Annotated in this window: 51 protein-coding genes and 2 pseudogenes (1 of these 53 running past the window's edge); 23 read left to right on the forward strand and 30 right to left on the reverse strand. The window is 70.9% G+C overall.

Annotated features, from left to right (window positions below; all coding sequences use genetic code 11):
* Positions 1-19: 19 nt before the first annotated feature.
* The gene (locus ABD120_RS13080; protein WP_343950095.1) at positions 20-496 is read right to left on the reverse strand and encodes a PepSY domain-containing protein; all 477 of its coding nucleotides are present in this window, start codon (positions 494-496) and stop codon (positions 20-22) included.
* A gap of 307 nt (positions 497-803) precedes the next feature.
* On the opposite strand from ABD120_RS13080, the gene ABD120_RS13085 reads away from it, so the two are divergent.
* Genes ABD120_RS13085 through ABD120_RS13100 form a run of 4 tightly spaced genes read left to right on the forward strand, consistent with a single transcriptional unit; the run spans position 804 to position 4132 of the window.
* Positions 804-1301 carry an FBP domain-containing protein gene (locus ABD120_RS13085; RefSeq protein WP_343950096.1) on the forward strand — a complete coding sequence of 166 codons (498 nt, stop codon included), beginning with the start codon at positions 804-806 and terminating at the stop codon, positions 1299-1301.
* A gap of 51 nt (positions 1302-1352) precedes the next feature.
* On the forward strand, positions 1353-1955 hold the full coding sequence (locus tag ABD120_RS13090) for an NAD(P)H oxidoreductase (RefSeq protein WP_343950097.1): 603 nt from the start codon (positions 1353-1355) through the stop codon (positions 1953-1955).
* A 36-nt stretch (positions 1956-1991) separates the two neighbouring features.
* Positions 1992-2984 (forward strand): ArsR/SmtB family transcription factor, encoded by a 993-nt coding sequence (locus ABD120_RS13095; protein ID WP_343950098.1) that lies wholly within the window; start codon positions 1992-1994, stop codon positions 2982-2984.
* 38 nt (positions 2985-3022) lie between these two features.
* On the forward strand, positions 3023-4132 hold the full coding sequence (locus ABD120_RS13100; protein WP_343950099.1) for a serine hydrolase domain-containing protein: 1110 nt from the start codon (positions 3023-3025) through the stop codon (positions 4130-4132).
* A gap of 128 nt (positions 4133-4260) precedes the next feature.
* Here ABD120_RS13100 and ABD120_RS13105 read toward each other — a convergent pair whose 3' ends face one another.
* Entirely contained in the window at positions 4261-4638 is a 378-nt protein-coding gene (locus ABD120_RS13105) for a YbaB/EbfC family nucleoid-associated protein (RefSeq protein ID WP_343950100.1), read from the reverse strand.
* Positions 4639-4654: 16 nt separating this feature from the next.
* On the reverse strand, positions 4655-5044 hold the full coding sequence (locus tag ABD120_RS13110; protein WP_343950101.1) for a YbaB/EbfC family nucleoid-associated protein: 390 nt from the start codon (positions 5042-5044) through the stop codon (positions 4655-4657).
* A 98-nt stretch (positions 5045-5142) separates the two neighbouring features.
* On the opposite strand from ABD120_RS13110, the gene ABD120_RS13115 reads away from it, so the two are divergent.
* Genes ABD120_RS13115 through ABD120_RS13125 form a run of 3 tightly spaced genes read left to right on the forward strand, consistent with a single transcriptional unit; the run spans position 5143 to position 7470 of the window.
* Positions 5143-5463, forward strand: coding sequence for a hypothetical protein (locus tag ABD120_RS13115; protein WP_343950102.1), 321 nt, complete (start codon positions 5143-5145; stop codon positions 5461-5463).
* Complete coding sequence (locus ABD120_RS13120; protein ID WP_343950103.1) at positions 5454-6344, forward strand: hypothetical protein; 891 nt, start codon at positions 5454-5456, stop codon at positions 6342-6344. Before ABD120_RS13115 ends, ABD120_RS13120 begins: the two co-directional genes overlap by 10 nt.
* A 40-nt stretch (positions 6345-6384) precedes the next feature.
* On the forward strand, positions 6385-7470 hold the full coding sequence (locus ABD120_RS13125) for a tetratricopeptide repeat protein (protein ID WP_343950104.1): 1086 nt from the start codon (positions 6385-6387) through the stop codon (positions 7468-7470).
* 61 nt (positions 7471-7531) lie between these two features.
* Here ABD120_RS13125 and ABD120_RS13130 read toward each other — a convergent pair whose 3' ends face one another.
* The 7 genes from ABD120_RS13130 to ABD120_RS13160 form a co-directional block, all read right to left on the reverse strand.
* The gene (locus tag ABD120_RS13130) at positions 7532-8230 is read right to left on the reverse strand and encodes a hypothetical protein (RefSeq protein ID WP_343950105.1); all 699 of its coding nucleotides are present in this window, start codon (positions 8228-8230) and stop codon (positions 7532-7534) included.
* 1 nt (position 8231) lies between these two features.
* Positions 8232-12989, reverse strand: coding sequence for a WXG100-like domain-containing protein (locus ABD120_RS13135; RefSeq protein ID WP_343950106.1), 4758 nt, complete (start codon positions 12987-12989; stop codon positions 8232-8234).
* A gap of 8 nt (positions 12990-12997) precedes the next feature.
* Positions 12998-13285 (reverse strand): hypothetical protein, encoded by a 288-nt coding sequence (locus ABD120_RS13140; RefSeq protein ID WP_343950107.1) that lies wholly within the window; start codon positions 13283-13285, stop codon positions 12998-13000.
* A complete protein-coding gene (locus ABD120_RS13145) occupies positions 13282-13656 on the reverse strand; it encodes a YbaB/EbfC family nucleoid-associated protein (RefSeq protein ID WP_343950108.1) in 375 nt (124 codons plus the stop codon). The genes ABD120_RS13140 and ABD120_RS13145 overlap by 4 nt, the downstream gene beginning before the upstream one ends.
* Before the next feature lie 95 nt (positions 13657-13751).
* A complete protein-coding gene (locus tag ABD120_RS13150) occupies positions 13752-14183 on the reverse strand; it encodes a GNAT family N-acetyltransferase (RefSeq protein ID WP_343950109.1) in 432 nt (143 codons plus the stop codon).
* A 240-nt stretch (positions 14184-14423) separates the two neighbouring features.
* Positions 14424-17321 carry a DUF7824 domain-containing protein gene (locus ABD120_RS13155; protein WP_343950110.1) on the reverse strand — a complete coding sequence of 966 codons (2898 nt, stop codon included), beginning with the start codon at positions 17319-17321 and terminating at the stop codon, positions 14424-14426.
* The gene (locus ABD120_RS13160) at positions 17318-18655 is read right to left on the reverse strand and encodes an SWIM zinc finger family protein (RefSeq protein ID WP_343950111.1); all 1338 of its coding nucleotides are present in this window, start codon (positions 18653-18655) and stop codon (positions 17318-17320) included. The genes ABD120_RS13155 and ABD120_RS13160 overlap by 4 nt, the downstream gene beginning before the upstream one ends.
* A 92-nt stretch (positions 18656-18747) precedes the next feature.
* Between ABD120_RS13160 and ABD120_RS13165 the strand changes: the two genes are divergently transcribed.
* Complete coding sequence (locus tag ABD120_RS13165; RefSeq protein WP_343950112.1) at positions 18748-19926, forward strand: pentapeptide repeat-containing protein; 1179 nt, start codon at positions 18748-18750, stop codon at positions 19924-19926.
* A gap of 196 nt (positions 19927-20122) precedes the next feature.
* Positions 20123-21319, forward strand: a complete 1197-nt coding sequence (locus ABD120_RS13170; protein ID WP_343950113.1) for a serine hydrolase domain-containing protein — start codon at positions 20123-20125, stop codon at positions 21317-21319.
* A 126-nt stretch (positions 21320-21445) separates the two neighbouring features.
* On the opposite strand, the gene ABD120_RS13175 is transcribed toward ABD120_RS13170, so the two are convergent.
* Complete coding sequence (locus ABD120_RS13175) at positions 21446-21814, reverse strand: hypothetical protein (protein ID WP_343950114.1); 369 nt, start codon at positions 21812-21814, stop codon at positions 21446-21448.
* Positions 21815-21917: 103 nt separating this feature from the next.
* Between ABD120_RS13175 and ABD120_RS13180 the strand changes: the two genes are divergently transcribed.
* A complete protein-coding gene (locus ABD120_RS13180) occupies positions 21918-23978 on the forward strand; it encodes an AAA family ATPase (RefSeq protein WP_343950115.1) in 2061 nt (686 codons plus the stop codon).
* A gap of 22 nt (positions 23979-24000) precedes the next feature.
* Here the strand turns inward: ABD120_RS13180 and ABD120_RS13185 are convergent, their stop codons facing one another.
* Positions 24001-25638, reverse strand: a complete 1638-nt coding sequence (locus tag ABD120_RS13185; RefSeq protein WP_343950116.1) for a hypothetical protein — start codon at positions 25636-25638, stop codon at positions 24001-24003.
* Positions 25639-25958: 320 nt separating this feature from the next.
* Here ABD120_RS13185 and ABD120_RS13190 point away from each other — a divergent pair.
* Positions 25959-26294: pseudogene (locus tag ABD120_RS13190) on the forward strand (SDR family NAD(P)-dependent oxidoreductase); the annotation flags it as partial.
* 47 nt (positions 26295-26341) lie between these two features.
* Here the strand turns inward: ABD120_RS13190 and ABD120_RS13195 are convergent.
* Positions 26342-27241: a hypothetical protein gene (locus ABD120_RS13195; protein ID WP_343950117.1), complete on the reverse strand. Its 900-nt coding sequence runs from the start codon at positions 27239-27241 to the stop codon at positions 26342-26344.
* Positions 27242-27449: 208 nt separating this feature from the next.
* Here ABD120_RS13195 and ABD120_RS13200 point away from each other — a divergent pair, with 208 nt between their 5' ends.
* The 3 genes from ABD120_RS13200 (at position 27450) to ABD120_RS13210 (ending at position 30507) form a co-directional block, all read left to right on the forward strand.
* Positions 27450-28004: a hypothetical protein gene (locus ABD120_RS13200; RefSeq protein WP_343950118.1), complete on the forward strand. Its 555-nt coding sequence runs from the start codon at positions 27450-27452 to the stop codon at positions 28002-28004.
* A 5-nt stretch (positions 28005-28009) separates the two neighbouring features.
* Positions 28010-29182, forward strand: coding sequence for a DUF1266 domain-containing protein (locus ABD120_RS13205; RefSeq protein ID WP_343950119.1), 1173 nt, complete (start codon positions 28010-28012; stop codon positions 29180-29182).
* Between the two features lie 86 nt (positions 29183-29268).
* Positions 29269-30507 (forward strand): sensor histidine kinase, encoded by a 1239-nt coding sequence (locus ABD120_RS13210; RefSeq protein WP_343950120.1) that lies wholly within the window; start codon positions 29269-29271, stop codon positions 30505-30507.
* Here ABD120_RS13210 and ABD120_RS13215 read toward each other — a convergent pair.
* Complete coding sequence (locus ABD120_RS13215) at positions 30482-31123, reverse strand: response regulator (RefSeq protein ID WP_343950121.1); 642 nt, start codon at positions 31121-31123, stop codon at positions 30482-30484. The genes ABD120_RS13210 and ABD120_RS13215 overlap by 26 nt on opposite strands.
* Positions 31124-31217: 94 nt before the next feature.
* Here ABD120_RS13215 and ABD120_RS13220 point away from each other — a divergent pair, with 94 nt between their 5' ends.
* From ABD120_RS13220 to ABD120_RS13240, 5 genes are all read left to right on the forward strand, one after another.
* Positions 31218-31403 (forward strand): DUF6229 family protein, encoded by a 186-nt coding sequence (locus tag ABD120_RS13220; protein ID WP_343950122.1) that lies wholly within the window; start codon positions 31218-31220, stop codon positions 31401-31403.
* A 15-nt stretch (positions 31404-31418) separates the two neighbouring features.
* Positions 31419-34256: a type 2 lanthipeptide synthetase LanM family protein gene (locus tag ABD120_RS13225; protein WP_343950123.1), complete on the forward strand. Its 2838-nt coding sequence runs from the start codon at positions 31419-31421 to the stop codon at positions 34254-34256.
* A 168-nt stretch (positions 34257-34424) separates the two neighbouring features.
* On the forward strand, positions 34425-35027 hold the full coding sequence (locus ABD120_RS13230) for a dihydrofolate reductase family protein (RefSeq protein WP_343950124.1): 603 nt from the start codon (positions 34425-34427) through the stop codon (positions 35025-35027).
* A 113-nt stretch (positions 35028-35140) separates the two neighbouring features.
* Positions 35141-36118, forward strand: a complete 978-nt coding sequence (locus ABD120_RS13235; RefSeq protein ID WP_343950125.1) for an alpha/beta hydrolase — start codon at positions 35141-35143, stop codon at positions 36116-36118.
* 170 nt (positions 36119-36288) lie between these two features.
* Positions 36289-37890 (forward strand): ABC-F family ATP-binding cassette domain-containing protein, encoded by a 1602-nt coding sequence (locus ABD120_RS13240; RefSeq protein WP_343950126.1) that lies wholly within the window; start codon positions 36289-36291, stop codon positions 37888-37890.
* A gap of 16 nt (positions 37891-37906) precedes the next feature.
* On the opposite strand, the gene ABD120_RS13245 is transcribed toward ABD120_RS13240, so the two are convergent.
* The 14 genes from ABD120_RS13245 to ABD120_RS13310 form a co-directional block, all read right to left on the reverse strand.
* A complete protein-coding gene (locus ABD120_RS13245; protein WP_343950127.1) occupies positions 37907-38515 on the reverse strand; it encodes a sulfotransferase family protein in 609 nt (202 codons plus the stop codon).
* An 18-nt stretch (positions 38516-38533) separates the two neighbouring features.
* On the reverse strand, positions 38534-39754 hold the full coding sequence (locus tag ABD120_RS13250) for an SGNH/GDSL hydrolase family protein (protein ID WP_343950128.1): 1221 nt from the start codon (positions 39752-39754) through the stop codon (positions 38534-38536).
* 129 nt (positions 39755-39883) lie between these two features.
* Positions 39884-42094, reverse strand: coding sequence for a catalase/peroxidase HPI (gene katG / locus ABD120_RS13255; protein ID WP_343950129.1), 2211 nt, complete (start codon positions 42092-42094; stop codon positions 39884-39886).
* 28 nt (positions 42095-42122) lie between these two features.
* Positions 42123-42569, reverse strand: a complete 447-nt coding sequence (locus tag ABD120_RS13260; protein ID WP_343950131.1) for a Fur family transcriptional regulator — start codon at positions 42567-42569, stop codon at positions 42123-42125.
* A 148-nt stretch (positions 42570-42717) separates the two neighbouring features.
* Positions 42718-44184 (reverse strand): multicopper oxidase family protein, encoded by a 1467-nt coding sequence (locus ABD120_RS13265; RefSeq protein ID WP_343950132.1) that lies wholly within the window; start codon positions 44182-44184, stop codon positions 42718-42720.
* Positions 44185-44467: 283 nt separating this feature from the next.
* Positions 44468-45295, reverse strand: coding sequence for an RNA methyltransferase (locus ABD120_RS13270; protein WP_425563967.1), 828 nt, complete (start codon positions 45293-45295; stop codon positions 44468-44470).
* A gap of 52 nt (positions 45296-45347) precedes the next feature.
* Positions 45348-46328 (reverse strand): DUF418 domain-containing protein, encoded by a 981-nt coding sequence (locus ABD120_RS13275; protein WP_343950134.1) that lies wholly within the window; start codon positions 46326-46328, stop codon positions 45348-45350.
* Positions 46329-46452: 124 nt separating this feature from the next.
* Complete coding sequence (locus ABD120_RS13280) at positions 46453-47244, reverse strand: alpha/beta fold hydrolase (protein ID WP_343950135.1); 792 nt, start codon at positions 47242-47244, stop codon at positions 46453-46455.
* A gap of 135 nt (positions 47245-47379) precedes the next feature.
* Positions 47380-48420, reverse strand: coding sequence for a beta propeller repeat protein (locus ABD120_RS13285; protein WP_343950136.1), 1041 nt, complete (start codon positions 48418-48420; stop codon positions 47380-47382).
* 91 nt (positions 48421-48511) lie between these two features.
* On the reverse strand, positions 48512-48811 hold the full coding sequence (locus ABD120_RS13290; protein WP_343950137.1) for a hypothetical protein: 300 nt from the start codon (positions 48809-48811) through the stop codon (positions 48512-48514).
* Positions 48812-48955: 144 nt separating this feature from the next.
* Entirely contained in the window at positions 48956-49792 is an 837-nt protein-coding gene (locus ABD120_RS13295) for a hypothetical protein (protein WP_343950138.1), read from the reverse strand.
* Positions 49789-50343, reverse strand: coding sequence for an RNA polymerase sigma factor (locus tag ABD120_RS13300; RefSeq protein ID WP_343950139.1), 555 nt, complete (start codon positions 50341-50343; stop codon positions 49789-49791). Before ABD120_RS13300 ends, ABD120_RS13295 begins: the two co-directional genes overlap by 4 nt.
* Positions 50344-50509: 166 nt before the next feature.
* Positions 50510-51739 (reverse strand): S1 family peptidase, encoded by a 1230-nt coding sequence (locus ABD120_RS13305; protein WP_343950140.1) that lies wholly within the window; start codon positions 51737-51739, stop codon positions 50510-50512.
* 78 nt (positions 51740-51817) lie between these two features.
* Positions 51818-52183, reverse strand: coding sequence for a DUF5997 family protein (locus ABD120_RS13310; protein ID WP_343950141.1), 366 nt, complete (start codon positions 52181-52183; stop codon positions 51818-51820).
* Between the two features lie 54 nt (positions 52184-52237).
* Between ABD120_RS13310 and ABD120_RS13315 the strand changes: the two genes are divergently transcribed.
* Entirely contained in the window at positions 52238-52933 is a 696-nt protein-coding gene (locus ABD120_RS13315) for a LysR family substrate-binding domain-containing protein (RefSeq protein ID WP_343950142.1), read from the forward strand.
* A gap of 9 nt (positions 52934-52942) precedes the next feature.
* On the opposite strand, the gene ABD120_RS13320 is transcribed toward ABD120_RS13315, so the two are convergent.
* Positions 52943-53458 (reverse strand): DinB family protein, encoded by a 516-nt coding sequence (locus ABD120_RS13320; RefSeq protein WP_343950143.1) that lies wholly within the window; start codon positions 53456-53458, stop codon positions 52943-52945.
* A gap of 295 nt (positions 53459-53753) precedes the next feature.
* Here ABD120_RS13320 and tgmC point away from each other — a divergent pair, with 295 nt between their 5' ends.
* The 3 genes and pseudogenes from tgmC to ABD120_RS13335 form a co-directional block, all read left to right on the forward strand.
* A complete protein-coding gene (tgmC, locus tag ABD120_RS13325) occupies positions 53754-54908 on the forward strand; it encodes an ATP-grasp peptide maturase system methyltransferase (RefSeq protein ID WP_343950144.1) in 1155 nt (384 codons plus the stop codon).
* A 261-nt stretch (positions 54909-55169) separates the two neighbouring features.
* Positions 55170-55601: a hypothetical protein gene (locus ABD120_RS13330; protein WP_343950145.1), complete on the forward strand. Its 432-nt coding sequence runs from the start codon at positions 55170-55172 to the stop codon at positions 55599-55601.
* Between the two features lie 295 nt (positions 55602-55896).
* A pseudogene (locus tag ABD120_RS13335) lies at positions 55897-56031 on the forward strand (GNAT family N-acetyltransferase); the annotation flags it as partial.
* Between the two features lie 47 nt (positions 56032-56078).
* On the opposite strand, the gene ABD120_RS13340 reads toward ABD120_RS13335, so the two are convergent.
* Positions 56079-56262, reverse strand: partial view of a DUF397 domain-containing protein gene (locus ABD120_RS13340; protein WP_343950146.1) — the 3' portion only. It continues 41 nt past the right edge of the window; 184 of the gene's 225 nt are visible here — the last part of the coding sequence; its start codon lies off the right edge, out of view; the stop codon is at positions 56079-56081.

Here is a 56262-nt window from a genome sequence, read left to right on the forward strand (position 1 = left end):
CGACGCCGCCCGCTGTGCCTCAGCCCGTCGAGGTGGGCATCGGCGACTCCGACTCCGACGGCGACTCCGAGGAGGAGGGCGACGGGGTGACGACGCTGCCGTCCTCCGCGCTGATGAGCACCTTCCCCTTGGTGCCCTCCGACGTCAGGTACTCGGCCTTCCAGACCGGGGTGCCGTTGGACTTGGTGAGCTTCAGCTCGTGGATCTTGGCACCCGGGTACTCTTCCTGCACCTTCTCCACGGCCTGGGCGTAGGTGAGCTTGGCCGAGTCGGCCAGGTCCTTCTCCTGGGCCTTCTCGTCGGCGCTGCTCGACTCGGCCGACGGTCCCGAGACGACCTTGCCGGTCTTGCCGTCGATGCTGACGTTGTTCTCGGTGCCGTCCGTGGAGACGACGGTCACCTTCCACAGGTTGTCGCTCTTCTCCCAGTCGAGCTCGGTGACGGTGCCGCTGACGGCCGCCTCCGCCGCCTTGCCCGCGGCGTCGATCGTAGTCATCTCCGAGGTCATCGACTCACTCGGGCTGCCGGTCGGCATGCCCGTCTCAGTGGGCTCGGCCGTGGGACTCGCCGGGCTCTGCGCGGCCATCCCCGCACTGGACTGGACCCCACTGGATCCGCAGGCCGCTGCGGCGAACAAGGCGGCGGCTGCGACAGCGGAGCGAACGATGTGCTTTGTCGTTATTTCCCCCATGTAGTGCACGCTGCCCCAGAACGCTCATAGGCATTCCCGCAGCTCAGTAATGTCCGGACACGGGGGGTTAACCATTTGCGGGTGCCTTCCGGCCAAGGCTAGCTTCCGGAGTATGAGACCGGTCACCGAGCCCGAGATCCGCGCGTCCTTCGTCAACTGCACCAAGGGCGAGGCCAAGCGCCTTGCCGTACCCCGGGATCTGGGCACGCGCCCCTGGGCGGACCTGGACTTCCTCGGCTGGCGGGATGCGTCGGGGCCCGACCGGGCCTATCTGGTCGCCGAGTCGGGCGACGCGCTCGTGGGGATCATGCTGCGCCGGGCCGTCCCGCATGCCGGGCATTCCCGCCGGAGCATGTGCTCGTTCTGCCTGACCATGCACTCGGGCGACGGCGTCTCGCTGCTGACGGCGCGGCGGGCCGGGCGCGACGGGCAGCAGGGCAACTCGGTCGGCGCCTACGTCTGCACCGATCTCGCCTGTTCGCTGTACGTACGGGGGAAGAAGGAGGTCGGCGCGGGCGGGCGGCTGCATGAGACGCTCACGCTGGAGGAGAAGATCGAGCGGACCGCCGCCAACCTCGCCGACTTCGTGGACAAGGTCACGGCGGGCTGACCCCCAGCCGTCCGTCAGCCGTTCGTGCGCGGCGGGCGGCAGAGTGCCGCCATGAACAAGACCGCGCTGCTCGTCGTGTCCCACCCTCGCGCCACCTCGCTCACCCAGCGCGCCGCCGTGCGCGCGCGGCGGCGTCTCGAACGTGAGGGTTACTCCGTCGATCTCCTCGACCTGTACGCCGAGGGCTTCGACCCCCGCATGCCCCTGGAGGACGAACCGGACTGGGGTTATCGCGACAAGGTCTACTCCGCCGAGGTCCGGCGGCACATGTCCAGGATCGAGGCCGCCGACCTGATCGTCGTGATCTTCCCGATCTGGTGGTTCGGCCTGCCCGCGATGCTCAAGGGCTGGATCGACCGCGTCTGGAACTACGGTCTCTCCTACGGCCGCCGTGAGCCGAGACTGCGTGGGAAGCGCATGGTGTGGGTGGGTCTCGGCGGATACTCGGAGCAGCATTTCACCGGCGGCGGATGGGACGCGACCCTCACCCGGACCCTCAAGGTCGGTATCTCCGAGTTCAATGGAATCGAGGACGTGGACGTCCGCCTGATCTATGGCACGGTTCCCGGTGGAGAGGTGACAAATCGCCATGCAGAGGACATTCTTCACGCGGCGGAAGTGGCGGTAGTCACAAAACCGGTAAACATTGCCTAATATGGTGGACCGGTATATCCCCCGGGGGGCCACCAAATGGGAACGTTGCGCATTCATTTCACGGGCGACGACCTGGCCCGTACCACGGTGGCCGCTGCCGCCGACCCCCTCTGGGAGGTGGTCTTCAGCCGGTTCCGGCTGCGTGAGCGGGTCCGGCGGCCCGCCTTCCGTCCCTGGATCGACGAGTTGCGGGCGAACCCCGCGCGGACCGTCCAGATGCGCGACGGCGTCGCCCTCCTCGAAGTGCTCGCCCCGCTCGCCCCCTATTGGCCGGATTTCCTGACCCCGGTGGAATCCCGGCGAGGGCTGGAAACCGGGCTCGACACGGTCATGTCCACGCCGCCCGCCCGAATTCGCGCCGAACTCCGCCGTCTTTCCCAGCACCGCCGCCTGCCCGGGTGGATCAGCGGCATCGCCGCCGGACAGATCGACGAGATGACCCGCATCGGTGACTGCATGCGCTCCTACTACGCGGCCGCGATCGAGCCGTGCCAGCACCTCGTCCATGCCGCCGTCGCCGCCGACCGCGCCCAGCGCGCCCGCGACCTGCTGGAGGGCGGTGTGGAGGGGCTGCTGGCCGGGTTCGGCGCGCTCATGCGCTGGGATGCGCCGGTGCTGGAGGTGTCCTTCGACTTCGACGCCGAACTCCACCTGGAGGGGCGCGGGCTGAAGCTGGTCCCGTCGTACTTCAACCAGCGCAATCCCGTCACCTTCGGCGATCCCGGGCTGCAGCCCGTCCTGCTGTACCCGATCGAGAACCGCTTCCGCTGGTCGCACTCCGGCGTGTCCGGCAAGGGGCTGGAGGACCTGCTCGGCAGGACCCGCGCCGCCGTCCTGCTCGCGCTGGTCGTGAGCACGACCACGACCGAACTCGCCCGCGCGCTGCACATCTCGCCCGCCGCCGTCAGCAGGCACACGGGGGTGCTGCGGGAGGCCGGGCTGATCGCGACGCGACGGGACGGCACCGCCGTGCTGCACACGGTCAGCCCGCTGGGCACCGCCCTCATCGAAGGTCACGCTATCGCCTAATTTATGGTGGTTTATGCGCTTATGCGGAGGGGGCTGCCATGAGGGTGTTCGCGGGGCTCATGCTGGCGGCCCTGGTGTTCGTGCAGGTCCCCGTCGTGGAGCAGGGCTTTCCCGAGCTGACGCCGGGCGTCGCCCGCCGCCTCGACGCCGCCGTCCGGCGGGTCATGGGGACGGCCGCCGTACCCGGTGCGATCGTCGGCCTGCACGTGCCGGGCAAGGGCGCCTACGTGCGCGCCTTCGGCCTGGCCGACCAGGTCTCCGGCGCCCGCATGAGCCCGGACCTGTACATGCGGATCGGCAGCGTCACCAAGACCTTCACCGTGACCGCCGTGCTCCAGCTCGCCGACCGGGGCGCGCTCTCCCTCGACGACCCCATCGGCGAGTACGTCGGCGGAGTCCCCAACGGCTCTCGCATCACCCTGCGCCACCTCGCGGCCATGCGCAGCGGCCTGCACGACTACTCCGCGGACGAGGCTTTCGGCAAGATCCTCCTGGCCGACCCGAAACGCGCGTTCGCCCCCAGGGAACTGCTCGCCTACTCCTTCAAACATCCGGTACGGTTCCGGCCCGGCGAGCGCCACCAGTACTCCAACACCGACATGATCCTGCTCGGCCTCGCCGTCGAGAAGGCGGGCGGCCTGCCGCTGGCCGCCTACCTCGAACGGAACATCCTCAAGCCCGCCGGGCTCACCCGCACGTTCCTGCCGCCGGGCGCCGCGCTGCCGAAGCCGTACGCGCACGGCTACACCGACCAGACCGTCACGGGCGCGATCACCGACGCCACCGGCTGGAACCCGTCCTGGGGCTGGGCGGCGGGCGGGATGGTCTCCACCCTCCAGGACCTGCGCACCTGGGCGCGGGTCCTCGCCACCGGCGCGCTGCTCCTCCCGAAGACCCACGCCGAACGGGTGAGAACCGACCCCGGCGGGTACGGCCTGGGCCTCATCGACGCCCACGGGTGGATCGGGCACAACGGCTCGCTGCCCGGGTACGAGGCGGTGGCCGTCTACCTTCCCGAGGAGCGGGCCACCCTCGTCGTCCTCCTCAACACCGACGTCGTCCACCGCGACACCGAACCGAGCACCCTGGTCGCCAGAGCGATCACGGACGTGGTGACGCCCGGTCGCCCGTACCGGCTGCCGGGGTGATCAACACGTGGCGGTATCCGTCAGCCGTGTGCTGTCCAAGCTCGGCTGTGCCAACCGCGTGCAGGCCGCACTATCGGCCCGCGACGCCCGTACCCCCTGAAGATCCGCTCTGCAGAGAAAGTCGTGCATCACCGCAGATCATTGAGTATCTGCCCGAAGTGGGCGGCCGCCTCCGCTGGGTCGTATCCGGGGATGGCGGCGCGCATGAGGTCGGAGACCTGGCGCTCGGCGTCCGTGCACGCGTCGCGCACCGCCGCGAGAGTCTCCTCCGCGAGCTCATGGCGGGACAGACGCAGCGCCTGCGGCCCGTATGCGACGTCCAGGACCCGGCCGTCGAGGTCGACGCTCGCCTTGATCCGACCCGACGCCCGTTCGGCCGTTCCGACGATCTTCTCAAGGTCCTCCGTGGCTGTGGCCAGCCAGGACTCCAGCTGCCGCTGCTGTCTGGCGACCTCTTCCAGGTCCTGCTCCCTGATGTCGGCCGGGTCGAAGTTGTGCTGGTACATCGTTCGCCTCTCGGGCCTAAAGAAGATCGCGGGCCGCTTGCTCGACCCGTTCGCGCACGAAGGTCTCGTCGAGCGGCTGCGGCAGGGCCGACGCGCTGCCCTCGGCCCGGTCGACGATCTCCTGCGCCTTTCGCACGCCGTCGTCCTGGGCCGCTCTGAGCACGGCTGTTATCTCGCGGGCCAGTGTTCCCTCGCCGAGGCGCAGCGCCCGTGGGTCGATGTGCAGCCTCGTCAGCCCGCCGTGGCCGTCCGCGGTCGCCTCGATGAGGCCGTCCCTGCTCACGGCCCGGCCCTCCGTCTGCCGGATCGCGGTGCCCACGGCCTGCAGATCGCGGATGATCCGCTGGCCCTGGGTGAAGTAGTCGGTCAGGTACTCGGCGTCGTTTTCCGGCGCAGGTGACGGCATGTCAACCTCCTGCAGTCAGAGCGGGTAGCCGCCGAGCCTAGACGACTCTTGGTGTGATCTTGACTTTATGATGACATGTACCGATATCGTGTTGGCGCATGGCGGGACTTGAGATCGCTCTGGGAGCGACGGGGCAGGAAGCCTCGCAGATCAGGACCCACGGGGAAGCCTACGGTGCGGCGCTCGGGGCGATGCAGGCGCGCGGTGATGGTGTGTCCTCCTGGGGGGATGACGGCCTCTTCGCCGTCTTCACCAGTGCGTACGCCGAATGCCGCGCGGTGAGCATGGCGGCGCTGTCCGGGCTCTCCGGGGAGATGAGTGCGACCGGTGAGACCATGCAGGCCGTGGTCAAGAACACGGCCGACACCGAGGCCGCCAACGCCGAGGCATTCCAGAACCTCAATCGCGCATGGGCGTGACGCTTCCCCCGGAGGTCGCCGGGGTCATGCAGATGCTCGGGCCGTTCCCCCGTTTCGACGAGGACGACGCCAGAGTAGGCGAAGGCGGCGCCGTACGCGCGGCGAACGCGAGCACGGTCAATGCCGCGGCGGGCGCCGATTCGTCGGTCCGCGCCGCTCAGCAGGTCTATCGCGGCGAGTCCGCCACTGCCATGCAGGGCCACTGGGAGCGTACGGGAACGCAGAACGGCCACGTCGCCCAGGCCAACGCCGCGATGCGGTTGGCCCCCACAGCGCTTGAAGGTGCGGCGGGAGTGGTGTCGGCGGTGAAGGTCGCCGTGGGCACCCAGGCGGTCTACACGACGGTCGAGATCGCCAGGCTGCTGGCCTTCGGAGGGGTGGTCGGTGCGACGGCCGCCACTGCCCGCGTTCTCATGCGCCGCCAGATCGTCGGGCGGATCCTGCGCGAGGGCAGCGAGGGGACCGGAAAGGTCATCGCTCCCATCGTGCGTCGCCGGATCACCGAGCCGATGCGCCGTATCCTGGACGATCTACGCCGTCCCGGTGGGCCGGGAGGTCCGACCCCGGCGCTCGCGGGTACGGGAGGCCGCACCGTCCGTCCGGCCTCCGCCGGTCGGCGCGACCATCTGGACAACCCCAACATCGCCACCTGGGGAAGGAAGAAGAACGACGGTGGCGGCAGCAGCAACAACAACAGCAATAACAACAACAGCAATAACAACGACAACAACAACAACGGCAACGACCACGGGCTCAACCAGCAGAACCGTAAGCCGCACAACAGCAACGCACGTAAATCCTCCAAGGACAAGCACGAGAACGCGGCCCGCCATGGCGGACGGCGTAAGATCCCGCCGAACCCGAACAAGCGGAAGAAATAGCCAGTGACCCACCGCGACAGCATGATCCGGGAGGAGCGACGTGGGCGTTGACGATCTGCTCGCCAGAGCCGACCGGCTGGTCGAGGAGGATGACGTCGAGGGCGCCGCCGCGCTCTATGCCGAGGCCGCACAGCAGGGGACGCCCGGCGCCGCGACGCGCCACGGCGAGATGCTGTTCCACCTCGGGCGGGACGACGTGGCCGAGTCGGTGCTGCGTGCGGCTCTGGCCAAGGGGGAGCCGGACGCCCTCGACTGGCTGTCCGACCTCCTGGTCGAGACCGGGCGAGGCGCGGAGGCCGCCCTGCTCCAAGAGCAGGCGGACCGGGCGCTGCGGGCTGCCACCATCTGGGCCGACGCGGCAGGTGATCGCGGGCGTGCGGAAGCGTGGTACAGGAAGGCGGTCGAGCGGGGCGAGCCCGGTGCGCTGAACGACTTCGGTTCGTTCCTCAGCGAGGACGACTCCCGCCGAGAAGAGGCCGAAGCACTGCTGCGCCAGGCCGCCGAGCAGGGTGACGCGCTGGCGTTCAGCAATCTGGGCGGGATGGCGCTCGACCACGGCGACCCTGAGGCGGCCGCCGCCTGGCTGCGTCAAGGTCTTGAGCTCGCGGACCAGACCGGGTCGACGGCGCTGCTGAAACTGGCCGTGGCCGAGGAACGCACGGGCAACACCGAGGCCGCCCGTGCGCTCTACGACCGTGCGGTGGCGGACGGCGTGACGGACGCGCACGTCACGCGGGCCAGATTCCTGGCCGATCAGGGGGAGCCAGCGGAGGCCGACTTCCTGGCGGGTCTGGAAAAGGGCGAAGAGGGCGCTCATTACTACTTCGGCGAGTTCCTCGCGGCCAACGGCCGGGTGGACGAGGCGGTCGGGCACCTCTACCAGGCGGTCGAGGACGGCTCCACCGCCGCCCACGAGGAACTGGCCCTGATCTACCAGAGCCGAGGGGCCGTCAAAGCGGCCGAGGACCACTTCAAGGAGAGCATCGCGGCAGGCTGGCTGAGCGCGATCTGGGCGTACGCGGAACTGCTCAGGCAGGAGGGCCGTGGCGGCGAGGTGGCCGCCCTGGTGCCCGAGGCCCAACGCCTCGGCGCCACCGCCGAGCAGGTCGAGGAACTCACCCGCTGACCGTCGAGCAGCTCAGGCGCTCTGCTCGGCGCCACCGCCGAGCGGATCGGGCCGCCGTGGATCAGTCGCGGCGCCACAGCAGCGCGGCGGCGGCCAGCGCGGCCTCGTGGTAGGCGGGCAGCGGCTCCTCGCTCCAATAGACCTCGACGCTGGGGTCCTTCTCGCCCATCTGCACCAGTTCGGTCTGCCCCGCCACCGTGTGTTCCCAGGCGCGTGACTCCGGCTCGACCTCGGAGAGGTAGACGCGGTGCGGGCCCTCCGGCCCGGAGCGCCATGCGCGCCGTACCGACATCGTGCCCGGACGCTCGGACAGGGCGTCGACCACGAGCTGGTCGGTGATGTCGAACAACTCGTCCTCCAGATCGGCCAGCTCGCCGGGGACGCCGTCGGTCAGGTCGATCCCCGCCGGGACGGCCTGCGGCACCTCCGGCGAGGCCGGGCCGAAGGTGTGGCCCGTGGCGGGCGTGATGTCGGAGATCGGGACCCGGTCGGCGCCCATGGGCTCGTCCACGCCGCCGAGCGCGGCCAGCAGGTCGCGCAGTGTCTGGAGCTCGGCGACGGTCAGCGGCACCCCGCGTTCGGCGGCGGCCACGGTCACCGCGTCGGGCAGGCGGATCAGCTCGCCGCGACCGCCGAGGATCGACCGAAGCTCGGCGAGCGGTTCATCCGGCAACTGCCCGGCCAGGCGCAGCAGCAACCGGTGCGTACCCCGGTAGATGCGCCACGCCCGCGCGTCGAGCTCAGCCCACTCGGCCGTCACGTCAGATCTCCTCCATCACGATGACCTGGAAGTCGCGAGGTACCTCCGGAATGACCCCACGCCTGACCATATCCTCCGCCAGCAGTTTCGCCTGTGTGTGCATTTGCGCCGCCAGCTCGGGGTCATCGACCCGGCGAGTGCGAGAACGCGGCGGCAGCACCGACTCCTGGTCCTCGGCGAAGGAGGAGAAGACGGAGATGTCCCTGGCGTGCTGCCCGGTGAGCTGGTAGACGACCAGGACCTTGCGGTCACCGGCGGGGTTCTCCGCCATGAACCTGATCGCGACCTCCATCAGGGTGCTCACGCTCAGGAACTCGCGAGCCGTACCGGTCGGGAACATGTCCGAGCCGTAGATGGGCGAGTAGACCGGGGTCAGCCAGTCTCCGCGGAACGCCTGCACCGGAGCCTCCGGCGAGCCCACCGCCGGAAGCTGGCGCATCGCGTCGTCGACCATGTCGGCGTGCCAGCGCATCTCGTCGAACAGTTTGGGGATCACCCGCCCCACCCGAGAGTCGATCTCCTCCTGCGCCGCTCGCTGCTCCTTGCGGGCCTCCCTGAGGTCGGCGCCCGCCTCACGGGCGGCGACCCTGTCGCCCTGCGTCTTGGCCTCGTCGAGCTTCGCCTGGGCGGCCTCGCCCCGCCTGACCGCGTCCACATACGACTGGGCATCGGTGTTCATCGGCGACCGCGAGTCCAGATGACCGCCGCCCGTGTGCAGTGCCGGGCGCAGCGCCATCGGAAGCGGCAGCGCCTTACGACCGGTCGCCAGGTTGTCCAGATAGTTCTTGACCAGGCTGTCCACCTTGGACACCATGCCGTTGCGAACCATCGACTCCGACACCCCGGCCGACCACAACTGGGTGCGGATGACGTTGTTGATCAGGTAGTGGCCGTGCCTGGTGTACACGGTCAGCGCCATCAGGTGCGGCAGCGACAACCGGTCACCCAGGGCCCGAACCGCCGCGCTGTCGGCCGGGTCGATCCCGTTGCGGGTCAGCCATTCGGCCAGCAGCGGCTGGGTCACGTCGCCGCTCTGGAACTGCGTCCACAGCTCGTTGGCGATCTGGCCCACCTTCGGATGCTGTGTCTCGGCGAATCCGGCGACATCGGTGGCGTTGACCAGGTAGCGGTGCTCGTGCGGGAACATTCCGTCGGGCAGGATCTCCCTGCGCAGGGTGGCGAGGTCCAGGCCCGGCAGACTGCGGTACAGGTCCACGGCGGTACCGCGAGCGTTCGGCTCCAGCCGCAGGCCTCCGACCTCGGCGATCTGTGCGCCGCGCATGACCTCCAGCAGCGAGTGGTCGCGGCCCGGCAGCATCCAGCCCATGAGCGCACCCAGGAACATGTTGGTCTGTTCCTCGCCCAGGCCGAGGAACTTGACCGCTCGCAGCATCCGCGTGGTCGTCGCCGAGATGCCGTCGATCACCGGGAAGCCGTCACCTTCGGCCTTTCTGGCCCAGTTGGTGGAGGTGCTGTCGTGGGAGGTTATGCCCTCCCTCCACGGCAGCGGCGTGCTGTCGTCCAGCGGCCTGCCGTGGTGCTCCTCGACGAAGGCGCGCTCCAGCCGTCCGAGCGGGGTGCCCAGGTCGGCGTAGTGGCCGGGGGAGGTGATGAGTCCGAGCGCCTCCTGTTCCTCCGGGGTGCGGTTGTTGCGCTTGCGCTGGCTCTGCACCACTTCGACCATGTCCCGCACGGCCCGTGTCGAGCGCATGACGACGTTGCCGGTGCCGAACGGGTCGCGGGCGAATCGGAAGCCGGTCGGGTCGAACCGGCCCTCCAGCCGTCCCAGCACCGCGCGACTGGTGCTCTCGTCGAGTTGACGGTGTGCGTTGCGGACCTCGGCCATGTCCAGTCCGGCGGCTGTGGCATCGTCCCAGCGCTGGTTGTCGAAGATGTCGAGCAGTGCCTTGGCCAGGACACCGGGATTGTCGCGATTGAAGTAGGCGGCGTTGTAGAAGGCGGTCATGAGTTCGCGCACGTTGCCGTGCCTGAGCAGGTCGCTGAAGGGGACCTTGGTGCCGACCTGGCCGGCGCTGGAGGGCTCGTCGTCGCGGAAGAACGCGCTCTCCACCCGCCGTGTGAACCCCTCTGTCGTTTCGTCCGCCCGCTGCGGGGTGAGGGTCAGCAGGACATCGCGCATCTTGGTCAACGCGGTCCGCGCGGTGTCCCGGATCTCCGGGAGGTTGAAGTAGTAGGCGCCCAGCCGCTGCTCGAACCGCGTTGCCGCGTCAGCCCAGCGAGGGTCGTTGAAGAACCGCTCGAAATCGAACGGTGCCCGGGTCCGATCCGACTCCCTGTCGGCGGTGGTCTCATCGTGGCCGCGCCGACCGGCCGCGTCCTCGTCCTTCCCGCGTGGGCTCGCCGGAGCGTCGTCCTCGCGGCGCGCGTTCGGCTGATCGCCGTCCTCGCGACGCGGATTCGCGGGGCGTTCGTCCGCGCCGCGCGTGTTCGGCGGGCCGTCGCCCGCCGGGGTGGTGTCGGCCCTGCGGGTAGCGGTCTCGTCCGCGCCACGTGGTGTCTCGCCAGGTGTGCGCGCGGTTTCTCCACTCGTGCGTACGGTCTCACCGGCCGTACGCTCGTCGGCCGTGCGTGCGGTCGAGGGAGTGCTGTCGTCGCCTGGCCGGGTGGTTGAGGGCGCGTCCGGTTCGGTGCGCGCCGGCACTGGGCCGGTGTCCCCGGAGCGGCCGCTGTGGTTGAGCAACTGATCGATACGGCTGCTCGGACCGGCACCCGCGTCATCGCGTCGTCCGGCCGGGCGGGACGACGTGTCGCCCCTCGTCTCGGAGCCCGCGCGAGAGGCCGGTTCCGGAGCTCGGGGCGCTGGGACGACGCCGGGCTCGCCGGCGCGGCCACGCGCCTCACCCCTGGGGGTGCCCGAGTCCGCCGCCGCATGGGGTTGACCCGGGTGACCCGGTCCGGACGGCGACTGCCCAGCCTGAGCCGGCCCGGTTTGCGACTGACCAGCCTGGGCTGCCCCAGGCTGTGACTGCGCGGCTTGGTTCGGCCCGGCTGGATTCTGCCCGGCCTGGGTGGCGCTGGTCTGGTTCTGCCCGGCCTGCGCAGGGCCGGGCGGCGACTGCCCTGCCTGGGCTGGGCTGGTCGGTGACTGTCCGGGCTGGGACGGACCCGTGCCGGGCTGGGACGGGCCGGCGGGCGACTGACCGGCCGGTGGCTGCCCGGCCTGAGCTGAGCCGGAGGCCGGTTGCCCGGCTTGGGCCGACCCGGCGTTGGCCTGACCGGCGGGCGACTGCCCCGGAGCCGAAGGCCCAGTAGGGGACTGCCCCGGAGCCGAAGGCCCGGCGGGGGACTGCGGCGGGCCCGCAGGGGATTGGCTCGGAACGGTGGGCCCGGCCACTGCCGGACCTGCTGCCGGAGGGCCGGCCGGGGGCTGTCCGGCCTGAGGCAGCGGAGCCACGGCCGGGCCCGCCGCCTGCTGCTGGACGGCACGCTCCGGACCCGCCTGCGCTGGGGTGGACTGCTGTCCCGGATCCGCGCCGCGAGCGGGTGCGGACGCCTCGCTGAGTGTGGTGTTGCGTGCCTGGCTACCACCGTCGCCGCCGGATCCGCCGTCCGCGCGGCCACCGACAGGAGAACCGCCGGTTCCGTTCGGGGCGCCGCCGTCCTGGCGAGTGCCGTTCGGTGGGCCGCCGTCCTGGCGGGGTCCGCTCGGGGCGCCCCCGTCGGTCCCGGGGCTGTTGTCCGCGCGCGGGCCGCCGTACCCCGATGTACTGTCCGTGCGAGAGCCGCCACCGGACCCGGGGCCGTCACCGGACCCGGAGCCGCCATTGGACCTGGGGCCGTCACCACCGCCGTCGGGCAGGGTCGCGGTGCCTCCGCCTGATCCTCCGTCGCCCCCGGTACGGGGGAGCGCGCCCGCCAAATGCTGGCCGTCGGCGCCGAGCGCGCTGGAGGTGACGCCCTTGGCGAGCATCTCCCAGCTGAAGTTGCCCTCCGCCAGCAGCGAGCCCGCGGTCGTGATGCCGCCGGTGAGGGCGAACTGACCGGCCTGACCGTAGATGGAGGAGGAGGCCGCCGCGAGGAGCTTGTCCGCCGTCCCCATCTCCGCCCGGGTCAGCCCGGCCCGCAACGCCGGGCTCGCCATCCGGTTCAACCCGCCCGACAGGGCGCCCATCATGCCGCCCATCGCCGCGCCGCTCAGCGCCGACACACCCAGCTGCTTGAGGTCGATCTCGTCCCGCCGCCCCTGGATCATCTGCAGGGCCTGGATGCCGCCGTCCATACCGGCCACGATCCCCGCGAACATGGCGATGTTCCGCAATGTCGTCTTCGCGATCTGCGCCACCGTCAACCGCGCGAGCTGCACTCTCGGCGGGATCAGCGCCAGGCTCGCGCCCCCGCTGGCGAACGCCGCCGCGGCCAGGTACACGATCTGCCCCGCGAGCAGCCACACCGTGGCCTCGATCATGTATTTGGCGTACTGGATCTGCACCCCGATCCCGTTCAACGCCACCGCGGTCTTGACCAGCCGGTCTACCTGCTGGGCGACCTTCCCGCCCTGCACCCGCGACACGTGGGCGGCGAACTCCAGGTGGGCCTTGCCCTCCCAGTCCTGCCCGATCTTCGACGCGGCACCCGGCCGGGCCGCCGACGTGCCCTCCACGAGCGCGTGCGCGGCCGTCACACAGGCGTCCGCCAGCCGGAAACAGCCCGTCTCGTCGCCTTCCGGCCAGTCCATCCCGACAACCCAGCCGATGTACGGCTTGGCCACGTCGGGCACCATGAATCCGTCGAACCCCACCCGTGCACCTACAGCCGGTCGACTTGCCGATAGTTGGACTCGTTCACGCGCAGCCCGGTGGAGACACCCTCCAGGTCGGCGATGTGGTTCCGCAGCGCGTTGAAGATCGCCTCTTCGATGGCGGGCAGCTTCTTCTCCAGCTCCGCCCCGTACTGGTCGCCGCCCAGCGCCCGCCGGTCCTGCTCGAACGCCGCCCGCAGCGTGTCCCTGATCGCGGCCACGTCCCGGCTCTTCTCGCCGTAGGCGGCCGACTCCCCGCGCAGCGCCTGCCGGCGGACGCTGTAGCCGTCCTTCATGACTGCGGCTCGACAGGCTTGGGCATGAACGCCTCCAGACCGGAGCCGGGGCCGAACGCGGCCTCGTACGACAGCCCCTCCGGCATCAGCGGCGAGACGAGTTCTTCGGTGCGGGCGGCGATCTGGGCGGTGGCGCTGCCGATCTGATCCATGATCGCCGCCGACAGTTCCGACGGCGACAGCTTGCGGTACACCCGAGGGTCCAGCTTGATCCCGCGCACCTGACCGCCCGGCCCCACCTTCGCGGTGACCATGCCGTCGGCCGACTGCGCGATGACCTCGAGCTCGTCCAGCTTGGAGTAGGTCTCCTGCACTTGCCTGAGCCGCCGGTTGTACTCCTCGGCCAGCTCGTCGATTGCCCCCTGGAACATCTACGGCACCTTACGTGTCATTGACGACTTTTGCATCACCGATACCACGGTAATTAGGTGCTTGTACAGAGATATCTACATAAGGGGGCTGGCTGTCAGCGCCGGGCCATCCGGACGTCCACCGCGTCCTCCGCCTCCACCGTGAAACCGTGCCGCTCGTAAAGACGCCGGGCCGCGCTGCCCTGCAGCACGTTCAGCCGGACGGTCGTCCCCTCGGCCCGCTCCAGCAGACTGAGCAGTACGGCGGTCCCCAGCCCCCGCCCCTGGGTCTCGGGCGCGAGGTAGAAGTGCTCCAGCACCCAGCCGTCCTCGGCGGGCCGCAGGGTGACGGAACCGGCGAACCTCCCGCCCGATTCGATGACCTGCGTGAACCCGGGGGAGAAGCCGTCGCGGAACCGCTGGCGGACATAGGTCTCGTCGTACCGTCCGAGTCGCTCCAGATCGGGGCGCATCACCACGGCGCGGAGTTCCGCGATCTCTTCCACGTCGGCGGCGACGGCGGGCCGCAGGTCCCAGGGCGGATTCATCGGCGGAGTATCCCATCGGGCACACTGCCGTTCGCGGGCGGGGCACTATGATCACGGGGTAAGAGCGGCGGGATGGCGGTGGCGGTGGCGCACCCTGCCACCCTGGGCTCCGCCGCGATCCCGCCGCTTTTACCAGCTCGGAGACGTCTGAGGCTCCTCACAGCCTCGGGGGATGCCCAGGTCGGAGGTCCGGGGCCTGTGACGGGTCGTCGCACGTCGCAAGCAGAGAGCGCTCGCCCGTCACCCCACCGGGTTCAGCTGGTCGCGCAGTCGCACGCACTCCCGGCCGAAGCGGCTGTCGCGGCCTCGGGACGCGTGGGCGCTCACCTCGGGGATCTCCCCGCTCGCCCCCGTCCGGACGGCGACGTCGGCGGCGAGGGCGACCACGGCCGAGTGGTTGACGTTCGGGCGTTCCCCCTCACCTGGGAGGAAACCGGGCAGCAGCGCCCGCATGATCGTCCAGACCTGCTCGTGCGCGCCCTGCTCGGCGGCCTCGGCCAGGACGGCCAGCGCCGGACGGACCTTCCGGTCAGTGTGGCGGAGCACCAGTGCGAGCTGGCGTCCGATCGCCTCGGCCGGAAGCTCGCCCTTGGCGGCCATCCGCAGCAGCGCGGTCAGCGCGCCGGACCCCTTGCCACAGAGGACGTCGGCGAGGACGAGCGCGGTGGCCTCGCCGACCGGACCCTCGGCGTCGGCCATGCCGACGATGTACTCGGCCCTGAGCTCCCAGCTGTGCCCGTTCACCACGTAGCGCAGTAAGTTGACGGCGACGACCTCGCGATGGGACGGCAGGGTCAGGCTCCAGCTCTGACCGTCGTGGGTGCTCTGCTCCGATGGGTGCCGCAGTAGTTCGTCGATGTACCGATGCCCGGTCGGCCGCGCCACGAGCACGGGGGCGATACGCACGATCGGCCCGTAGCGTCCGTCCTCGACGTGCCACTCCAGACCGGTTTCCGGATCGGCCATGCCGCCTTCGGCCAGCCAGTCGGCGACCGCCGCCGCCGCGATGAGATCAACCTTGGCGGCCCGCTCGGCCAGGTCGGGACGGGCGCCTCTCGGCAGGCGCAGCAGCGCCTGCTGGAGGTCGGCGGGAAGGGGCTCGACGCCCTCCGCCGCGCATCGCTCCAGCCGTTCCACCAGGACCGTGGGGTCGAGATGGCCGGTGACGAGCGTGGGCGTCGCCAGCAGCACCGGCGGCAGGCGCTCCTCCCTGAGCGCGGTGTAGACCTCGTGGAGCCGCCGCAGCCGGAGCATCTGCGGCGCCGAGACGCTGCGGCGGGCGGGCAGCCGAGGGTCGGTGGGCGCGCTCTGCTCATCCGGCCGATCGTGCTCGGCGCTTTGGACACGAGGAATGAAGAAGTTCTTGACGGCCAGGCTCATGACGGCGGTCAACGGCGACGGCGAATCCTCCTCCGCGACCGTTTCTTCGGCTTCTTCGGCTTCTTCGGCTTCTTCGGCTTCTTCCTTGGTTGCGCTGAGGACGTAGGCCGTCACCCTCTTCACAGCGGGGGCGATGAGCTGCATCAGATTCTCGGAAGCGGCTGCGGGGACGGCCTGCGCCACGTTCGCGGCGGCGGCGACGGACCCGGGGTCGACCGTCTCCCTGACGAGCGCCGCGACCCAATGGGCGTTATGGTCCCAGCACCTGAGCGTGGTCCAGTGGGAGGCGTTGCCGGACTCGATGTAGGGCCTCAGCGCCGCGCGCAGCGCCGGACGGTCCTCGGTGACGTCCTCGACGAAGGCGGCCAGCCACTGCTCGATGCGCACCGGGTCGTCGAGATACCAGAAATCCGCGAAGAGCGACCAGAACTCCGCTCTCGGCTCGGGCGCGGGGAACGGGCCGGGAGCCGCCACGGCGGGCAGCGTCGCGACCGCGAACTCGGGTACGTCCGCCGCCGTCTCGCCGCCGAAGATCGCCGACACCTGGGGGCCGAGGTCGGCGGGCAGCAGTGGTACGGCGTCGGCGAGCACGTCAGCCACCGGGCCGAGGGCTGCCTGGTGCTTGACGGCCAGCTTGGCCGCTCGTTCCTGGATCTCGTAGGAGGCGTGTCCGAAGGCGGTGGCCAGCGCCGGTGCCAGCTCGGCCGCGTCGGCGGGCGCGCGCCGTACGTGCTGGTCGAGCCAGCTCAGCCCCGCGCGCGCCAGCTTGATCTCGGCGCGGAAGGCCAGCGCCTCGACGCCTTCGGCGACGTCGGCGGAGTCATGCGGTCCGGTACGGCGTAGCTGCGCGAGCGCCAGATCGGCGACCGGCCCCGGCGCGGCGGGCAGCAGCCGCAGGTAGTCGCGGGAGCGCCCGGAACTCGCCTCCGGCGACGGGTCGAGCATCGTGTGCAGGCGGACGAAGAACCGCAGCGCGGGCGCGTCACCGCCGCGCAGGAACCGGCTCACGCAGCCGTCGAGCAGCCCTTCGCGCGTCAGCTTCCCGTCGGCGAGCAACTGCCCGATCACCGAGAACAGCGGGGACGGCGTGGGCGAGACCTGCTCGTCGCGCAGCAGCCGCCCGACTCCTTCGACCTCGAAGATCCGGGGGAGCATCGAGGCGGTCAGCGGGTCGTCGGCGGAGACGCCGTTGTCCAGCCAAGCGAGGACGAGCGGCTCGTGCGCAGGAGGCTCGGCACCGGTGGCGCGCAGCAGCCCGAACGCCAGCGGCATGAAGGCCGTGTCGTTGGCGCCCCTGACCTTCTCGGCCACCCTGCGCGCCACCTCCGCCTGCCATTCGGCGGGCCGGGCGGCGACCACGCGCAGCAGGTGGGGGAGGGCACGAGGCATGGGGTCCCCATGCCAAGCGGACCGGTGGTGGAACTCGCGGCGGGTCAGCCAGGCAGCCGCGGCGGCGGGGGTGGCGATCGCGCCCGCCCCTGCGATCAGCAGGAGGGGACCGTACTTCAGGGCCTCGCCCCGCGCCTCACGGCGGGCGTTGCTCCGCACCCACGGGTCGTTCGCGTCGGCGAGGGTGTGGGTTCCCGTGAGCCGCGCCGCCACGGTCTCTATGGCGGCTGCCTGCAACTCCTTGACGTAGCGGGGAAGCTGCTTGGCCACCTCGGCGCGTTCGGCCGGGTCGAACGAGAGGACCCGGTCGGCCAGCGCCTTGGTCATCTTCTCCTTGATGAGGTAGCGGACCTTCAGCCAGGCGCTCATCGGGTCACCTCCAGCACGGTGGCGCGGGCGGCGATGCGGGCCGCGAGCACGTGCTTGCACGGCCCGCGTGAGCCCCGATGGTCCCACCACCACGGACAGGTGCACGAGCCGTCGGCCAGGCCGACGCGGCGCTCGCCGCCGTCGGTGCGCACCAGCGCCGTCTCCCCTTCCAGTTGTACGGCACCGGCCTCGACCAGCGCCCGCGCGTCGTCGAGGCGCGGGTTGAGCCGGCGCACGTGCTCGCGGTCGTAGGGCAGTTCGCGGTGGAAGTGGGCGGCCTCCGCCAGGTCGTAGCCGACGCGACCGGCCGTACCGAGCTGGGTGAGGGCGGCGCGCACCCGGGCGACCGGCAGCCCGGCGCGGTCGGCGAGCAGGCCGATCTCCACCTCGGGTTCGAAGTTGAGCAGCATGCCCACCACGTCGGCGTCGGCCTCGGCCTCGTCGGTGGACAGTTCGTCGAGCACCGCGCCCTCGCCGGAGAAGCCGCGCCAGCGCTCCGGCGACAGGGCCAGGGAGTAGCGCATGCCGGGCAGCTCCAGCTCCCACACGCAGGAGGCCGGCTCGCCGGTGGCGGCGGGGCCGTACACGCGCAGGGCCTTGGCGAAGCGGAGCAGCGGGTGCAGGGTCGCGAGGCGGCCCGCCCCCGCCAGGTGCACCGCCCCCGGGCGGTGCACGTCGGAGACGCGCAGGTCGCGGCCGGAGGGAACGATCCACAGGTCGGTCGTCGCGCCCTTGGGCAGCGACCGCAGGAAACGGACGGCGGCCGGGCCGGTCAGCTCGCCCCGGAGGTCCATGCGGGCGGCGATCACCTGCACCTCGGCGAAGCCGCGCAGCCAGCGCTCGGGCAGCGGCACCTTCTTCTCGACGACGGCGCCGTCGAGCGTGGTCACCGTGAGGGCGTCGGTGCCGACGCCGAGGTGGAGCGGGTCGCGGCGGCCCACCCGGGCCAGCGCCTCGCGCAGCGGGCCGTTGACGTCGACGTTGGTCGTGCCCCGGTCGAACACCTCGCCGTCGAGGGCGTCGCCGAGCAGGTCGAGACGGGAGTAGACGCCGCCGCAGGCGGAGAACGACTCGAACCGCAGCCGGTCGCCGCCGCACGTCACGACCGGGTCGCGGGTCCAGCCGGGACGCGGCTGGTGGTAGCGGGTCAGCGCGACGTCGGCCACGCCCAGCAGCGCGGCGGCGGCGGGGGCCGCCTGGGTGACCACGCCGCTGAAGAACCGGGGGGCGACGGCGGGGCCGCTGAGAGCCCGGCCACCGGACGTCGCCAGCCCGAGGCGTCCGTCCACGAGCGCAGAGGGGGCGGCGTAGGTGTACGCCTGCGTCATCGTCATGGCCCGGAGGTTAGGGGGCGGCACTGACAGAACCTGCGGCTGCGCCGGGCATTCGGGGTGAATCGCTGCGATGATGATCAAGGACCACTACGGTGATCGTCGTGGTCAGCGCGAAGGAAGTCGTCAGGCAGGGTCCGCAGGCGTTCAACGCCTGGCGGGTGGCTCATCCGGATGAGGTGGCGATCGATCTGGCGGGCGCCTCCCTGGTCGGCCTGCAACTGGATCGGGCACTGCTGGGCGGGGCCGACCTGTCCGGGGCGGACCTGTCCGGAGCCTCCCTCGTGGGCGCGACACTCTCGGGCGCCGATCTCACGCGGGCCCGGTTCGCGGGCGCCGACCTCACCGGCGCGATGTTCGGCCCACCTGAACTGGTGGATGCGACGCTGGCGCTGTCACCGCTCGGGGCTCGGCTCATGTACGGCGCGACCCTCACCGACACCGTCTTCACCGGGGCCGTCCTTCACCGCACCTCCTTTCGAGAGTGCGACCTGGCGGGCGTCGACTTCCGCGGCTGCGACGTGTCCACGCTGGACCTGCGGCGCACCACGTTGGACGACGCCCTGGTCTCGCCCCCGGAGCCGTCCGATCTCCGGCCGTTCGGGGGTGCCGCGCCTGCGGACCTTCGGCGGGAGGAACTACGGCGGGCGGCGGAGGCCGGTGACGTCGGTGCCATGGATCGGCTCGGCCTGCTGCACACCGACGCGGGCGAACTCGCCGAGGCCGCCCGCTGGTACGAACGGGCGGCCCGGGGCGGTCATCCGGGTGCGACGCACAGCCTGGCCGTCGTCCTTGAGGACGCGGGTGACGTCGAGGGCGCGATCACCTGGTATCGGCGGGCCGTCGAGCTGGGGAATCCCGGCGCGATGCACAACTACGCGCTCATCCTGGCCGCGCGGGGCGACCGGCAGGTCGCCGAGGCCATGTACGAACGGGCGGCGGCGGCCGGGTCGGCGCGGTCGATGTGCAACATCGGGGTGCTGTGTGAGGAGCGGGCGGAGAACGGCCAGGCCGAGCGGTGGTACCGGCGGGCGCTCGACACCGGCTATTCGCGGGCGGGCTTCTACCTGAGCCGGCTGTCCTACGCCCGAGGCGACCTCGACGGCGCGCGGCGCTGGTGCCGGCTCGCGGCCGAGGGCGGCGACCCGGCCTCCATGTACGCCCTGGCGAAGCTGGCCTTCCAGGCGGACGACCTCGCGGAGGCGGAGCACTGGGCCAGACGCGCGGTGTCGGCCGGCCACCCGGAGGCCCTGCGCGACCTCGGGCTGGCCTGACAGCAGGGCCGACCGACCACGGCCTTCGCGGTTTTGGACGGCCCGGGGCCATCGCCCGTGCCGGGGAGTCACGTGTGTCGTGCGGTGCCGTACTCGCTCGTGCGGGGGAGGTGGGAGATCGCCGTCGTCGGCGATGTGGGCGCAGGGGGTTGATCGCCAGGATTGGCGACATCACCACAGCACCTGGAGAAAAGCCATGAAGCGCACCTATATCGCCGCAGCTCTTGCCCTTGCCGCCCTCTCGCCGGTCGTCGCCGCCCCCGCGTGGGCGGCGACCACGTCCGGAGCGTCCGCGTCCACGGCGTCCGCGCCCACGTCGCTGCCGCCCGTCAACGATGAGGCGCTGAAGCGGAGCATCGCCGGGTTGCCCGCCGCCGACGCGACCGCCGCCGACGTGCGGGTGGGCGGGTCCGCCGGTACGTGGCGCGGCGTCAGCGGCGTCACCGGCCTGAGGACCCAGCGCCCGGCCAAGGAGGGCGCCAGGTTCCGGGTGGGCAGCGTGACCAAGGTGTTCACCACTGCGGTGGTGCTCCAGTCGGTCGCCGAGGGCAAGGTGAAGCTGGACGGCACCGTCCAGGAGTACCTGCCGGGCCTGCTGCCCGAGGAGTACCCCGACATCACCGTCGGACAGCTCCTCAACCACACCAGCGGACTGCCCGCCCCCAAGCTGGACGGTTCGTTCGAGGAGGTGTACGCCAACCGGTACAAGCGGATCACGCCCGCCGAGTACGTGAAGCTGGCCGTCCAGAACCCGATCGAGTTCACCCCCGGCACCGCACAGCACTACCTGAACATCAACACCTTCGTCGCCGGCCTGCTGATCGAGAAGGTGACGGGGACGACGTACGAGAAGGCGGTCGCCGAGCGCATCCTGCGCCCGCAACGGCTGCGCGACACGTACCTGCCGGGTGAGTCCGTCAAGATCAAGGGACGGCACAACCTCGCTTACCAGGTCGTCCCCAAGGGCTTCCCCGACTCGTTCGCCCACGGTGGGCGGTACCTGGTGGACATCACCAACCGGAACGTGACCACCTCCTGGGCCTCCGGCGACCTGATCTCTACCACGGCGGACTTGGAGACGTTCATCAAGGCGCTGTTCTCGGGCCGGATCGTGCCAAAGGCGTACATGGAGCCGCTGTTCACCGTCCCGAAGGTGAAGCAGTTCGGCGGCGACAAGGACGCCGCCTACACCTCCGGCCTCACCGAACTGGTGCTGCCGGGCGGAATCGTCGCCTACGGCAAGTCGGGCGCGCAGTACGGCAGCGCGGCGGGCATCGGCGCCACCCGCGACCTGCGCCGCACGCTCACCTACGTCGTCAACTCGACGGACGCCAAGGCGGAGGGACAGAACCAGCGCACCCTCGGCGTGATCATGGCGACCTTCGGCAAGTAGCCCGACGGCAGCGGCAGGCATCGGCTCCCCGGGCTGACGGCGGCAAAGCGCCTCCCCGGGCTGACGGCGGCAAGGCACCTCCCCAGGGCGCGCCGACAGCACGTCGGCTCGGGGTCGGCCTCGGTGCTACTGCTGCGGGCCGCCGAAGTTGAGGGACCCGATGTAGGCGGTCTGGATCACGGGCCCCGTTTGAGTCCCGCCGGTGATGGTGTTGGTGTTGTGGATGGTCTGCCCCAGGAGGGGCTGGGTCTCCCGCGCCCACGTGGTCAGCGTCTCGCCGAAGACCGGGTCGGCGCCGCCGCGCTCGACCATGAGGTCGATGACCCGCTGAGAGTCCGCGCTCTCCGCCGACTCCAGCGCCGCCGCCTCTGCGGACCCGTCGCCGAACCGCCGCCTGACCAGCCCGGTGAGCGAGCTCCAGGCACTTCTGCCGACCTCGCCCGCCGCGCCGCCGAGCAGCGCGCTGATGACCGCGGCGACAACCTCTGCATCCAATGAATCCCCCTAAAGCCGTTCAATGGGAACGCGTCCAGGTCACTCGGTTTGCAGATCTTGTAGCCTACCGGGAAACGGCGGTCGATCCAGAGGGCGGTCTTGAATGGTCGGCAACGAGTTCGGCGGCCAAGCTCACGCGCACACGGTCATCCAGGTCGCCGGCAACGTCTTCGGCGACGTGAATTCCGCCCGTGAGCAGGTGGTTCCGCGCGAGACCCCGCCGCCGCTGGCCGGATTCGTGGACCGCGACGAGTTCGTCCAGCAGCTTTCCGCATTAACCACGGATTCCCGTAAACCCCCGCAAATCGTGGTCGTTACCGGACCGCCCGGAATTGGGAAAAGCGCCGCCGTCCGAAAATTCGCCCACCTTTCGGATGCCCGATTCCCGGCCGGAGACCTCTACGTCGACTGCGCGGACCACGCGACCGACCTCAGCGGCATGCTCGCCTCCTGCCTCAACGGGCTGGGCGTCGCGGACGAGCACATGCCGGGCACCACGGCGGGCCGCTCGAAGTGCCTGCGCACCCGTACGTCCAGGCAACCCATCCTGGTCGTCGTCGAGAACGCCACCCAGCCCGCCCAGATCACCGCCATGCTGCCGCGCGCGCCCGGCAGCCTCCTGCTCGCCACCACCAGCGCCGACCTTGAGCACCTGCACGCCGAGGGGGCGGTCTTCCTCCGGCTCGACCGGCTCGACGAGGCCAGCAGCCTGGAACTGTTCGCCGGCGTCTCCGGCGTGCGCACCCCTGCGGCCCGGCCCCTCGTACGGCTCTGCGCCGGACTGCCCCTCGCCATCCTCGCGATGGCGGGCCGGGCGGCGGGCGGACACGAGGACACCCTGGCCGACCTGGAAGCGGAACTCACCGACGAACGCCGCCGTCTGGCCGCGTTGTCACTAGGAGGCCGACCCGTCGTGTCCGCCACGTTCACCGCAGCCTACGAGCGGCTGCCCGCCCGCGCCCGGCACCTCTATCGCGTCCTCGGCCTGCTGCCCGTGCTCGACTTCACCGCCGACACGGCCGCCGTCGCCTCGGCCACCGATGCCGCGACCGCCCGCCACCTGCTGGGCGTGCTCGCCGCAGCGAACCTGCTCGAACGCCGCCCGGAGGGCAGGTTCCGCTTCCACGAACTGATCCGCGTCCACGCCGCCGACCAGGCAGCGAAGGAAGCACCCGCCGCAGGCCAGGTGGAGTGGCCGCAGGCGGAGGTGGTTGCCAGGGTTGTGCGGCACTACCTGGTCAGAGCGGCCTTCGCCGACCGCGCGCTGATGGGGGTGCGCAGCCGTGTCGCCGACCATGACCGGCTGCTCGCGGGTGAATCCGACCCGTTCGCCGAACCGGACGCCAAGGCGGCTGCCGCCGCGTGGTTGCGCGCCGAACGCCCCAACCTGGTGGCGGTCGTGCGGGCGGCCGACGACACCTCCGCCTGGCAACTGGCCGAGGCCCTGACCGGGTTCTACCTCAACTACCGCCACCTCGGCGACTGGATCGCCACCGGCGAACTCGGCATCCAGGCCGCCGGGCGCTGCGGCGAACGGCGCGCGGAGGCCCGCCTGCGCATGATGCTCTCCCGCGCCCACACCGACCGGGGCGACCTGGACCGTGCGGACGCCGAGACCCGCCGCGCCGTGGACCTGGCCCAGAACCTCGACGACCTGGTCCTGCGCGCCTCCGCGTGGGAGTTCCGAGGCCGCTACCTCGACCAGGCGGACAGCGGTCCGCAGGAGGCGCTGGAGGCGTACGAGCAGGCCCACGAGCTGAACGTGCGGGCGGGAGAGTGGCGCGGGGTCGGCCTGGTCCTCTATTTCCAGGGCCGCACCCTCGCCAGGGTGGGTGAGCACGCCCGCGCACTGGACCTGCTGCGGCGGGCGGAAGACCTGCTGAGCTGGTACGGCGACGCCCGCATGACCGCCAGGACGCGCATCGACATCGGCGCCGCGCTCATCCGGCTGGACCACGACGCCGAGGCAGTGACCATCCTCACCGGATGCGTGCGCGACCTGGACGGGAAGCACTACGCCGCACAGGCTCTGGAACTGCTCGCCGAGCTGGCCGAGCGGGCGGGGGACCGTACGGGCAGGGAGGGGTGTTTGCGCGCGGCCCGCGCGATCTACGCCTCGGTCGGCCACCCCCGCGCCGACGAGATCACCCCGGCCGCCCCCTGAGACGCCAGGGAGAAGTCTCGGCTCAGCACACGTGCAGTTCCGTCCCGAGCCCCCCAGCCCGTACGGTCACCCGCCCCCCGACCCCCGCCCGCACACACGTGTAGAGCGCCGCCGCCACTGACGACGCGTCCCCGTCCCCGGAGGCCGTCAGGCGGCGGCCGTCGCGCAGCAGGGCATGGCACTCCCGGTCACCCGCCGCCACGGCCATGAACGCCGCCGGGTAGTGGCTGAGCGCAGCGAGTGCCCATTCCCCGGCCTCCTCCCGGCCGGTGACCCGGGCGCGGACGACGACGGTCGCATTGTCCACGAGCAACCGATCCGGCTCGTCCTCATAGCAGGACAGATGTGTGTACAGCCCGCCTGCGCGCCGAGTGTCGCCCCGCCCGCGTGTGGGATGCCGCCACACGTCGAGAACCCCGGGAGCGGCCACCCGCGAGTGAACGGTGAACGCGCGCGGCGGATCGGCCTCCGCACGCGGATCCGCCACGGCGGGCACCGGCACATGGGCGGAGGGGACGTCCAGCTCCAGCCGCTCGTACAGCAGGTCCCGCAGCGCCCGCACCGCCTCGCCCCGCCGGGCGAACATGCGCGCGGCCAGGTCCCCGTAGCGGCCGGGTGGGTGGGTGTCGATCGCGTGGGCGACCTGCTCTCGCAGCGAGCGGCCGGGGTCCAGCCGGGGCGCGACCCGCGCGAGGCGCTGGGGGGGGGTATCGGCGATGGTGGTCGTGCTGGAGGAGGCGAGGAGGACGGGCCGGTCCAGGGCGGCGCCGTACAGGGTGACGGAGCCGTGGTCGCCGACCACGGCGTCGGCGGCGACCAGTGCGGCCTGCCAGCCTCCGGACGGCGGGATGCGCAGCAGGCCCATCGCCCGCGCGTCCGCCATGACCTGCCCGGTGTGGAAGTCGCCGTGCCAGGAGCGGATGTTCGGATGGGTGACGACGGCGACGCGGTACTCGTCGTAGGGCAGTTCCTCCAGCAGCAGCGCGGGCAGCCGGGGCCAGGCGCCGAGCAGCGAGTCGTCCCGCCAGGTCGAGGTGAGCACGACGAGGCGCTGACGGCGGCCGACCCCGAGGGCGCGGCGGTAGTGCTCGCGCAGCGGCAGACTCGCGACCATCCGATCGTGTACGGCGTCGCCGATCACCACACAGCGGTCGGCGGCGTCCGGACGGCCGGGCCGGAGTTGCTCGCGCTGCCCGGGGTGGGAGACCGCCATCCACACCCGCTTGCCGCGCAGGTAGCGCTCGGGCACCACACCGGAGACCCGGTCCCCGGCGCCCCTGGAGTCCGGGACGTTCTTGTGGAAGCCGATCCCGTGCGGCAGCACCACGACGGGGGCGTCCAACTGGTCGAGGTCCACGTTCTCGCTGGCGGTGAGCACGAGGTCGCAGTCCAGGGCGGGCACCCCGTCCCAGGGGACGAGCCGTACCCCCGCCTCGGCCAGCAGTTCGGGCACCCCGTCCCCGAACGCGGAGGTGGGGTCGAAGGCGAACAGGACGTGCACCCGCTCGTCCGACCGGAAGACCGACAGGGCGTCGAGCAGGCGGACGGTCGAGGTGTAGGTGCGGGCGACCGCGAGCACGGTCCGGCATGCCCGGAAGGTCTCCCACCGTCGGCGATCTGACCACTGTGTGGGCAATCGCAGGGATTCGTCCGGGTCCATGGGGACTTTATAGCGCGCCCTTCGCCGGATCCTCCGAAAGGCGCGGTGTGCGCCAGGGGCCTTGCGCATGGGTGCGCCCCGGCCGGTCCCGAACAGCGTGACGTCGGCGGGTCGCCCGAAAGGAGGACGGGCGGGCGCCTGTTCGGGCGATGCCGCCGGTCGCCGCCCCTGGCGAGGATGAACCGGCGATCACCGATATTTCACGACAAGGAACTTCTTCACGACGGTCCGCGTCAGCCGCGCCCTGCTGCCCGCCCTCCGGGACGGCTCGGCCGTGGTGAACGTCTCGACCGGGGTGGCCAAGATACCCGTCGTCCGGCCCGCACTTCTACGCCACCTCCAAGGCGGCGGTCACCGCCTTCAGCAAGGGCCTGGCCGAGGAACTCGGCCCGCGCGGGATCCGCGTGAACACCGTCTCCCCGGGCCTCATCGACACCCCACTGTGGATCGAGTACGGCGACCGCCTCAGCGAGCGCGCCGGCCAGGACCGGGCGGAGTTCCTGGCCGCGCTGCCCGGCCGGGTGAGCGTGACCCTCGGCCGCTGGGGCGCCGCCGACGAGGTCGCCGACCTCGTCGTCTTCCTGTCCTCACCGGCCGCGAGCTACATCACCGGCTCCGACCACATCATCGACGGCGGCGCCATCAAGACGGTGTGAGAACGGCCCGGCCGAGGGCCCGCAGGAGCCCTCGGCCGGGTGTCCGGTCAGCCGGGCGGGATCTGGCCGTTCTTGGCGACGGGCACCCCGAGCTGCGTGGCGGCCGACAGCGTCGCCCGCTCGACCGGCAACCGGGCGAGCACCGGGTTCAGGTGCCGCAGCGTGAGCGTGACCGGCCGCAGCGTCTGCGTGCCGATGTCGAACTTCTCCAGATCGACCCAGCGCACGATGTCCAACGCCTCGGGCGGGATCTGGTCACCGGCCTTCTGGACCGGCACACAGAGCTGGCGGGCGTTGGTCACCTGCACGCTGTGCCGGGGGATCTGCCCGACGAGCACCGGGTTGAGCTGCTCCAGCCCGAGCCCTCTGTTCATCGCGAAGTTGGGCGTGATCGCGTGGCACTTGAGGTCGATGTGCGAGACCAGCGTCAGCACCTCGGGCGGCGGGATCACGTCGTTCTTCGCGACCGGCACGCAGAGCTGCTGGGCCGCGCCGAGCAGCGCGTCGTGCCGTGGCACGTCCTGAAGCAGCGGGTTGAGCTGGCTGAGCACCAGCCCCCTGTTGGGGCTGGCTCCCTGGATCCGGTAGCAGGCGAGGTCCACGTACTTGATGAACTCGGCCACGTCGGGCGGCGGGTGCTGCCCGTTCTTCGCGACCGGGACGCACAACTGCTCGCGGGTGCCGAGGGTGACCGTCTCCGGCGGCAACGTGGCCAGTACCGGGTTCAGATGCCGCAATTGAAGCTGAGTGGCGGGCGGTTGGTAGGGATCCGTCCGGAAGCATTCCAGGTCGAGGAACGACACGAACGGCTTCGGCTTGGGCAGTGCCACGGCGGTGGCGGGCGAGGAGATGAGGAACGCCATCGCGCACACGGCGACGACGGCGGATAACAGGCGCCGGACCAGCGGTTTGGCACGGCCATGAGCCCCGATACGCGGATTGCTCACTTGTCCCTCCATAAGGGATGACAGGGATGGATATTCACTGTCCGCCGATGTTCGCATGCTGACAACAGCGATGGCCGCTTTTTGTCAGCCCGGTGTTTTCGTCTTTCACTTTTCTGCCGATTCGAGCGCGTCAATGTTTTATAATTTGCGACGCAACCGGAAACGGTCGCGTCCGGATATTTGTCGGCGTACGCCAGAGGATCCGCCAATGAAGGACGTCCCCCTCCCCGCCACGGCGTTCGCCGACGCGCGGACGCGGATGCTGCTGGCCAACGACGGCTCGACCACCCGCCTGCTGGAGTCGGTTCTGCGCGGCCCGCTCACCGTGATCGTCGAGAAGCAGGTCGAGGAGGACGCGGCCGGCCTGCCCCGGCCGGTCCGCGAGGCGCTGCGGCTGGACAGGCGGGAGACCGTGGTGACGCGGCGCTCGCTGCTGGTCACCGCCGACCATCGGCCGGTCTCCCGCAACCTGGTGGTGATCGCGGACGAATCCCTTCATCGCCTGGTGGCCGACCGGACGGTCCCGCTGGGCCTGGCCCTGGTGTCGGCGGGCGTCGAGCAGCGCCGTACCACCCTGGCCATCGGGCGGTGCTCGTGGCCGCAGGCCGGGCCGTACCGTCTGGCGGCGGTGAAGACCTACCTCATCGCGACCGGCGGACACCCCCGGCTGCACCTGCGCGAGATCTACAACCCCGACCTGTTTCCCGCCCACCTGCACCCGGCGTACACAGCGGAGGCCGGGTTCCGGGCGGCGGTAATCTAGAGATCATGCTGCCCCAGGGGGAATGGCAGCCCCCGTCGGAGACCGAGCGGGATCTGTACGCGGCCAAGCTGCGCGGCGACTGGCCCGGATACTTCGACGTGCTCGCCGTCGCCGACCTCTGGCACGCGATGCCGCGCGCCTTCGTCGAGGCGAACCCCGGCAGGCGCCGCTACACGCCCACCCCCTGGGGCCACGGCCCCGGGGTCCTGGTGTTCCTCACCAGCGGCATGCTGCCCCACCCCGAGCCCGACCCGGTCTTCTTCACCGTCGATCTCGGCGATCTCGTCGAAGACTGGAGCCACCACGACGTGTGGCTGGCCGTCAACCCCGGCAGCCCGTGCGAGGCGTACTTCCCCGCGACCCCCGAGCACCGGAGGAGGTGGCGCTGGCACGCCGACGCGGCCGAGGGCCATTCCAGGAAGGGCCGGTTGCGCACCCTCTGGAGCGGCGGCGTGCTGCACGGCCCGCTCGCCCACGGCCTGGCCTGCGGCGCCCTGCTCTGCGTGGCCAACGGCTCGTTCTGGAACGCGATGGGCTGGCACGGCAGGGGCTTCAACGCGGAGCGGCGGCGCCTGTCCGAATGGTGGGGGATCCGCAGCAGGCAGGACTGGCAGCTCCGCCAGAAGGAACTGCTCGCCGACGACGTCGGCGACTCCCTGTGGGAGACGGTCCTCGGCGTCCGGGCCGCCATGGCGCGCGAACTCGGCGGCCACGTCGAGGTGGACCACTGGCGGCAGGTGACCGAGGGCCTGCTGCGCTCGCGCGGGCCCGACGGCCCCGCGCCGGACCGCCTGGTCGCCGGTGCGCAGCGGGTCATCGGTCGCATCACCAGGTACGAGGCCAGGTTCCGCGCCGACGGCCTGCTGCGTCCTGGCGGGTTCGTCGGCTCGGTCGACGCGTGGTTCTACGGCCGGGCCGCCAAGATGGCCCGCTGGGGGCTCGGCGCCCGCTACTGCTCGGTGGAAGAGGCCGAGGAGGCGGTGCTCGAAGCCGGACGGCTCAGCCGCCTGGCCTACTCCTCGTGGGAGGCGTTCTCCGCCGGTTACGTCCTGGGCCGCTGCCTCCACTTCGACGACGAGGAGTTCGGCCACTGGTACGCCGACATGCTCGCGGCCCATCGGACCCTCACCACCGACCCGGACAGTCCCTGGCTCAACATCCCCTTCAACAGCCCTTAGGGAATTCGGCCGCCCCTTATCCGACCCCGCTTGAGATCGCGCCGCACGCGGTGGATCTTTGAAGCCCGGTTCGTCGGAGGGGCTTCATGGCAGCAGCCGCGAACGACCAGAAGACCAGGCGCGGGCGGCGTTCGCTCGGCTGGCGCGACCCGCTGTTCCTGGCGTCGCGGCCGAGCGGCGACCGGGTGCGGCGGTTCGTGGCGATGCTGCTGATGTTGCAGCGGCTCAGCTACCTGCTGCCGTCGGCGGTGAGCCTGTTCGCCCAGAAGGCGCTCTTCACCGAGCCGGGCCGCAACGCGGTACTGCTGGCGGTGGCGCTGGTCTGGAACGTGACGCTGTTTCGCTGGGTGGCGCGGCGCGGCTGGTTCGCCCCCTCGGCCGTGGTGATCGACATCGTCGCGACCTGTGTCTTCCTCATCGGCATCACCAGCGCCTGCCAGCCGGAGTGGGGCACCTGCGTGCGCAACTGGTCCTCGCACGCGCTGCTGGCGACCGGGGCGCTGGTCGGCGCGGTCAGCGTGCGCCCGATCCAGTTCGCCGCGCTGGTCCCGCCGATCGCGGTCTACGCGGTCGCGCACGCCGCCGACCTCGGCCACCGCTTCCCGTTCCTGCTGGAGCTGGCCGTGCGGGTCAACAGCGCGGTGTGGTTCGCGGTCATCACCTTCTTCATCCGCCGCTACCTGGAAGCGCAGGCCACCCGCCTGGACCGGCTGGCCGAGGAGCGGCTGGCGGCCGAGGCCGAACGGGTGGCCGAACGGGTGGCCGAGCAGGCCAGGCTGGCGCACTACCGGCAGTTGCACGACACGGTCCTGGCCACTCTGACCGCGATCTCCAGAGGCGGCCTGGACCACCGTACGGAGGAGGTGCGGCGCCGCTGCGCCTCGGACGCCGCCTACGTGCGGGCGCTGATCAGTCAGGACGCCGCAGGCCCCGCGACCGGGCTGGGCAACGGCCTGGCCCGCGCGGTGGCGCGGGCGGTGGGCCTGGGCCTGACCGTGCGCTACGCGGCGGAGGCGCTGCCCGACGACCTTCCGGAAGAGGTCGCCGTGGCGATGGCGGAGGCGGCCACGGAGGCGCTCAACAACGTGGCCAGGCACTCGGGCGAGCGCGACGCCTGGCTCACCGCCGTCGCGGTGGACGGGGTGGTGACGGTCCGCACGGTCGATCGCGGCAGGGGTTACGACCCGGACCTGGTCGAGCCGGGTTACGGGGTGGGCTCGTCCATGGTGGGCCGGATGCGCGAGGTCGGCGGCAGCGCGGAGGTCATCACCGCGCCGGGCGAGGGGGTGTGCGTGGAGCTCAGGTGGCCAGACCGTCCTCTCTGACGCGGTCGGCGAGCTCCAGCTTCGTGTACGTCGGCCGCCCCGCCTTGCGGTATTTGTCCTTGACGCGTTCGAGGTAGTTCTTGGCCGTCCCCGGCTGCACCCCGGCGCTGCGGGCGGCGGCGGCGAGCGTCATGCCGGAGGCGTAGGCGAGCAGCACCGCCCGCTCCTGTGGCGACAGGACGGGCCGGTCACCGTCGCGGTCGGCCAGCCAGCCCAGCGCCAGTTCGGGGGAGATGGCCAGTTCCTCGCCGGCCACCTCCCTGAGCTTGGCGACCAGGGCGGGGAGGTCGTGGTCCTTGGTGAGGTAGCCGCCGGCCCCCGCGCCGATCATCTGCCTGGCCATGTCGCCCGAGGTCACGACGCTGACCACGAGCACCTTGCGGCCGAGTCCGGCCAGCCTGCGGACGTTGGCGACGGGGTCGGAGCGGTCGCCGAGCAGCAGGTCGAGCAGGACCACGTCGGCGGGCTCCCGCTCGGTCCTGAGCAGTTCGGGTACGGTCGTCGCCCGCCCGATCAGCCGTACGTCGGGCACCTCGGCCAGCCAGGCGGCCAGCCCCTCGATGAGCATCCGGTCGTCGTCCACCACAGAAACGGTGATCACTCCTGTCTTTCCCATATTCGGCAGAACATGTCAAGAGCGCAGTTATGGCGCCTTTCTGCCGACGGTCCCGGACGCAGATCATGGCGCCAGGTCCGAGAAGGGAGCAATCATGACCGTCACCCGCGAAAGGCCCGAAGAACTCGTCGCCGCCTGGAGGACGGGGGAGCACGACAGCCCGGCAGGCCCTCTCCTGCCCGGTCCGTACACCGAGTCGGAGATCACGATGACGGGGCTGGGACAGTCCGGCCAGTGCGGGACGGTCTGTTCCGGCTCCCGGACCCGCCCGTGCTGCTGAGCGGGGACGGGACACATGGCCGGTGAGTTCGACCCGCCGCTGGATCCGCTGATCGGTCCGGCCCTGGCCGACGTGGAGAGTCGGCTGGGTGCGCTCACCGGCCTCACCTCGGCCGAACGCGACGCCATCCTGTCGGGTTGCGCGCTCTCCGTCGAGGAGGACGTCCGCAGGAAGATCACCAGAGTGCTGGTGCTGGAGGTGAACGCGGCCCGGGTCACCGGTCGGCTCCGGGCCGAGGATCCCGCCGCACGCTGGGAGGAGTGGAAGCGCGAGGTCGCGAAGCCCGCGTTCTGGGACGGGCTGGCGGGGCCGTACCCGGGGATGACGGCCAGGCTGGCGACGGCGGTGCGCAACCGCTGCGCCGCCGCCTGCCGCTTCGCCGAGCGCTTCGTCCGCGACCGCACGGCCCTCGCCGCGCTGCCCGGCGCCCTGTCCGGGCCGCTCGAACGGGTCGAGTTCGGCGCCGGCGACAGCCACCGGGGCGGGCAGACCGTCGTGCTCGTCCACGGCGCGGACGGCCGGGTCGTCTACAAGCCGCGCTCGCTCGCGGTGGACGTGGCGCTCGCCGAACTCCTCACCCACCTCAGCGTCTCCAGCATGCGGGTGCCGCAGGCCGTGACCAGGGGCGAGTACGGCTGGGCCGAGCACATCGCCCACCGCCACTGCGCCGACGACGCCGAACTGCGCGCCTTCTACCGGGGCCTCGGCCACTGGCTGGCGCTGATGCGCCTGCTCGGCGGCAGCGACCTGCACGCGGAGAACCTCATCGCGGCCGGTCCCCACCCGGTGGTCGTGGACTGCGAGACCCTGTTCACCCCGCACACCGGGGCCCGCCCCTCCGGCTACGGCCAGGCGGTGGACCTTGCCGTCGACCTGGTGAACACCTCGGTGATGCGCTCCGGCCTGTTGCCGGGACGCGGGGTGGCGCTGGGCTGGCGGGGCGTGGACATGTCGGCGGCCGGGGCGCTGCCCGGCCAGCAGCCGAAGGTCGAGCTCCCGGTGGTGCTCGGCGCGGGCACCGACAGCCCCCGGATGGGTACGGAGGCGGTCGAACTTCCCCTTGCGGCCAACCACCCGAGCCCGGAGCCGGTGCTCGGCCGGTACTGGCCCCTGATCATCGCCGGGTTCGACGAACTCGGCGAGCGCCTGGCCGACCTCGACCGGTCGGCCAAGCTGGAACCGCTGCTGTCCGGGTTCGCCGACTGCCCGGTTCGCGCGGTGCTGCGCTCCACCGAGGCGTACGCCGAACTGGCCCGCATGCTCTGGCACCCGGCGTCCCTCCACGACGAGGCGCCCGCTCGGGCGAAGGCCGCCGCGCTGCTGGCGAGGATGTCGGAGAACGTCCCCGGCGCCCCGGACAGCGCCGCCGTCATCGCCGCCGAGGTGGACGAGCTGTGCCACGGCGACATCCCGATGTTCGACACCACCCCGCGCGTCGGCGTACTGACCGGCCCGGCGGGCACGCGGTACGGACCGGAGCTGGACCTGGTCGCCGACTCCGTCGCCCGCTGGCGGGCGCGCGACCACGGCCTCGACCGCCGGGCCGCGCAGGCCGCCCTGGTCAGCGCCTACCTCAACGAGGGCTGGACGCCCGGGGCGCAGGCCATGTCGCCGGGGCCGATCGTCGTGGATCGGCCGGAGGCCCGGCGCCGGGCGCTGGCCGCCGAGATCATGCGCGGGCTCGTCGGCGGCGCCGTACGCGGGGCGGACGGCACGGCCACCTGGATCGCCCCGGTGCTCAGCCTGACCGGCTGGGCCGTACAGCCGCTGTCGGTGGACCTGTACGGCGGCGCGCTCGGCGTCGCGACCGTGCTGGCCGCCTACGCGCGCGAGGCGGCGGCGGGCCGGGCCGAGCCGCTGGACGAGGTGCCCGGCCTGCTCACGGCGGTGTTGCGGACGATCAGGCTCGCGGAGGACCGCGACGCGGCCAAACGGCGCGAGGACCTCAGGGTCCGGCCGGACCCGCCCGGCGCCTATCTCGGGATCACCTCGCAGGTCCACGGCTGGCTGCTGCTGCGCGCGTTCGGCGCGGTCGGGGACGAGGCGCTGGCCCGCGCGCGCGCCGTGGCGGAGCAACTGCCTGCGGCGATCGAGGCCGACGACTGCTACGACCTGCTGTCGGGGATGGCGGGCGCGATCGTCCCGCTGCTGCGGCTCGGCGAGCAGACCGGCGAGCGGCGGTGGGGCGAACTGGCCCGCTCGATCGGCGTGCGGCTCGCGGGCCTGGCCGTCCGCCGCCCGGAAGGGGTGTGCTGGCCGAGCCCGCGCTTCCCGCAGGGGCTCGGCGGGTTCGCGCACGGGGCCACCGGGATCGGCTGGGCGCTGGCGCGGCTCGCGGACGCGCCCGGCGCCCCGACCGGGACGCGGGAGCTGGCCGACGCCGCCTTCTTCTACGAGGACACCCTGTACGACCCCGCCCGGCAGGGGTGGCTGGACCTGCGTGAGGACGACGGCACCGCCGCCGCCTGGTGCCATGGGGCGGGCGGGGTCGGGATCGTCGCCGCCGACCGGCTGGCCCGCGAGGGCGGCGCGCTGTGGCGGGACCGGCTGGAACGCGCGGCGGCGGCCTGCTGGGCCCAGGGCATCGGCTGGAACCACACCCTGTGCCACGGCGACCTCGGCGCGTGGGAGGTGATCGAGCACGCGCGGGCGGCCGGAGTCGCCCCCGTCGAGCGGGAGTCCCTGGTCGCGCACCTGCTCGGCAGCCTGGAGACCAACGGCCCGATCAGCGGCCTGGCCAGGGACGCCTTCGCCGCCGGACTGCTGCCCGGCCTCGGCGGTGTCGCCTACCAGCTCCTGCGCATGCATCCGGACTCGGGACTGCCCTCGGTCCTGCTCCCGGACCTGGAATGAACGCCGTACCGGCACCTGCGCCGGTCGCCGTTCTCGTCGGGCTGCGCGGCCGAAGCGGCTGTCGAGCAGGCCGGAGCCCGCGCTGCGGCGCCCCGCCGATCGATGTAGAGAACCGGGGGGCGGCTCCGACTACCGGATGAAAGCGATGCGAAATCCGGAGGAAGCACCATGAGTAAGGTCACCAGCGACATGTCGCTGTCCCTCGACGGCTTCACGGCGGGTCCGGGGCAGAGCCTGGACCTCCCGATCGGCGAGGGCGTCGGCGAGAGCCTGCACCGGTGGATGTTCGAGGAGCCGGAACTGCACGCCGAGGCCATCGCCGCCATAACCGCCGCAGGCGCGTTCATCATGGGGCGCAACATGTTCGGCCCCGGTCGCGGGGAGTGGGATCTGGGCTGGCAGGGCTGGTGGGGGGAGGAGCCGCCGTACCACGGGCCGGTCTTCGTCCTCACCCACCACGCCCGCGAGCCGCTGGAGATGAAGGGGGGAACCACCTTCCACTTCGTCACCGACGGGATCGAGGCGGCGCTGGAACGCGCGCGGGAGGCGGCGGGCGGGCGCGACGTCTCGATCGCGGGCGGCGCGCACACCGTCAACCAGTACCTCGCGGCGGGGCTGATCGACGAGTTGCGGTTGCACGTGGCACCGGTGGTGCTCGGCCGGGGCGAGCGGCTGCTGGCCGGTGTCGGCGCCTTCGACCTCGAACCGGTCGGTACGCCGTCGGGCAGCGCGTTGATCACGCACCTGACGTACCGTCCCGAGAAGGGGTGAGCCGGGCCACTCACGCACCTGACGTACCGCCCCAAGCAGGGGTGAGCCGGGCTGACATATCGGCTCAAGATAGTGGACACTCCATGGCCACTACCGGTGCCATGGTCGTGCGCATGACGCAATCCATGCCTCGGCCGCCGTACGAGCCGGAGTTCGCCACCCTGCTGGCGTCCTTCACCGACCACTTCCCGCCGACCATCACACCGGAGATGATCGCCCCCATGCGCGCGGGCGGCGGCGCGTGGACGCCCTCCATCGAGGAACTGCTCGCCGGCCGCGACATCCGGCGCGAGGACCGGACCGTCCCCGGCCCCGCCGGGGCGCCCGACGTCGTCCTGTCGATCTTCAGATCCGGTACGGCCGCCGCCGCCCCCGCCGTCTACACCATCCACGGCGGCGGGTTCGTGTTCGGCGACCGGTTCGCCGAGATCGACGAGGCGCTGGGCTGGGTCGAGGAGCACGGCGTGGTGCTGGTCTCCGTCGAGTACCGGATGCCGCCCGAGCACCCCGACCCCGCCCCCGTCGAGGACTGCTACGCCGGGCTGGTGTGGACCGCCGCCAACGCCGGGGACCTCGGCATCGACCCCGGCCGCATCGTGCTCCACGGCAGCAGCGCGGGCGGCGGACTCGCGGCGGGGACGGCCCTGCTCGCCAGGGACCGCTCCGGGCCCTCGGTGCTCGGCCAACTGCTCGTCGCCCCGATGCTGGACGAGCGCAACGACAGCCCGTCCGCCCACCAGTTCGCCGGGGTCGGCGTGTGGGACAGGGGCAGCAACGACACCGGCTGGAACGCGCTGCTCGGCGCGCGGCGGGGAACGGAGGCGGTCACGCCGTACGCCTCGCCCAGCCGGGCCCGCGACCTGTCCGGCCTGCCGCCCGCGTTCGTGGACGTGGGCAGCACGGAGACCTTCCGCGACGAGGCCGTGGAGTTCGCGAGCAGGCTGTGGCAGGCCGGGGTCCAGGCCGAACTGCACGTCTGGCCGGGGGTGTGGCACGGTTTCGACGTCATGCTGCCCACGGCGGCCCTCTCCCGCGCCGCCCGCAGAGCACGAAGCGAATGGCTGCACCGGCTCATCGACCGCAAGCCGTGAACCGGCCGCCCTTTTGCGGCGGCTGGTAGAATCTCCGGAAAGTCATCGATTCAGGAGCGCAGCCATGGCAGGGGACGACGACATCTCCGGGTGATACCGGATCCGATCCCGTCGTCTCTGTCTGCCCAGGGCAGCAGTCTGCCCTCAGCTCCTTACGAGGTCTTCTTTCCATGTTCGACGTCGTCTGCTCGAACCTGTCCTTTTCCTGGCCCGACGACACCCCCGTCTTCCAGGACCTTTCGTTCACCGTCGGCGCCGGCCGTACCGGTCTGGTCGCCCCCAACGGCGCCGGCAAGAGCACCCTGCTCCGCCTGATCGCCGGTGAGCTGCGCCCCGCCACGGGATCCGTGACCACCGGCGGCACCGTCGGCTACCTCCCGCAGACCCTCCCGCTGACCGGTGACCTGACGGTGGCCGAGGTCCTCGGCGTCGCCGACGTGATCGGCGCGCTCGACGCCGTCGAGTCCGGCGACGTCCGCGACGAGCACTTCACCACGATCGGCGACGACTGGGACATCGAGGAGCGCACCCGCGCCCAGCTCGACCGGCTCGGGCTCGGCGGCCTCGCCTTCGACCGGAGCCTGCGCACGCTCAGCGGCGGCCAGGTCGTCTCGCTCGGCCTGGCCGCCCAGTTGCTGAAGCGGCCGGACGTGCTGTTGCTGGACGAGCCGACCAACAACCTCGACAGCGAGGCGCGTCACCGGCTCTACGACGTACTGACCGACTGGAACGGCTGCCTGCTGCTGGTCAGCCACGACCGCGCGCTGCTCGACCGCATGGAGCGCATCGCCGAGTTGACGCGCGGCGAGCTGCGCCTCCACGGCGGCGACTTCACCGCCTACGAAGCGGCGGTGCGGGCCGAGCAGGAGGTCGCGGAGAAGAACGTGCGCAACGCCGAGCAGGAGCTCAAGCGCGAGAAGCGGGAGATGCAGCAGGCCCGCGAACGCGCCGAGCGCCGGGCGAGCAACGCCGCCCGCAACCTCAAGAACGCCGGGCTGCCGCGCATCTTCGCCGGCACCATGAAGCGCGGCGCCCAGGAGTCCGCCGGGCGGGCGGGTCAGATGCACGCCGCCCGCGTCGGCGACGCGAAGGCCAGGCTGGAAGAAGCGGGGCGGGCCCTGCGCGACGAGCAGCGCCTGGCGCTGGAACTGCCCGACACCGACGTCCCCGCGGGTCGTACGGTCTTCCTCGGGGAGCGGATGCGGGTAGGCGAACTGTTCGCCGGCGACGGCCTCGACCTGGCCGTGCGCGGCCCCGAGCGCATCGCGCTGACCGGCGCCAACGGCAGTGGCAAGACCACGCTGCTGCGGCTGGTCAGCGGCGACCTCGCGCCCGACGGCGGCGAGATCAGGCGGGCCGACGGCCGCGTCGCCTACCTGTCGCAGCGGCTGGACCTGCTCGACCCCGCCCGTACGGTCGCCGAGAACTTCGCCGTCGCCGCCCCCGACCGGCCGGAGGCGGAGCGGATGAACCTGCTGGCCCGCTTCCTCTTCCGAGGCGCCCGCGCCCACCTGCCGGTCGCCGTGCTGTCCGGCGGGGAGCGCCTGCGCGCGACCCTGGCCTGTGTCCTGTGCGCGGAACCGGCGCCGCAGCTCCTGCTGCTGGACGAGCCGACCAACAACCTCGACCTGGTCGGCATCGCTCAGCTGGAGAGCGCGCTGGGCGCGTACAAGGGGGCGTTCGTCGTGGTCAGCCACGACGAACGCTTCCTCGACACGATCGGCGTCAACCGCCGGCTGCGGCTGTCGGACGGCGTGCTGACAGAGTCATGACCGTGTCATGACCGCTTCATGACCGTCTCTCGGCGTCGATCCCGTCGAGCAACTCCCTGAACTTCTCCCGCTCGTTGAGCCGGGGGAACGGCTCGGCCGGCGCCTCGACGCCGAGGAACGCGCACAGCGGCCCCCATCCCTGCGTGACCTCGAAGACCAGCAGCCGGTCCGCGGGGACGGTGGACCGTACCTCGGCGTTGTGCTCCTCGAACCAGGCGATGGCGGCCTTCTCCTCGCGCACCCGCTCGACGACGGCGAGCAGCCAGTCCGGAGGCGGGTCGCCGTCCGCGACCTTCGCCTCGGCTTCGGCGACGACGGTGCTGCGGACGCTCGCGTACCACGCCTGCGGGTCGCGGAGGGTGAGGATCACCTTGGCCTCGGGGTAGGCGGCGATCAGCTCCTTCCAGTAGAGGGTGCTCGGGAAGTCGACGGTGGACCGGTAGCCGTCGAAGACGGTCTCCCAGTCCGGCGCGCCAGCCGCCGCCGCGTCCCACAGAGGGACGTGCTCGGGGTGCCGCATCACCTCGACCGCGTGGTAGCAGGGGCCGAATCCGAGCCGTTCGAGCGCCGCCTTCATCGACAGCGTCCCCGTCCGGCCGAACCCGGCGCCGATGACCTCCAGCATGCTGCTCCTTCCCCGTGCCTATTTCGTAGCGTCCCAGAGAACGTCGAGGTCGACGGCGTCCGCCATGGCTTTCAGGCCGGCGTCGTTCGGGTGCAGGGCGTCGCCCGGGTCGTACTCGGGGCGCAGGACGTCGCCGTCGGCGAGGACCTTGTCGAAGTCGGCCACGGCGTCGTACTCGCCGCTGGTGCGGATCCAGTGGTTGACGGCGTCGCGGGTGGCCTCGCCCGCGTCGCTGTACATGAACGAGTTCTTGAACGGCACGATCGTGCCGCCGACGACCGTGAGGCCGCGCGCCTTCGCCGCCCTGATCAGCGCGCGGTGTCCCTCGATGAGCTGCTCGGCGCTCACCACGGGGTTGGGCTTGGCGCAGTGGTAGTCCCAGGTCGGGAAGCCGACGTCGTTGACGCCCTGCATGACGACGACCGCCCGGACGCCGGGCCGGTCCAGGACGTCCCTGCGGAAGCGGTCGCCCGCGCGCTCGCCGAAGCAGGTCGAGTCGTTGAGCACGCGGTTGCCGGAAAGGCCGGTGTTGAGCACGCCCAGGGGTTTGCCGTCGGCGAGGAGCCGTTCGGCGAGCCGGTCGGGGTAGCGGCGGTCGGCGCCGTGGGTGGAGCTGGTGCCGTCGGTGACCGAGTCGCCGAAGACGGCCACCGAGCCGCGCGCCCGGCCGGTCACCTCCACTCCGGTCAGGAAATACCAGGACTTGGAGGATTCGGTGAAGGCCGCGCCGGAGGTCGCGAACCGCTGGTCGCCCGGCGCCCGGTAGGCGGTGTCCATGGCCCAGTCGTGGAAGCTCGCGGGGCCGGTCGGGCCGTGGAAGTAGAAGGTCGTGGCCAGCCGCTCGCGCGGCGAGACCCGGATCCGGACCGGGTCGCTGACCAGGTCGCGCCCGGCCTGGACCACGGCCTGCGGGTCGCCTGCGAAGGTGACCCGGACGGGTTCGCCGGTGGCGGCGCCCTCGCCCGCTCTGGCGAGGGTGGCGCCGGTCAGCCGCAGCGGGGCGGTGCCGTACCGGTTGGACAGGCGGATCCGCACGCGGTCGCCGCCCACGCTGATCCGGACGATCTGCCGCACGGACTGGTTCTCGAACCCGGTCTCCGACCAGTTGGGGTTGTAGGCGCCGGGGAACGGGCGCTGCATGGCCGTGGCCCAGGTGCCCGTCCAGCGTCCGGTGGTCGCGTGCGCGGGGGCCGGCGCCAGTGATAACAACGTCAGCGCTGTGGCGATTAACAGTCTCATGAGCCGTAACAGTAGAAGTGAACAGCGGGCATCACAATTCTGGAATTTCTCCGGGAATTGCACACTATTTTCGCCTGTCCGGAAACAGGAAATGCCGGGCTCGTCGGAGCCCGGCATTTCATGGTCGCGTCAGACCAGGTCGAACCGGTCCAGGTTCATGACCTTGGTCCACGCCTTGGCGAAGTCGTTCGCGAACGACTCCGCGGCGTCGTCGCTCGCGTAGACCTCGGCGAGGGCCCGCAGCTCGGAGTTCGACCCGAAGACCAGGTCGGCCCGGCTGCCGGTCCACTTGACCTTGCCGTCGGCGTCGCGGCCCTCGAAGGTGGTCGCATCCTCCGACGTCGCCGTCCACGTCGTGTCCAGGTCGAGCAGGTTGACGAAGAAGTCGTTCGTCAGCGTGCCCGGCCGGTCGGTGAGGACACCGAGCGTCGACTGCTGGGCGTTGGCGCCCAGCACCCGCAGGCCGCCGACCAGCACCGTCATCTCGGGCGCGCTCAGCGTGAGCAGGTTGGCCCGGTCGACCAGGAGGTACTCGGCGGGCAGGCGGGTGCCCTTGCCGACCCAGTTGCGGAAGCCGTCGGCGGCGGGCTCCAGGGCGGCGAAGGACTCGACGTCCGTCTGCTCGTCCGTGGCGTCGGCGCGGCCCGGCGTGAACGGCACCGCGACGTCGAACCCGGCGTCCTTGGCGGCCTTCTCGACGGCGGCGCCGCCGGCCAGCACGATCAGGTCGGCGAGCGAGATCTGCTTACCGGTCGTCGCGTTGAACTCCTGCTGGATGCCCTCCAGCGTGCGCAGCACGGTCGCGAGCCGGTCGGGGTCGTTGACCTCCCACCCGCTCTGCGGCTCCAGGCGCACCCGGGCGCCGTTGGCGCCGCCGCGCTTGTCGCCGCCCCGGAAGGTGGACGCGGAGGCCCAGGCGGCCGACACGAGCTGCGCCACCGACAGGCCGGAGTCGAGGACCTTGCCCTTGAGGGCGGCGACGTCCCCGGCGTCGACGAGGGCGTGCGTCACCTCGGGCAGCGGGTCCTGCCACAGCAGCACCTCGGACGGCACCTCTGAGCCGAGGTAGCGCACGATCGGGCCCATGTCGCGGTGGGTCAGCTTGTACCAGGCCCGCGCGAAGGCGTCGGCGAACTCCTCCGGGTTCTCCATGAAGCGGCGCGAGATCTGGTCGTAGACCGGGTCCACGCGCAGGGACAGGTCCGTCGTCAGCATCGTCGGCGCGTGCGTCTTCGACGCGTCGTGTGCATCCGGTACGGTCCCCGCGCCGCCGCCGTCCTTCGGCCGCCACTGCTTGGCGCCCGCCGGGCTCTCGAACAGCTCCCACTCGTACCCGTAGAGGATCTCGAAGAAGCTGTTGTCCCAGGTGACCGGGGTGTTCGTCCAGATGCCCTCCAGGCCGCTGGTCGTGGTGTCGCCCCCCTTGCCGGTGCCGTGGGCGTTCTTCCAGCCGAGGCCCTGCTGCTCGATCGAGGAACCCTCGGGCGCCTCGCCGACCAGGTCGCCTGAGGCGGCGCCGTGCGTCTTGCCGAAGGTGTGGCCGCCCGCGATGAGCGCGACGGTCTCCTCGTCGTTCATCGCCATCCGGCGGAAGGTCTCGCGGATGTCGCGGGCCGCCGCCAGCGGGTCCGGGTTGCCGTTCGGGCCCTCCGGGTTGACGTAGATGAGGCCCATCTGCACGGCGCCGAGCGGAGTCTCCAGCTCACGGTCGCCGGTGTAGCGCTCGTCGCCGAGCCAGGTGGTCTCGGGGCCCCAGTAGACGTCCTCGTCGGCCTCCCAGACGTCCTCGCGGCCGCCGGCGAAGCCGAAGGTCGCGAAGCCCATCGACTCCAGGGCGACGTTGCCGGACAGGATGAGCAGGTCGGCCCAGGACAGGCTCTTGCCGTACTTCTTCTTGATCGGCCACAGCAGGCGGCGGGCCTTGTCGAGGTTGGCGTTGTCCGGCCAGCTGTTGAGCGGGGCGAAGCGCTGCTGACCGGCTCCGGCGCCGCCTCGGCCGTCACTGATGCGGTAAGTGCCGGCGCTGTGCCATGCCATGCGGATGATGAGCGGGCCGTAGTGGCCGAAGTCCGCGGGCCACCAGTCCTGCGAGGTCGTCAGGACCTCGGCGATGTCGCGCTTCACCTCGGCCAGGTCGAGGCCGTTGAACGCGGCGGCGTAGTCGAAGTCCGCGCCGTGGGGGTTGGCCACGACGGGGTTCTTGGCGAGGATCTTCAGGTTGAGGCGCTCCGGCCACCACTGGCGGTTGCCGCCGCCCTGGGTCGGATGCGGTGCACGTCCGTGAGCTACCGGGCAGCCGCCTTCGGTCTCCACGGCGTTTGCGTCTCGGTTCTCAGACATTGGGACTTTCCTTCCGGGACTAAGCGGATCAGGGTGATCCGGAACTGCGGGCGGTGGCGCAGTCGAGGCACAGCCCCCAGTAGATGACCTCGGCCTCGTCGATCGCGAAGCCGTGGTCGTCGTGTGCGGTCAGGCAGGGCGCCTCGCCGACGGCGCAGTCGACGTCCTTGACGGTCGCACACGTCCGGCACACCAGGTGGTGGTGGTTGTCGCCGACGCGTCCCTCGAACAGCGCCGGGCTGCCCGGCGGTTCGATCCGCCGTACGAGCCCCGCCGCAGTGAGCGCGTGGAGGGCCTCGTAGACGGCTTGCAGGGAGATGTGGCCCACCCGGGCGCGTACCCGGGAGGCGATCTCCTCGACGCCGAGATGGTCGCCGTCGCGGACGGTGTCGAGCAGGGCGACGCGGGCGGCCGTCACCCGCATGCCCGCCCCGCGCAGCTCCTCTGCGGTGCTCGGAGTGCTGGATGCGGTCATACTCCCCAACCTACCCCCATAAAGACGAATCATACAAGATAATGAATGATCCAAGTTTTCGTGTGGCCGGAATCCGGCCGGAAACGACGAAGACGGGTGCGGACCCGTCGCAGGGTTCCGCCCCGTCCGTTCGTGTCCGGGCGATGGGCTACGGAATGATCTCCATCTCGGCCATCATGCCGAGCGAGGAGTGCTCCAGGAAGTGGCAGTGGTAGACGTAGCGGCCCGTGAAGCCGCCGCCGAACGTCGCCTGGATCTTCACCCGGCCGCCGAACGGGAGGAAGACGGTGTCCTTCAGGCCCTCGTCCTCGGGCAGCGGTGGCCCTCCGTCGCGTTCGAGCACCCGGAAGTGCGTCATGTGCAGATGGAAGTTGTGGATGACGCCGGGCAGGGTGTCGACGTTGCTGACGTTCCAGATCTCGGTCGCGCCCGACCTGATCTGCGCGTCCACCCGGTTCGGGTCGTACGGCCTGCCGTTGACCAGCCCCACCGGCAGCGGGCCGGGACCGGACAGGTCGAAACTCATCGTGATGTCGCGGGTGACCGAGGCGGGCGGCAGTGCGGGCAGCGGACGCAGCGTGTGGGGCACCAGGCTGTAGTCCGACGCGTTGCGCACCACGTCGAAACGCATGACCGGGATGGTGCCGTTGTGCAGCACCAACTGGCTCCCGATGGGCAGGCGGGAGAAGTCGACGACGATCTCGGCCCGTTCCGCCGACGACAGCACGATCTCCGTCATCCGTACCGGCTCGGGCAGCAGGCCGCCGTCCGAGGCGATCTGGGTGATCTGGTGGCCGCCCAGGTTCAGACGGAAGACGCGCTCGTTGGCGGCGTTCAGGATGCGGAAGCGGTACTTACGCGCCGCCACCGGGAAGTACGGCTGGAGCTTGCCGTTGACCAGGAAGTTCGTTCGCTCGGCCGGGTCGCCGAAGAAGATCAGCCCGCCGTTCTGGTCGAAGGCCGCGTCCCGCAGCATGATCGGCACGTCGTACTGGCCGCTGGGCAGCGCGAAGCGCTTCTCCGACGGGTCGTCGATGAGGTAGAAACCGTGCAGGCCCCGGTAGACGTGCTCGGCCTCGGTGTGGTGGCTGTGGTCGTGGTACCAGAGCGTGGCGCCCTGCTGGGCGTTCGGGTACTCGTAGGTCCTGGCCTGGCCCGGCTGGATGAGGTCCATCGGGTGGCCGTCGTTCACCGCCGCCACATGGCCGCCGTGCAGGTGCACGTTCGCCGGGGCGGCCAGCCGGTTCGTGTACACGACCTTCACCCGGCGTCCGGTGCGGGTGCGGATCGTCGGTCCCACGAACGATCCCGCGTACGTCAGGACCGGCGTCGTGAAACCGGGGATGAGCTGGGCCGTCGCGTCGCGGATGTCAATCCGGTAGGTGTCCACGCCGTTCGCCGAGCTCGAAGGCTGCAGCACCGGCGGGATGGGCATCAGTTCGGTGAACGGCGCCACCTTGGGACGCATCAGGATCGCGCCGCTGTTCTTCCTGCCGAGGCGGTGGCCCTTGTGGACCGGGTCCACCTCGTTGGCTCCAGCGGGCAACAGGTTGGCGATGGGTAGGGCCGCTGCGCCGCCGAGGACGCCCAGCCCCAATAATTGCCGTCGATTCAATGGATTCCCCTGTCGTTAAAGGGCGACGGCCCCGAATCCGTCGCGAAACCCTCCGTTCAGGCGAGTCGTTCGCCTCCCCGACCGTTGCACGGTGATCAGGTGTGTGTCTTCCTGAAAATTGCTCTGCGGCGGGTCAATCGCGTGGTCTTTCCATGACAAGGGCGGCATATCCGTACGAGTCGCGGGGGCGCGGTACCCAGCCGCCGGGGCCCGGGTGGGGCGGGGCGGTTCGGCGCATGCCGCCGTACAGTCGCGAACAGGGCGCGACCGGACCCAGTCGGGTTCAGCGGCGGGCGGTGATGCGCTGCCGTGCGGCCTCGTAGAGGACGGCGGTCGCGGCGTTGGCCGCGTTCAGGGAACTGGCGGCGCCGATCATCGGGATGCCGACCATGGTGTCGCACCGCTCCCGCCAGGCGGCGCTGAGGCCGGTGGTCTCGTTGCCGACCAGCAGCAGGGTCGGCTGGGTGAGGTCGAAGTCGAAGACGTCGCAGTCGCCGTGCTCGTCCGTGCCGACGACCACGATCGGCGTGCCGTCCGCGCGCCGCGCCCGCACCCAGGCCATCACCTCGGCCGGCGAGGGCACCCGTACGGCGGGCAGCGCGAACAGCGACCCGGTGCTCGCCCTGACCGCCTTCGGGTCGTAGACGTCGGCGGCGTGGCCGGTCACGATCAGTCCGTGGGCGCCCATGGCGTCGGCCGAGCGCAGGATGCTGCCGATGTTGCCGGGACTCGTCGGCCGATCGAACAGCACCCCCAGGAAATCGCCGGCCACGGGGATGCGGTCGAGGTCGTCGGCGGGCATCCCGACGACGGCGACGACCTCGGGGGGCGCCGCGCTCTTCTCCCCGAGGTCGGCCAGCAGGTCCGGGGCCATGGCGACCCGCTCGGCGCGGGTGGTGCGCAGCAGGTCGCCGGCCCAGGCGGACGGCTCACGGTCGTCGTCGTAGAGAAGGGTGTGGACGGGCCAGCCGTACTCGACCGCCAGGGAGATGGGGCGCACGCCCTGGACGAGGAACTCGCGGGCGCGGGTGCGCTTGGTGCGGTTGGCGAGCAGGGCTTCGAGCTGCTGGAAACGCGCGTTGCGTGTGGTGATGCGCAGTGTTCCTCCCAGGACGACCGAACCGCCCGCCCATAGTAGGGGGTCGGGCCCGGCACGGCCTGATTCAGCCGGCCCCGACCCGGAGGGCCGGACGGCGGCCCCAGGTGGCCCAGCGCCACAGCCATTCCAGCGGACCGAACCGGTAGCGGCGCAGCCACAGCGTGGAGAACAGCCACTGCGCGGCGAGGATCCCGGCCGCGACGGCCAGCAGCACGGGCTGGGTCCAGTCCTGTGGGCGGCCGTGCAGGTTCGCGACGGCCAGCACGAGAATCGAGGCGGTGAGGTAGTTCGTCAGCGCCAACTTCCCCAACGGCGCGAAGAACGCGTGCAGTATCGCTCGCAACGGCGTCCTGAGCAGGAGCAGCAGCACGCACACATACACACCGCCGATCAACATGCCGGCGACCGCGGCCACGACGCCGAGGGCGCGGCCGTCGGGATTGTTCGCCTGCACGGTGGCTTGCACCACCAGCATCGGTGCTGCGGCCACCGCCAGCAGCACTCCCGTGATGGCCGGTCCCTTGGCGGACTGCTCCATCCGGTCGATCACGCCGTACCTGACCAGGGCGGTGCCCGCCAGCAGCAGGCCCGGGGCGATCAGGTAGCCATTGGTCACCGACAGGGACGCCACGAGGACCACGACGGCGAGGACCGCGACCGCCCACCGGGGCAGCCAGGACGACGGCAGCAGAATCACCAGCCCGGAGGCAGCGTAGACGGCGAGCACGTCACCCGGCCAGATCAGGAACATGTGCACGAGGCCGATCGCGAGCAGCACGAGCAGCCTGCGCAGCAGGAGCAGTCGCGGGCTCGCCGTACGACCCTCGGCCGACTCCAGCAGCAGCGCGAACCCCACGCCGAACAGCATGGCGAAGACGGGGAAGAACCGGTGATCGACGAGGTACCCCATCCAGTCGCTCGTCCCAGGCGCCACGACCTCGCCGCTGATGTTGGAAATCGGCCCGACATTGGCCAGCAGGATCCCGCAGAGCGCGAATCCGCGAATCACGTCGAGCGCGTCGATACGCCGTCTTCTCTCTGACATGAGGCGCTATTCTGCGGGCCTGCGCCTTGCCGCGGTATCGGCCAAAAGCGCTGTTCAAGACAGTACTTCCAGCCGGTTGATCCTGCCGACGCCCGATTACTACGCTGAGTGGGCTCCTCCGTCTTCAGCGGTCGAGGGCGCCGACCTCGCGGACCGCGTCGGCGACGGCGCGGAAGTCCTTCTTCAGGATCGCGCCGTGGTTGCTGGGGACCTTCGCGCTGATCTTGATGTTCGGGTTGCGCTCGACCACCTGCGTGACGCTGGCGCGAATGATCTCCTGCTCGTCGCCCTTGCTTCCGAAGGACGCCCCCGAAGCGAGCACATACCGCGCCGGGACGGTGATGGCGTCCAGCACGGGCCCCAGTTCGCGCTCGCGGGCGATCCTGCCGACCTCGATGTTGCTGTTCGCGATCTGCTCGGCGCTCATGCGCGGGGTCAGGCCCGTCGGACGCAGCAGCGGCAGGAGCCAGCGCATCCGCCCGAACAGCTTCCGGATGCGCTGTTCGATGGCATCGTCGAGCCAGTCGTACGGCTGTGCGCCGTCGACCATGACCGCGCCGATGGCACGGTCGGGATTGCGGCTGGCCCAGTGCGCGGCGACGAACGCCCCGTAGGACCAGCCCACCGGCAGTGCCAGGTCCACACCACGGGCCGCGAGCACGGCGTCCACGTCTGCGAGGTTCGCCTCGAACGAGTAGTTCGCCGACCGCTTCGACTTGCCCCGGGCCCGCATGTCGTAGGTGATGTGCCGCCACCCCGGCCCCAGTTCGGCGAGGACCCGTCGCCAGTATCCCTGGGTGGCGGTGTGGCCGTTGAGGTAGATCACGGGGATTCCGGGGCCGCCGGTGTCGGTGACGGCCAGGGCCGTGTCGGCGACCGGCAGCATGCCGGTCCACGCCGAGTTGTTCTTCGTCATGTCGGTTCCTCTGAGGTGCTGCCGTCGGCGCGGTTCTGGACGAACGCGCTCCGGCTATCTGGTGCCACTTAGTACCAGTATAAAGTAGCGCCGGCTACCAGTACCTAGCAACACCGGATAGCTGGCGATGCGCCGTCAGGGAAGGTGGCGGAAGACTCCCGTGGCCCGGCCGATCTGCCCGGTGGCCAGCAGCGGGCCGCCCGGGACGGCCGACAGCGACGTCAGCTCGCCCCCGGACGGAACCCTGCTCCAGCGGCCGGACGGGTCGCGATGGGCGAGAGCGGAGGCGTTGCCGTTGACGTCGGTGGAACCGAGGAGCCAGTGTCCGCCCCTGCCGTCGGGAACGGGCGGGAGGGCGCGGCCCATCCGACCGGCCGTCGCGGAGGTGTCCTCGGTGCGCCAGCCGGAGCCGGTCCATGACAGCAGGAAGGACGACATCCCGATCTCGCCGGTGATCCAGACGCCGGTTTCGTCGGCGGTGATCGCGCGCAGGTGAGGGGCGTTCAGCAGGTCGGGCGGAAGCGGGTCGGAGGCGGGCGGCGCCTTCGGCAAAGCCGGGGTCAGGTCGATCGGGGTCCACGTCCCGCCGTCGAAGTGGTGCACCCGGGCCGCCTCGCCGTCCAGGGCCCAGATGTCGGAGGCGGAGCGGGCGCTGACCCGCCATGCCGTGAACGGGACGGCCTGCTCCGTCCAGGTGGCGCCGTTGTAGTGCCAGGTCCTGCGGTCGCCGAAGACCCACACGTCGTCGGCGGCGACGACGCTCAGGGCCATGACCGGCCCGGAGAACTCGTGGGCGATCGCCCAGGTACGGCCGTCCCAGCGCACCACGGAGGTGCCGACCAGGGCCCACACGTCGTCGGGAGCGGACGCGGCGACCTGGCCGACGGTTCCGACCTCGACCGGGAAGTCGGTCTTCCGCCAGCGGCCGTCGTTCCAGTGGAAGACCGTGGGGCGGTGCGGGCCGTCGGCCATCGGGATCCAGGCGCCGATGCCGAGGATCTTCCATCCGAAGGCCCATGCCTCGTTCTCGCCGGTGGCGACGACCTGCCCGTAGGTGACCGAAGACTGGTCCGCCACCAGGTGCCAGCGGTCGTTGCCGTCAGCCCAGGGGGCGGCGACCCAGAACCAGAGGACGGCGCCGGCGGTCGCCGCTGCTATGGCGAACTTCATCAACATTCTCAAAAGCGTACGAAGAGCACCAGGGCGGCACATGAGTACAAGTACTCAAGCTGCGGGGACGGTGCCTCGGTACCGTCCCCGCGAGGGATCACCCGCGCTTGTCCAGCCACCAGAGGTGGAGGGATCCGTTGAAGTAGGCGGAGGAGGTGCCGCCCACCGGCGCCCAGTTGCCCACCACCAGCTGCCGCTGGTTCTGGCGGTCGATGTAGGCGATGTTGATGCGCTGTTCTCCGGTGCCGGTGGTGCAGGTGCTGGCGCCGTAGCCACCCCAGGTGTTCACGGTGCAGGTGTCGGGGACGGCGTGGGCCGGCGCGGCGGTGATCAGCAGCAGACCGGCGGAGAGAAGAGTGGCGGCGGAGAGGGCTGCTGCTCGTTTCCTGGATTTCACGTGCACTTCCTTCGGGCGTTCTCGACTTTCTTTTAGGAAAGTTTCCTAAGCGAAAGATACGCGCCCGGAGGTCGGCGTCAAGAGCCGTCTCACCGATGAGACGCCCGACCGGGAAGCTCGCCCCCGGCCGGGACGATTCAGGAGCTAGTTCCCGCAGGAAACGTCCACGGGCTTCGGCTTGTCGTTCGGGTCGGGACCGACCAGCAAGAGCGCCTTGCCCTCGGCGCTCATGACGCCGTCGTGGACGTACCAGTCGTCGGGCGCGGCGGACTGGGGCTGCTGCCCCGAGACGGTGAACTGCGGCTCCACGCCGCGCCCCCGCAGCAGCGTGTTGACGTCAGCGACGTTCTTGTTGACGTAGTCCACGCAATACAGCGGCTCACCGAACATCCCGATACCGGGAGGCATGGCGTACTTCTCACCGGCCTCCGCCTGCCGGCCCAGGATGACCTCGGCCTTCCCCTCGAAGTCCAGCGGGACCTTCAGCCCGGTCGGGCATCCGCCGAACCGGTGGCACGGGCCGGGCGCACTGATGGCCGTGATGGTGCCCTTGGCCGCCACCGGCTCACCGGATCTCAGCGGGTCGAGGTCGTCGGTCATCACGAAGATGCTGCCGGCCAGGTTCGCGGACGTCGGCGTGACGGTGAGCGTGATGTCCAGACCACGCGCCTTCAGCTCGGACTCGTACACGCTCGGATCGGCCATCAGGTCCTTGACGGTGATGACGTGATAGCCGTCCACGCGTTCGATGTCCAGGGCCGCAGCGGCCGGAGCCTGGATGACGGCGAAGGTCGCGACGGCTGCCGCAGCGGCCAGGACCGGTGCGGCCAGCCGCAGGTACCGACGCCGACGCGGGACGCTCCGGGTCTCGGCGACAGGGGCCGAGGTGATCTCGTTCAGCAGTTCGCCGGCCAGCGGGGTGTGGCCGGGGCCCGGGTCGGGCGCGATTCGGGCCACCAGGCTGTCGATGTCGTTCCTCATGTCGCCTCTCTCGTCATGGTGATGGCACGCTCGCCGTAGCGGGCCATGTCCAGCCCAGCGGCCTTCAGGTTCTTCGCCAGCCGTTTGCGGGCACGGTGCAGCCGTAACCGGGCCGCGGCGCGTGAGCAGCCCAGCACCGTGGCGATCTCGGGGGAGCCCAGCCCCTCCCAGCCGGCCAGTGCGAGCACCTCGCGATCGTCTGGGCTCAGCCGCCTGAAGGCCGCTCGCACGGCGTCGAAGTCGTCGTCCACCACGATCGACTCCGCCCACTGCTCAAGCTGCAGGCCGAGACGTTCGACCAACTCGCTGCGGCGGGAGTCGGCCCGCCGGCCGTTGGCCAGTACCCGGCGGGCCACGCCGTAGAGCCACAGACGGGCCCGGTGTCCTTCGGGAACGTCGTCCAGCCGACGCCAGGCGATCGTGAACGTCTCGGCAAGGGCGTCGGCGGCGTCGTCGTGGGAATCGGCACGCCGCCGGAGGTAGGCGAGGATGTCGGCGTAGTTCGCCGTGTAGATCTCCGCGAAACGCTGCTTTTGATCAGGTGGGCCCACGCTGTGTCTCTCTCGTTCGGAAGTCTGACGTTCCGTACGTGTCGTGAACCCGGAAGGTGTTACACCCCGATCGTGCCCGCGCTTCGAGCCGGACCGCGCACATCGCGGAATGACGCACATGGCCGCCCCTGCCTGCGGTTTCCACAGGTCAGGGACGGCGAGGCGCTCAGTCCAGGATCAGGTCCATGTTCTGGGCGGCGAGCGCCTCTCGGATCGGCTGGAAGTAGGCGGCGCTGCCGTCGGTTCGCGAACCGCTGTGAATGCCGGCCGCGTCGTTGTTCCAGACGACGGAGCCGCCGCTGTCACCGGGCCTGGACCGGTAGTCGGTCATGGTGAGTCCGCCCACGGTGGGGCCGTTGGCATAGGTCACGGTGACATCGCGGGCGTTGACGAACCCGCAGGTCCAGCCGGTCGTCGCGCCGGACTTGCACAGGTGGGCGCCGACCGGGGCGTCCTGGGCGCCGCCGATCCTTCTGAAGGTGCCGTTGTACATGTTCACCCACGGCCCGTAGGGGTTCCACTCGCCGGAGTTCCGCACGAAGTAGCTGCCGTAGTCGCCGTTGTAGTCGAAGTTCCAGACGTGGCCGTACCCCACCCACTTGTTGTCGCCGGGGCGCCAGGCCCAGGTGTTGCCACCGAGTTCGTTGCAGTGGCCTGCGGTCACCATGTAGTGCCAGCCGGTGCTGCGGTTGCGCGCCAGGAACGCGGCCGAGCAGTCACCCTGGTACTGGGTACCCGAGGCGTTCCACATTTCGAACTTGTCCCCACCGATGAGCCCGGACGGCTCCGCGGCCGAGTCGGTCGCGACCACCTTGACCGTGCCTCGGCTCCCCGACAGGCCCGCACGGGCGAGCACACTGGCGGTGCCCTCCTTTTCCGCCGACGGTACTTCGATCACCACCTGGTTGGATCTGACGTCGACGTAGGCGGAGACGAGCCGGCCCTGCGCCGCCTTGTCGATCTTGCTGTGCACGGTCTGAAGCGTCCGGGTGCTGTTGCTCACCAGGTGCGCCTGAGCGCCGTCGTCCGTCGCCGTTCGAGCCGCCCGCTCATCGAGGACGTTGACATGGACGGTGCCCGTCGGTACGTCGATCCATCCGCCTGCGGCGCGTGGGCCGAGTCTGCCGGTGACGGCCGCGAGCCGGTCGGCGAGGCCGCGTTCGGCGCGCAGCCGTTCCTTCAGTTCCGCAGGGGGCAGACCCGACTGCTCGGCCAGCGAAGCCGCCGCGAGCGTGAGGTACTCCTCGTCCGTGGCCTCCCTGGTCGGGGCGGGGGAGACACTCTGCCGAGTGGGTGCGGACGGCTCGGGCGGGCCGGTTCGGGCCTCGGCCGGTCGTACGAGTGCGAGGGAGAGCAGAAGCGCTCCGGAGGATAAGACGACGATGGGCCGTTTCATGTGGCTCCCTTTCCTTGAAGGAGAAGGCGAGCCTCATGAAACGTGATCGACGACCCGTAAGCGTCCGATAAACGGCGTCTAGCGCTGCTTGAGGCGCTGGGCTTCCTTGCGCACCTCGGCCTGGACCGACCGCTCGTGCTGCAGCCACTCGGGGTTGTCCGCCTTGATGGCGTCGATCTCGGCGGTGGTGAGCGGCCCGGTGATGCCGCCCCTGGCCAGGCCCGAGTTGGAGACGCCCAGCTTCACGGCGACGACCTGCCTGGGGTGCGGTCCTTCGCGTCGCAGCTCGGTCAGCCATGCCGGCGGGTCGGCCTGCAGCGCGCTCAGCTCGTCCCTGGAGACGACTCCCTCCTGGAACTCGGCGGGAGTGGCCGAGAGGAGCACACCCAGCTTCTTGGCCGCGGTCGCGGGCTTCATCGTCTGAGTGGTCTTCGCCTTGGTCATGGCGTCAAGGGTAGGGCGCGAATCCGCGTTCTCCGACACCGGTACCGTGAGGAGGTGACTGACAGGGAATTCCGGCTGGCGTACGTGCCCGGGGTGACGCCCACCAAATGGGTCACCATCTGGGCCGAGCGGGTGCACGACGTACCACTCATCCTGGTCCCCGTCGCCGCCGACGAGGTGGTGAAGCTCCTGCGCGACGGCGGCGCCGACGCCGGGTTCGTACGGCTGCCCGTCGACCGCGAAGGGCTCAGCGTGATCCCTCTCTACGTCGAGACCACCGTGGTCGTGGTGCCGAAGGATCACGCGGTGGCCGCCGCCGACGAGGTGACCGTCGCCGACCTCGCCGACGAGGAGATGCTCCGTCCGATGGACGACACCCTGGAGTGGACGGCGCTGCCAGGACTGCCGGCTTTCACACGTCCGGACACGACGGCGCAGGCGATCGAACTGGTGGCGGCGGAGGCCGGGGCGCTGCTGGTCCCCGAGTCGCTGGCGCGCCTCCACCACCGCAGGGATTTGACCTATCGGCCGGTCGTGGAGGCGCCTCAGTCGCAGGTCGCGCTGGCCTGGCCCACGGAGGCGACGACCGAGCTGGTGGAGGACTTCATCGGCATCGTCCGTGGGCGTACGGCGAACAGCTCCCGGGGCCGTACCCCCGCGCCTGCCCCGGCGAAGGCCCGGAAACAGCCGAGGAAACCGCCCCCGGACACGGCGAGCCGTCGGGGCAGGAAGGGCCGCCGTCCCCGTTGAACGGGAGGGTCAGTTGTAGCCCTTGCCGCCGTCGAGCAGTTCTCTGATGGTGTCCAGGTGGCCGGCGTGCCGGGCGGTCTCCTCGACCATGTGGATCAGCATCCAGCGCAGGCTCGCCGAGGCCGAGCGGAAGTCGGGGTGCTTGCCCACGTCGTCCAGCGAGTGGGCGGCGACGATCTCGTTCGAGATCCGGCACTGCCGCTCGTAGTCGTCGAGGAGCCGCGCCAGGGGGACGCCCTCGACCCGCATGTCGGCGTCCTCGACGCTCTCGTCGAACTGCGGGTTGCTCTCTTTGGGGCGGCCCAGGAAGAGGACCTCGAACCAGCAGTGCTCGGTCCAGCGCATGTGCGACAGCAGACCGGCCACGGTCATGAGCGGCGAGGTGGGCAGCACCGACCGGTAGGCGTCCTGCTCGGACAACCCTTCACATTTCCATTGGACGATCGCACGCTGCGTGTCGAGCCAGCCGACGAGCTGGGTACGTTCATCGGCGACGAAGGGCGGTCGTTCCCTGGAAATACTCACGAGCGGCGATGCTAGTGCAGCCGATCCCGACATCGCCCACCATTTTCCGCCGTGCCGATAGCCCCAGGCATGCCGACATTTGTCGCCATACGTCGCGGTCGCGCAACGGCTGGACAGCTATCTGCTCGTCTACATGTTCCTGCGCGGACAGAGGCCCGAGCGGTACGTTGGCGCCAGCTCCGGATTCTGGGAAGTGTGTAGGTGACACCTCAGGAATCGATCGCGCCATAGTCCTGCGTCGCGGCCAGCACCGAGATCTAGCATGCGCGATCGCAGATCACCTGGAGGGCCTCGCATGAGGGCTGCGGATGGGGCTTCCCTGCGCCGAGAGTTGGTCGGTCGGATTGCGGGCAGCGGAGATCTCACGCAGGAGGCTTGGCGGAGGGCTGTGGAGGACGTTCCCCGGGAGCTGTTCCTGGGTGAAGCGGTCTTCCGGTTGGCTGACGACGTCCGAGGCGATGTATGGCAGCCCGTACGGCGAGGCTCGATGACCCCGGCGGAGTGGTCGCAACTGGCCAACGCGAACGAGACCGGGGTTACCCAGGTGGACGGGATCACCGCTGCCGAGGCATCAGAACCGCTGGCCGGGGAGCCGACTTCGTCGTCCACACTGCCCGGCCTGGTGGTGCGGATGCTCGAAGTGGCCGGGATCGGCGAGGGGGACAAGGTCCTTGAGGTCGGTACGGGCACCGGCTACTCGACCGCGCTCATGTGCCACCGTCTCGGCGACGGCCTTGTGACCTCTGTGGAGTACGACCCGAAGGCCGCCGTCCAGGCGGAGGCGGCGCTCTTCGTCGCCGGATTCTCCCCGACCCTGGTCACAGGGGACGGCCTGCACGGTTACGAGGCGAACGCCGAGTACGACCGGCTGATCGCGACCTGTTCGGTGCGATACATCCCCATCTCCTGGATGTGGCAGGTGCGGGACGGTGGCACAATCACCGCCCCGCTCACCGGGTGGATGACGGGCACTGCCCTGGCACACATCACGCTCGGCGATGACGGCACTGCCTCCGGCCGGTTCACCGAGGACAACATCTCCTTCATGTACGCCCGCCCGCACGGTCGCCCGCCCCGGGCGCACTACCGCATCGGCATGGGAGAGCGGAGGAGGAACCGCATCGACCCCGCCCTGCTGGGTGACCGGACCGCGCTCTGGGTCGCCCAGCTCGCCGTGCCGTCGGCCGAGAAGCTCGGCGTCGGCGACGAGGTCATCCTTCTCGACGTGGCCACCGGGTCGCAGGCGACCACCGAGCCCGTGCCGGGTGGGGGATGGCAGGTGCGGCAACATGGCCCGCTCCGGCTGTGGGACGCGGTCGAGGAGGCCGTCCTGACCTGGACGGAGGCGGGGCGACCGCATCGGTCCGGCTTCGGCGTCACCGTCACTCCGGACGGTCAGCGGGTATGGCTGGGCGCCCCCGACGGCCCGTCGTGGAATCTTCCCGCGTAGGCCGCTCACCGAGGTATCTGGACAGGTGGCCCGCCGTCGGGGGGCGGGGCTTCATGGGAGAGCCGTCCCCTCGGCCGGCCCGGTGCGCGGTGGCCGTGGGGCGGTGGACACCAGCGCGGTCAGTACGCCAAGGGCGGCGAGCCGGCTTCGATGCGGAGCGCTGAGGGCGGCGGTCATGTATGCGGGGCGGATCCGGGGATCTCCGGCGAGGGGACGCTTCCCATGTTTCGGTCGGGACCTAAATCACTGTATGCTCCCCCGATGAAGAAAACGATCATGAAGGGGTTGTCCGCTTGCGCCCTCGCCTCGGCCACCGCCCTCGCCGGCACGATCACGCTGGCGGCGCCCGCTACCGCAGCCACCGCCGCCGAGCTTTTCGAGGTGTGCTACAGCAACTCCGACTGCGAGGGAGGTTTCACGCGGGGAGCGATCTCCTGGAACGGCAGCTACGAGCCCACCATTCGAGGGGTTGTGACCAGCCCGACCGGCTACGCCTTCTCGACTACCGTGATCTTCGAGGGCTACATGGCGCGCGGCAGGGTGTCGCGTGAAACCCGGACCGTCAAGGGAGGGTCCAGATCCTTCAAGTTCAACATGCCCAACGCGTGGCAGGAGCGGATCAAGATCATCGTATGCCGGAACCTTTCGACCGGAAGGAAGTGCGGGTCGCCGGAGAACTACTCCATCAGATGATGACCGCCCACGCGTGTCTGTTCCGACAGCACTGGACGCCGCGTCTCCGCACCAAGATCCGGGATCGGGCTGGGGCACTCAATCAGGAGTCGTAGACATCGGGCGCCGACAGTGCAGCCGATGGACTGAAGCCGCGCCACCCGAGCGACTCGATCCGATATCTGCCAGCTGGGTATCCAGACCGAGAAGAGAAGCGACGTCATCACAGCGCCAGGTTGATCCGCTGCTCGCCACAGGCCCTTGACGTTGGCGCATATCCTACCAGGGCGCGCCCCTCGGCCATGCGGCCTTCGCCCTGTCGGCCGGGCAGGGTTACCTGACCGACGGGCTCACAGTCACCCTGCGGTACGCCTTCACCGACCTGCGGCTCCATCGGCTGGAGGCCGACATTCAGCCGGAGAACAAGGCGTCCCTGACCCTGGCCCGGCGCCTGGGTTTCCGCGCTGGCTGGCAGGGTGAGTGGCCCGCCGCCAGGGGTCAGAAGTCGAATTCGCCGTTCTTGGCGCCGTCGATGAAGGCGTCCCAGACGGAGGGGGAGACGACGAAGGGTGGTTGGTGGGGGGCTTCGGTGTCGCGGATGGCGACGCGCCCGCCGGAGAGCGGTGCTACTTCAAGGCAGTCGCCGCCGTTGTCGCCGGACTTGGTTGCTTTGCGCCATGCG

The sequence above is a fragment of the Nonomuraea longicatena genome (genome assembly GCF_039525605.1).
Classification (GTDB): domain Bacteria; phylum Actinomycetota; class Actinomycetes; order Streptosporangiales; family Streptosporangiaceae; genus Nonomuraea; species Nonomuraea longicatena.

Bases quoted from the DNA above. Each gene is read 5' to 3' on its own strand.
- ABD120_RS13080 (WP_343950095.1), bottom strand. From the start codon at position 496: ATGACTACGATCGACGCCGCGGGCAAGGCGGCGGAGGCGGCCGTCAGC.
- ABD120_RS13085 (WP_343950096.1), top strand. From the start codon at position 804: ATGAGACCGGTCACCGAGCCCGAGATCCGCGCGTCCTTCGTCAACTGC.
- ABD120_RS13090 (WP_343950097.1), top strand. From the start codon at position 1,353: ATGAACAAGACCGCGCTGCTCGTCGTGTCCCACCCTCGCGCCACCTCG.
- ABD120_RS13095 (WP_343950098.1), top strand. From the start codon at position 1,992: ATGGGAACGTTGCGCATTCATTTCACGGGCGACGACCTGGCCCGTACC.
- ABD120_RS13100 (WP_343950099.1), top strand. From the start codon at position 3,023: ATGAGGGTGTTCGCGGGGCTCATGCTGGCGGCCCTGGTGTTCGTGCAG.
- ABD120_RS13105 (WP_343950100.1), bottom strand. From the start codon at position 4,638: ATGTACCAGCACAACTTCGACCCGGCCGACATCAGGGAGCAGGACCTG.
- ABD120_RS13110 (WP_343950101.1), bottom strand. From the start codon at position 5,044: ATGCCGTCACCTGCGCCGGAAAACGACGCCGAGTACCTGACCGACTAC.
- ABD120_RS13115 (WP_343950102.1), top strand. From the start codon at position 5,143: ATGGCGGGACTTGAGATCGCTCTGGGAGCGACGGGGCAGGAAGCCTCG.
- ABD120_RS13120 (WP_343950103.1), top strand. From the start codon at position 5,454: ATGGGCGTGACGCTTCCCCCGGAGGTCGCCGGGGTCATGCAGATGCTC.
- ABD120_RS13140 (WP_343950107.1), bottom strand. From the start codon at position 13,285: ATGAAGGACGGCTACAGCGTCCGCCGGCAGGCGCTGCGCGGGGAGTCG.
- ABD120_RS13145 (WP_343950108.1), bottom strand. From the start codon at position 13,656: ATGTTCCAGGGGGCAATCGACGAGCTGGCCGAGGAGTACAACCGGCGG.
- ABD120_RS13150 (WP_343950109.1), bottom strand. From the start codon at position 14,183: ATGAATCCGCCCTGGGACCTGCGGCCCGCCGTCGCCGCCGACGTGGAA.
- ABD120_RS13155 (WP_343950110.1), bottom strand. From the start codon at position 17,321: ATGAGCGCCTGGCTGAAGGTCCGCTACCTCATCAAGGAGAAGATGACC.
- ABD120_RS13160 (WP_343950111.1), bottom strand. From the start codon at position 18,655: ATGACGATGACGCAGGCGTACACCTACGCCGCCCCCTCTGCGCTCGTG.
- ABD120_RS13170 (WP_343950113.1), top strand. From the start codon at position 20,123: ATGAAGCGCACCTATATCGCCGCAGCTCTTGCCCTTGCCGCCCTCTCG.
- ABD120_RS13180 (WP_343950115.1), top strand. From the start codon at position 21,918: ATGGTCGGCAACGAGTTCGGCGGCCAAGCTCACGCGCACACGGTCATC.
- ABD120_RS13185 (WP_343950116.1), bottom strand. From the start codon at position 25,638: ATGGACCCGGACGAATCCCTGCGATTGCCCACACAGTGGTCAGATCGC.
- ABD120_RS13200 (WP_343950118.1), top strand. From the start codon at position 27,450: ATGAAGGACGTCCCCCTCCCCGCCACGGCGTTCGCCGACGCGCGGACG.
- ABD120_RS13205 (WP_343950119.1), top strand. From the start codon at position 28,010: ATGCTGCCCCAGGGGGAATGGCAGCCCCCGTCGGAGACCGAGCGGGAT.
- ABD120_RS13210 (WP_343950120.1), top strand. From the start codon at position 29,269: ATGGCAGCAGCCGCGAACGACCAGAAGACCAGGCGCGGGCGGCGTTCG.
- ABD120_RS13215 (WP_343950121.1), bottom strand. From the start codon at position 31,123: ATGGGAAAGACAGGAGTGATCACCGTTTCTGTGGTGGACGACGACCGG.
- ABD120_RS13220 (WP_343950122.1), top strand. From the start codon at position 31,218: ATGACCGTCACCCGCGAAAGGCCCGAAGAACTCGTCGCCGCCTGGAGG.
- ABD120_RS13225 (WP_343950123.1), top strand. From the start codon at position 31,419: ATGGCCGGTGAGTTCGACCCGCCGCTGGATCCGCTGATCGGTCCGGCC.
- ABD120_RS13230 (WP_343950124.1), top strand. From the start codon at position 34,425: ATGAGTAAGGTCACCAGCGACATGTCGCTGTCCCTCGACGGCTTCACG.
- ABD120_RS13235 (WP_343950125.1), top strand. From the start codon at position 35,141: ATGACGCAATCCATGCCTCGGCCGCCGTACGAGCCGGAGTTCGCCACC.
- ABD120_RS13240 (WP_343950126.1), top strand. From the start codon at position 36,289: ATGTTCGACGTCGTCTGCTCGAACCTGTCCTTTTCCTGGCCCGACGAC.
- ABD120_RS13245 (WP_343950127.1), bottom strand. From the start codon at position 38,515: ATGCTGGAGGTCATCGGCGCCGGGTTCGGCCGGACGGGGACGCTGTCG.
- ABD120_RS13250 (WP_343950128.1), bottom strand. From the start codon at position 39,754: ATGAGACTGTTAATCGCCACAGCGCTGACGTTGTTATCACTGGCGCCG.
- katG (WP_343950129.1), bottom strand. From the start codon at position 42,094: ATGTCTGAGAACCGAGACGCAAACGCCGTGGAGACCGAAGGCGGCTGC.
- ABD120_RS13260 (WP_343950131.1), bottom strand. From the start codon at position 42,569: ATGACCGCATCCAGCACTCCGAGCACCGCAGAGGAGCTGCGCGGGGCG.
- ABD120_RS13275 (WP_343950134.1), bottom strand. From the start codon at position 46,328: ATGTCAGAGAGAAGACGGCGTATCGACGCGCTCGACGTGATTCGCGGA.
- ABD120_RS13280 (WP_343950135.1), bottom strand. From the start codon at position 47,244: ATGACGAAGAACAACTCGGCGTGGACCGGCATGCTGCCGGTCGCCGAC.
- ABD120_RS13285 (WP_343950136.1), bottom strand. From the start codon at position 48,420: ATGTTGATGAAGTTCGCCATAGCAGCGGCGACCGCCGGCGCCGTCCTC.
- ABD120_RS13295 (WP_343950138.1), bottom strand. From the start codon at position 49,792: ATGAGGAACGACATCGACAGCCTGGTGGCCCGAATCGCGCCCGACCCG.
- ABD120_RS13305 (WP_343950140.1), bottom strand. From the start codon at position 51,739: ATGAAACGGCCCATCGTCGTCTTATCCTCCGGAGCGCTTCTGCTCTCC.
- ABD120_RS13310 (WP_343950141.1), bottom strand. From the start codon at position 52,183: ATGACCAAGGCGAAGACCACTCAGACGATGAAGCCCGCGACCGCGGCC.
- tgmC (WP_343950144.1), top strand. From the start codon at position 53,754: ATGAGGGCTGCGGATGGGGCTTCCCTGCGCCGAGAGTTGGTCGGTCGG.
- ABD120_RS13330 (WP_343950145.1), top strand. From the start codon at position 55,170: ATGAAGAAAACGATCATGAAGGGGTTGTCCGCTTGCGCCCTCGCCTCG.